This window comes from Hyphomonas sp. (assembly GCF_965284475.1).
Lineage (GTDB): Bacteria > Pseudomonadota > Alphaproteobacteria > Caulobacterales > Hyphomonadaceae > Hyphomonas.
On record NZ_OZ260087.1, the window covers coordinates 1,900,804 to 1,953,012 of the forward strand.

Annotated in this window: 63 protein-coding genes and 1 riboswitch (2 of these 64 cut by a window edge); of the genes, 31 read left to right on the forward strand and 32 right to left on the reverse strand. The window is 62.1% G+C overall.

The annotated features are described in order from the left end of the window. The 3 genes from ACQ66M_RS09295 to ACQ66M_RS09305 form a co-directional block, all read left to right on the forward strand. Positions 1–422: the 3' portion of a sterol desaturase family protein gene (locus ACQ66M_RS09295; protein ID WP_430403393.1), read on the forward strand. It extends 415 nt beyond the left edge of the window; the window shows 422 of its 837 coding nt (coding positions 416–837); its start codon lies off the left edge, out of view; the stop codon is at positions 420–422. A gap of 96 nt (positions 423–518) precedes the next feature. Continuing rightward, positions 519–1,610 (forward strand): aldo/keto reductase, encoded by a 1,092-nt coding sequence (locus ACQ66M_RS09300; protein WP_430403395.1) that lies wholly within the window; start codon positions 519–521, stop codon positions 1,608–1,610. Positions 1,611–1,706: 96 nt separating this feature from the next. Next, a complete protein-coding gene (locus ACQ66M_RS09305) occupies positions 1,707–2,552 on the forward strand; it encodes a hypothetical protein (protein WP_430403397.1) in 846 nt (281 codons plus the stop codon). Between the two features lie 3 nt (positions 2,553–2,555). Here ACQ66M_RS09305 and ACQ66M_RS09310 read toward each other — a convergent pair whose 3' ends face one another. Genes ACQ66M_RS09310 through ACQ66M_RS09320 form a run of 3 tightly spaced genes read right to left on the reverse strand, consistent with a single transcriptional unit; the run spans position 2,556 to position 6,005 of the window. Then, positions 2,556–3,188 (reverse strand): nucleotide exchange factor GrpE, encoded by a 633-nt coding sequence (locus tag ACQ66M_RS09310; RefSeq protein WP_430403399.1) that lies wholly within the window; start codon positions 3,186–3,188, stop codon positions 2,556–2,558. Then, positions 3,188–4,276 carry a heat-inducible transcriptional repressor HrcA gene (gene hrcA / locus ACQ66M_RS09315; protein ID WP_350173925.1) on the reverse strand — a complete coding sequence of 363 codons (1,089 nt, stop codon included), beginning with the start codon at positions 4,274–4,276 and terminating at the stop codon, positions 3,188–3,190. Before hrcA ends, ACQ66M_RS09310 begins: the two co-directional genes overlap by 1 nt. Before the next feature lie 58 nt (positions 4,277–4,334). Further along, positions 4,335–6,005, reverse strand: coding sequence for a formate--tetrahydrofolate ligase (locus ACQ66M_RS09320; RefSeq protein WP_430403401.1), 1,671 nt, complete (start codon positions 6,003–6,005; stop codon positions 4,335–4,337). Between the two features lie 90 nt (positions 6,006–6,095). Here ACQ66M_RS09320 and rph point away from each other — a divergent pair, with 90 nt between their 5' ends. Next, on the forward strand, positions 6,096–6,821 hold the full coding sequence (gene rph, locus ACQ66M_RS09325; protein WP_350173929.1) for a ribonuclease PH: 726 nt from the start codon (positions 6,096–6,098) through the stop codon (positions 6,819–6,821). On the opposite strand, the gene ACQ66M_RS09330 is transcribed toward rph, so the two are convergent. From ACQ66M_RS09330 to ACQ66M_RS09355, 6 genes are all read right to left on the reverse strand, one after another. Next, complete coding sequence (locus tag ACQ66M_RS09330; RefSeq protein WP_430403402.1) at positions 6,818–7,261, reverse strand: group III truncated hemoglobin; 444 nt, start codon at positions 7,259–7,261, stop codon at positions 6,818–6,820. The genes rph and ACQ66M_RS09330 overlap by 4 nt on opposite strands. Beyond that, positions 7,258–7,701 carry an Rrf2 family transcriptional regulator gene (locus ACQ66M_RS09335; protein WP_430403404.1) on the reverse strand — a complete coding sequence of 148 codons (444 nt, stop codon included), beginning with the start codon at positions 7,699–7,701 and terminating at the stop codon, positions 7,258–7,260. Before ACQ66M_RS09335 ends, ACQ66M_RS09330 begins: the two co-directional genes overlap by 4 nt. Before the next feature lie 2 nt (positions 7,702–7,703). After that, a complete protein-coding gene (locus ACQ66M_RS09340; RefSeq protein WP_430403406.1) occupies positions 7,704–7,985 on the reverse strand; it encodes a hypothetical protein in 282 nt (93 codons plus the stop codon). Positions 7,986–8,123: 138 nt separating this feature from the next. Next, positions 8,124–8,615, reverse strand: coding sequence for a CreA family protein (locus tag ACQ66M_RS09345; protein WP_430403408.1), 492 nt, complete (start codon positions 8,613–8,615; stop codon positions 8,124–8,126). A gap of 51 nt (positions 8,616–8,666) precedes the next feature. Further along, the gene (locus ACQ66M_RS09350; protein ID WP_350173939.1) at positions 8,667–8,906 is read right to left on the reverse strand and encodes a helix-turn-helix domain-containing protein; all 240 of its coding nucleotides are present in this window, start codon (positions 8,904–8,906) and stop codon (positions 8,667–8,669) included. A gap of 11 nt (positions 8,907–8,917) precedes the next feature. Beyond that, positions 8,918–9,439 carry a DUF2975 domain-containing protein gene (locus tag ACQ66M_RS09355; protein ID WP_350173941.1) on the reverse strand — a complete coding sequence of 174 codons (522 nt, stop codon included), beginning with the start codon at positions 9,437–9,439 and terminating at the stop codon, positions 8,918–8,920. Between the two features lie 189 nt (positions 9,440–9,628). Here ACQ66M_RS09355 and rdgB point away from each other — a divergent pair, with 189 nt between their 5' ends. Together rdgB and hemW are read left to right on the forward strand one after the other, a co-directional pair. Next, positions 9,629–10,180 carry an RdgB/HAM1 family non-canonical purine NTP pyrophosphatase gene (rdgB, locus tag ACQ66M_RS09360; protein ID WP_430403410.1) on the forward strand — a complete coding sequence of 184 codons (552 nt, stop codon included), beginning with the start codon at positions 9,629–9,631 and terminating at the stop codon, positions 10,178–10,180. Then, the gene (gene hemW, locus ACQ66M_RS09365; protein ID WP_430403412.1) at positions 10,180–11,352 is read left to right on the forward strand and encodes a radical SAM family heme chaperone HemW; all 1,173 of its coding nucleotides are present in this window, start codon (positions 10,180–10,182) and stop codon (positions 11,350–11,352) included. Before rdgB ends, hemW begins: the two co-directional genes overlap by 1 nt. A gap of 10 nt (positions 11,353–11,362) precedes the next feature. On the opposite strand, the gene ACQ66M_RS09370 is transcribed toward hemW, so the two are convergent. Both ACQ66M_RS09370 and ACQ66M_RS09375 read right to left on the reverse strand, forming a co-directional pair. After that, positions 11,363–12,262: a tyrosine recombinase XerC gene (locus ACQ66M_RS09370; RefSeq protein ID WP_430403414.1), complete on the reverse strand. Its 900-nt coding sequence runs from the start codon at positions 12,260–12,262 to the stop codon at positions 11,363–11,365. Positions 12,263–12,480: 218 nt separating this feature from the next. Continuing rightward, complete coding sequence (locus tag ACQ66M_RS09375) at positions 12,481–13,824, reverse strand: cytochrome P450 (RefSeq protein WP_430403416.1); 1,344 nt, start codon at positions 13,822–13,824, stop codon at positions 12,481–12,483. Between the two features lie 63 nt (positions 13,825–13,887). On the opposite strand from ACQ66M_RS09375, the gene ACQ66M_RS09380 reads away from it, so the two are divergent. Continuing rightward, positions 13,888–14,424 carry a TetR/AcrR family transcriptional regulator gene (locus ACQ66M_RS09380; RefSeq protein WP_430403418.1) on the forward strand — a complete coding sequence of 179 codons (537 nt, stop codon included), beginning with the start codon at positions 13,888–13,890 and terminating at the stop codon, positions 14,422–14,424. A gap of 52 nt (positions 14,425–14,476) precedes the next feature. On the opposite strand, the gene ACQ66M_RS09385 is transcribed toward ACQ66M_RS09380, so the two are convergent. From ACQ66M_RS09385 to ACQ66M_RS09400, 4 genes are all read right to left on the reverse strand, one after another. After that, entirely contained in the window at positions 14,477–14,938 is a 462-nt protein-coding gene (locus ACQ66M_RS09385; protein ID WP_430403420.1) for a YcgN family cysteine cluster protein, read from the reverse strand. Further along, positions 14,917–15,216, reverse strand: a complete 300-nt coding sequence (locus ACQ66M_RS09390; RefSeq protein ID WP_430403422.1) for a GNAT family N-acetyltransferase — start codon at positions 15,214–15,216, stop codon at positions 14,917–14,919. Before ACQ66M_RS09390 ends, ACQ66M_RS09385 begins: the two co-directional genes overlap by 22 nt. Further along, entirely contained in the window at positions 15,195–15,482 is a 288-nt protein-coding gene (locus ACQ66M_RS09395; protein ID WP_350173951.1) for a GNAT family N-acetyltransferase, read from the reverse strand. The genes ACQ66M_RS09390 and ACQ66M_RS09395 overlap by 22 nt, the downstream gene beginning before the upstream one ends. A 113-nt stretch (positions 15,483–15,595) precedes the next feature. After that, complete coding sequence (locus ACQ66M_RS09400) at positions 15,596–15,766, reverse strand: CsbD family protein (RefSeq protein WP_350173953.1); 171 nt, start codon at positions 15,764–15,766, stop codon at positions 15,596–15,598. 149 nt (positions 15,767–15,915) lie between these two features. Here ACQ66M_RS09400 and ACQ66M_RS09405 point away from each other — a divergent pair, with 149 nt between their 5' ends. Both ACQ66M_RS09405 and mnmC read left to right on the forward strand, forming a co-directional pair. Continuing rightward, positions 15,916–16,305 carry a hypothetical protein gene (locus ACQ66M_RS09405; protein ID WP_430403424.1) on the forward strand — a complete coding sequence of 130 codons (390 nt, stop codon included), beginning with the start codon at positions 15,916–15,918 and terminating at the stop codon, positions 16,303–16,305. A gap of 21 nt (positions 16,306–16,326) precedes the next feature. Next, positions 16,327–18,189: an FAD-dependent 5-carboxymethylaminomethyl-2-thiouridine(34) oxidoreductase MnmC gene (gene mnmC, locus ACQ66M_RS09410; RefSeq protein ID WP_430403426.1), complete on the forward strand. Its 1,863-nt coding sequence runs from the start codon at positions 16,327–16,329 to the stop codon at positions 18,187–18,189. Here the strand turns inward: mnmC and ACQ66M_RS09415 are convergent. The 5 genes from ACQ66M_RS09415 to ACQ66M_RS09435 all read right to left on the reverse strand — a co-directional run bounded on the left by ACQ66M_RS09415 (position 18,186) and on the right by ACQ66M_RS09435 (position 20,081). After that, positions 18,186–18,371 carry a hypothetical protein gene (locus ACQ66M_RS09415; RefSeq protein ID WP_350173959.1) on the reverse strand — a complete coding sequence of 62 codons (186 nt, stop codon included), beginning with the start codon at positions 18,369–18,371 and terminating at the stop codon, positions 18,186–18,188. The genes mnmC and ACQ66M_RS09415 overlap by 4 nt on opposite strands. 46 nt (positions 18,372–18,417) lie before the next feature. Then, positions 18,418–18,849 (reverse strand): envelope stress response membrane protein PspC, encoded by a 432-nt coding sequence (gene pspC / locus ACQ66M_RS09420; protein WP_430403428.1) that lies wholly within the window; start codon positions 18,847–18,849, stop codon positions 18,418–18,420. 13 nt (positions 18,850–18,862) lie between these two features. Then, on the reverse strand, positions 18,863–19,126 hold the full coding sequence (pspB, locus tag ACQ66M_RS09425; RefSeq protein ID WP_350173963.1) for an envelope stress response membrane protein PspB: 264 nt from the start codon (positions 19,124–19,126) through the stop codon (positions 18,863–18,865). A 103-nt stretch (positions 19,127–19,229) separates the two neighbouring features. Further along, a complete protein-coding gene (gene pspA / locus ACQ66M_RS09430; protein WP_350173965.1) occupies positions 19,230–19,916 on the reverse strand; it encodes a phage shock protein PspA in 687 nt (228 codons plus the stop codon). A gap of 33 nt (positions 19,917–19,949) precedes the next feature. Continuing rightward, on the reverse strand, positions 19,950–20,081 hold the full coding sequence (locus ACQ66M_RS09435) for a hypothetical protein (RefSeq protein ID WP_299951356.1): 132 nt from the start codon (positions 20,079–20,081) through the stop codon (positions 19,950–19,952). Between the two features lie 209 nt (positions 20,082–20,290). Between ACQ66M_RS09435 and pspF the strand changes: the two genes are divergently transcribed. The 3 genes from pspF to ACQ66M_RS09450 all read left to right on the forward strand — a co-directional run bounded on the left by pspF (position 20,291) and on the right by ACQ66M_RS09450 (position 22,545). Then, on the forward strand, positions 20,291–21,331 hold the full coding sequence (pspF, locus tag ACQ66M_RS09440) for a phage shock protein operon transcriptional activator (protein ID WP_350173968.1): 1,041 nt from the start codon (positions 20,291–20,293) through the stop codon (positions 21,329–21,331). Positions 21,332–21,447: 116 nt separating this feature from the next. Continuing rightward, the gene (gene hpf, locus ACQ66M_RS09445; RefSeq protein ID WP_430403430.1) at positions 21,448–22,050 is read left to right on the forward strand and encodes a ribosome hibernation-promoting factor, HPF/YfiA family; all 603 of its coding nucleotides are present in this window, start codon (positions 21,448–21,450) and stop codon (positions 22,048–22,050) included. 24 nt (positions 22,051–22,074) lie between these two features. Continuing rightward, positions 22,075–22,545: a PTS sugar transporter subunit IIA gene (locus ACQ66M_RS09450; RefSeq protein WP_350173972.1), complete on the forward strand. Its 471-nt coding sequence runs from the start codon at positions 22,075–22,077 to the stop codon at positions 22,543–22,545. 77 nt (positions 22,546–22,622) lie between these two features. Here ACQ66M_RS09450 and ACQ66M_RS09455 read toward each other — a convergent pair whose 3' ends face one another. The 3 genes from ACQ66M_RS09455 to ACQ66M_RS09465 form a co-directional block, all read right to left on the reverse strand. After that, on the reverse strand, positions 22,623–24,815 hold the full coding sequence (locus ACQ66M_RS09455) for a M3 family metallopeptidase (RefSeq protein ID WP_430403432.1): 2,193 nt from the start codon (positions 24,813–24,815) through the stop codon (positions 22,623–22,625). Between the two features lie 81 nt (positions 24,816–24,896). After that, entirely contained in the window at positions 24,897–25,835 is a 939-nt protein-coding gene (locus ACQ66M_RS09460; RefSeq protein WP_430403434.1) for an NAD(P)H-dependent flavin oxidoreductase, read from the reverse strand. 55 nt (positions 25,836–25,890) lie between these two features. Then, a complete protein-coding gene (locus tag ACQ66M_RS09465; protein WP_350173978.1) occupies positions 25,891–26,238 on the reverse strand; it encodes a DUF3088 family protein in 348 nt (115 codons plus the stop codon). Between the two features lie 119 nt (positions 26,239–26,357). Between ACQ66M_RS09465 and ACQ66M_RS09470 the strand changes: the two genes are divergently transcribed. From ACQ66M_RS09470 to ACQ66M_RS09520, 11 genes are all read left to right on the forward strand, one after another. After that, complete coding sequence (locus ACQ66M_RS09470) at positions 26,358–27,380, forward strand: NADP-dependent oxidoreductase (protein WP_430403436.1); 1,023 nt, start codon at positions 26,358–26,360, stop codon at positions 27,378–27,380. Beyond that, entirely contained in the window at positions 27,377–28,189 is an 813-nt protein-coding gene (locus ACQ66M_RS09475) for an enoyl-CoA hydratase/isomerase family protein (protein ID WP_430403438.1), read from the forward strand. Before ACQ66M_RS09470 ends, ACQ66M_RS09475 begins: the two co-directional genes overlap by 4 nt. 1 nt (position 28,190) lies before the next feature. Beyond that, complete coding sequence (locus ACQ66M_RS09480; protein ID WP_430403440.1) at positions 28,191–28,664, forward strand: GNAT family N-acetyltransferase; 474 nt, start codon at positions 28,191–28,193, stop codon at positions 28,662–28,664. Positions 28,665–28,686: 22 nt separating this feature from the next. After that, a riboswitch (SAM riboswitch) is annotated at positions 28,687–28,764 on the forward strand. Between the two features lie 58 nt (positions 28,765–28,822). Then, the gene (gene metA, locus ACQ66M_RS09485) at positions 28,823–29,743 is read left to right on the forward strand and encodes a homoserine O-acetyltransferase MetA (protein WP_430403442.1); all 921 of its coding nucleotides are present in this window, start codon (positions 28,823–28,825) and stop codon (positions 29,741–29,743) included. A 46-nt stretch (positions 29,744–29,789) separates the two neighbouring features. Further along, the gene (locus ACQ66M_RS09490; RefSeq protein ID WP_430403444.1) at positions 29,790–30,950 is read left to right on the forward strand and encodes an acyl-CoA dehydrogenase family protein; all 1,161 of its coding nucleotides are present in this window, start codon (positions 29,790–29,792) and stop codon (positions 30,948–30,950) included. Between the two features lie 74 nt (positions 30,951–31,024). After that, on the forward strand, positions 31,025–31,915 hold the full coding sequence (locus tag ACQ66M_RS09495) for a lysophospholipid acyltransferase family protein (RefSeq protein ID WP_430403446.1): 891 nt from the start codon (positions 31,025–31,027) through the stop codon (positions 31,913–31,915). A 16-nt stretch (positions 31,916–31,931) separates the two neighbouring features. Beyond that, the gene (locus tag ACQ66M_RS09500) at positions 31,932–33,032 is read left to right on the forward strand and encodes a DUF3667 domain-containing protein (RefSeq protein WP_430403448.1); all 1,101 of its coding nucleotides are present in this window, start codon (positions 31,932–31,934) and stop codon (positions 33,030–33,032) included. Positions 33,033–33,042: 10 nt separating this feature from the next. Next, positions 33,043–33,390, forward strand: a complete 348-nt coding sequence (locus tag ACQ66M_RS09505; RefSeq protein WP_430403450.1) for an MmcQ/YjbR family DNA-binding protein — start codon at positions 33,043–33,045, stop codon at positions 33,388–33,390. 30 nt (positions 33,391–33,420) lie between these two features. Next, the gene (locus ACQ66M_RS09510) at positions 33,421–34,593 is read left to right on the forward strand and encodes an acyl-CoA dehydrogenase family protein (protein ID WP_430403452.1); all 1,173 of its coding nucleotides are present in this window, start codon (positions 33,421–33,423) and stop codon (positions 34,591–34,593) included. Between the two features lie 128 nt (positions 34,594–34,721). Next, positions 34,722–35,942 (forward strand): glycosyltransferase family 87 protein, encoded by a 1,221-nt coding sequence (locus ACQ66M_RS09515; RefSeq protein WP_430403454.1) that lies wholly within the window; start codon positions 34,722–34,724, stop codon positions 35,940–35,942. Between the two features lie 215 nt (positions 35,943–36,157). Continuing rightward, positions 36,158–37,360: an FAD-dependent oxidoreductase gene (locus ACQ66M_RS09520; RefSeq protein WP_430403456.1), complete on the forward strand. Its 1,203-nt coding sequence runs from the start codon at positions 36,158–36,160 to the stop codon at positions 37,358–37,360. On the opposite strand, the gene mutM is transcribed toward ACQ66M_RS09520, so the two are convergent. Continuing rightward, a complete protein-coding gene (mutM, locus tag ACQ66M_RS09525) occupies positions 37,357–38,202 on the reverse strand; it encodes a bifunctional DNA-formamidopyrimidine glycosylase/DNA-(apurinic or apyrimidinic site) lyase (protein ID WP_430403458.1) in 846 nt (281 codons plus the stop codon). The two genes, ACQ66M_RS09520 and mutM, sit on opposite strands and share 4 nt — an antisense overlap. 48 nt (positions 38,203–38,250) lie before the next feature. On the opposite strand from mutM, the gene ubiE reads away from it, so the two are divergent. Then, positions 38,251–39,036, forward strand: a complete 786-nt coding sequence (gene ubiE / locus ACQ66M_RS09530; protein WP_430403460.1) for a bifunctional demethylmenaquinone methyltransferase/2-methoxy-6-polyprenyl-1,4-benzoquinol methylase UbiE — start codon at positions 38,251–38,253, stop codon at positions 39,034–39,036. Positions 39,037–39,047: 11 nt separating this feature from the next. Here the strand turns inward: ubiE and ACQ66M_RS09535 are convergent, their stop codons facing one another. Next, positions 39,048–39,215, reverse strand: coding sequence for a hypothetical protein (locus ACQ66M_RS09535; RefSeq protein ID WP_350174006.1), 168 nt, complete (start codon positions 39,213–39,215; stop codon positions 39,048–39,050). A gap of 81 nt (positions 39,216–39,296) precedes the next feature. Here ACQ66M_RS09535 and ACQ66M_RS09540 point away from each other — a divergent pair, with 81 nt between their 5' ends. The 3 genes from ACQ66M_RS09540 (at position 39,297) to coaBC (ending at position 42,689) form a co-directional block, all read left to right on the forward strand. Next, positions 39,297–40,826, forward strand: coding sequence for an AarF/UbiB family protein (locus tag ACQ66M_RS09540; protein WP_430403462.1), 1,530 nt, complete (start codon positions 39,297–39,299; stop codon positions 40,824–40,826). 112 nt (positions 40,827–40,938) lie between these two features. After that, entirely contained in the window at positions 40,939–41,355 is a 417-nt protein-coding gene (locus ACQ66M_RS09545) for a hypothetical protein (RefSeq protein WP_430403464.1), read from the forward strand. Between the two features lie 101 nt (positions 41,356–41,456). Further along, positions 41,457–42,689, forward strand: coding sequence for a bifunctional phosphopantothenoylcysteine decarboxylase/phosphopantothenate--cysteine ligase CoaBC (coaBC, locus tag ACQ66M_RS09550; protein ID WP_430403466.1), 1,233 nt, complete (start codon positions 41,457–41,459; stop codon positions 42,687–42,689). A gap of 3 nt (positions 42,690–42,692) precedes the next feature. Here the strand turns inward: coaBC and ACQ66M_RS09555 are convergent, their stop codons facing one another. After that, positions 42,693–43,235 (reverse strand): shikimate kinase, encoded by a 543-nt coding sequence (locus ACQ66M_RS09555; RefSeq protein WP_430403468.1) that lies wholly within the window; start codon positions 43,233–43,235, stop codon positions 42,693–42,695. Positions 43,236–43,684: 449 nt separating this feature from the next. Between ACQ66M_RS09555 and ACQ66M_RS09560 the strand changes: the two genes are divergently transcribed. The 4 genes from ACQ66M_RS09560 to ACQ66M_RS09575 all read left to right on the forward strand — a co-directional run bounded on the left by ACQ66M_RS09560 (position 43,685) and on the right by ACQ66M_RS09575 (position 46,672). Then, positions 43,685–45,370 (forward strand): alpha/beta fold hydrolase, encoded by a 1,686-nt coding sequence (locus tag ACQ66M_RS09560; protein ID WP_430403470.1) that lies wholly within the window; start codon positions 43,685–43,687, stop codon positions 45,368–45,370. 31 nt (positions 45,371–45,401) lie between these two features. After that, the gene (locus ACQ66M_RS09565) at positions 45,402–45,887 is read left to right on the forward strand and encodes a GNAT family N-acetyltransferase (protein WP_430403472.1); all 486 of its coding nucleotides are present in this window, start codon (positions 45,402–45,404) and stop codon (positions 45,885–45,887) included. A gap of 33 nt (positions 45,888–45,920) precedes the next feature. Beyond that, complete coding sequence (gene dut, locus ACQ66M_RS09570) at positions 45,921–46,376, forward strand: dUTP diphosphatase (RefSeq protein ID WP_430403474.1); 456 nt, start codon at positions 45,921–45,923, stop codon at positions 46,374–46,376. 65 nt (positions 46,377–46,441) lie between these two features. Then, positions 46,442–46,672 carry a hypothetical protein gene (locus ACQ66M_RS09575; RefSeq protein WP_350174022.1) on the forward strand — a complete coding sequence of 77 codons (231 nt, stop codon included), beginning with the start codon at positions 46,442–46,444 and terminating at the stop codon, positions 46,670–46,672. Between the two features lie 112 nt (positions 46,673–46,784). Here the strand turns inward: ACQ66M_RS09575 and ACQ66M_RS09580 are convergent, their stop codons facing one another. From ACQ66M_RS09580 to ACQ66M_RS09605, 6 genes are all read right to left on the reverse strand, one after another. After that, positions 46,785–48,131 (reverse strand): ATP-dependent DNA helicase, encoded by a 1,347-nt coding sequence (locus tag ACQ66M_RS09580; RefSeq protein WP_430403476.1) that lies wholly within the window; start codon positions 48,129–48,131, stop codon positions 46,785–46,787. Positions 48,132–48,292: 161 nt separating this feature from the next. Continuing rightward, entirely contained in the window at positions 48,293–48,739 is a 447-nt protein-coding gene (locus ACQ66M_RS09585; RefSeq protein ID WP_430403478.1) for a GNAT family N-acetyltransferase, read from the reverse strand. A gap of 56 nt (positions 48,740–48,795) precedes the next feature. Then, positions 48,796–50,019 (reverse strand): hypothetical protein, encoded by a 1,224-nt coding sequence (locus ACQ66M_RS09590; RefSeq protein ID WP_430403480.1) that lies wholly within the window; start codon positions 50,017–50,019, stop codon positions 48,796–48,798. An 82-nt stretch (positions 50,020–50,101) separates the two neighbouring features. Beyond that, on the reverse strand, positions 50,102–51,508 hold the full coding sequence (lpdA, locus tag ACQ66M_RS09595) for a dihydrolipoyl dehydrogenase (protein WP_350174030.1): 1,407 nt from the start codon (positions 51,506–51,508) through the stop codon (positions 50,102–50,104). A gap of 91 nt (positions 51,509–51,599) precedes the next feature. Further along, entirely contained in the window at positions 51,600–51,971 is a 372-nt protein-coding gene (locus ACQ66M_RS09600) for a hypothetical protein (protein WP_430403482.1), read from the reverse strand. Between the two features lie 66 nt (positions 51,972–52,037). Further along, positions 52,038–52,209, reverse strand: the 3' end of a protein-coding gene (locus tag ACQ66M_RS09605) for a hypothetical protein (RefSeq protein WP_350174034.1). Its footprint extends 476 nt past the window's final position; only the last 172 of its 648 coding nucleotides appear in the window; its start codon lies beyond the right edge, outside the window; its stop codon occupies positions 52,038–52,040.

Genomic DNA, 52,209 nt, shown 5'->3' on the forward strand with positions numbered 1-52,209 from the left:
GGCATTTTATCGAACAATTCGTGATCGCGGCCTGCCTGGTCCTCAGCTCGACCTGGCTAGGCTTCGGCATCAGGGAAATCTATGGCCTTGCGCTGCTGCAGGGGCTGCATCAGTACTATGTCCATGCGCGCCTCGACTGGAACCATGGCTTCCTGCGCCATGTGATCGTCTCTCCGCAGCTGCATCGCTGGCACCACGCAGAGGTTGAGGAAGCGTATGACAAGAATTTCGCGTCGATCTTCCCGTTCTTCGACCTGATGTTCGGCACGTATTACAATCCGGGTTCCAGCGTCGCGGTGCCAACAGGCATTGGCAACAATCCCGACAATAACGTGATTGCGCTGATCCTTTATCCGTTCCGCGAATGGGGCCGCATGCTGGCCGAGCGCAAGCGGGCCAGCCCGCCGGCCGAAACGGCCTGACGCCCCGGGCAGAAGGCGAATCTGGTCACCCGCCGGTTGCCCGTCCTCGTGACCGAACCTATCTCCGTTGCAGTCTGCAGCAGGGAAGGCGGCCCCATGAAATATGCGAAACTCGGACGCACGGGACTTGTCGTCTCGCGCATTTGCCTCGGTACGATGACATTCGGGGGTGAAGGCGGCATCTGGAAATTCATCGGTCGGCAACAGCAGGACGAGGCCGACGTTCTGGTCCGCACGGCTTTTGAGGCTGGCGTCAATTTCTTCGACACGGCGGATGTCTACTCGGCAGGCGTCTCGGAGCGCATGCTGGGACAGGCAATCCGCAATACCAGCCTGCCGCGTGACGAGATCGTCGTGGCCACCAAGGTTTTCGGACGCGTCTCCAGTGTCGTGGCCGAGGACGCCACGGATGCTGAGAAGGCCGAAGGCGAGCGGCGCGAGAAGCATGCGCGCAATATTTCCGGCCTGTCCCGCAAGCACATTTTCGATGGTGTCGATGCCAGCCTTGAGCGGCTTGGCCTGGACTATATCGATCTCTACCAGGTCCACGGTACCGACCCGCTGACGCCGATCGAGGAAACCGTCGAGGCGCTTGATGCCGTCGTCCGCTCGGGCAAGGTGCGCTATGTCGGCCTGTGCAACATGCCGGCCTGGCTGATCATGAAGGCAATCGCCTATGCCGAGCGGCGCGGCCTGTGCCGGTTCGAGAGCTGCCAGATGTACTATTCCATCGCGGGACGCGACCTTGAGCGGGAAATCGTTCCGCTGGCCAATGACCAGCAGCTCGCAATCCTGCCATGGAGCCCGCTGGCCGGTGGATTCCTGTCCGGCAAGTTCAGTCGCGATGGCGCGGGCCCGAACGATGCCCGCCGGACGGTCTTCGACTTCCCGCCGGTCGACAAGGACAGGGGGTTTGACATCATCGATGCCATGCGTCCGATGGCAGACCAGCGCGGCGTCAGCGTTGCGCAGCTGTCACTGGCCTGGCTGCTGCACCAGCCGCATGTAACCAGCGTGATTATTGGCGCCCGGACCCTCGAACAGCTGACGGATAATCTGGCCAGTGTGAATGTTGCCTATAGCCAGGATGAACTGGCCAAGCTGAATGATATTTCGGCGCTGGTGCCGGAATATCCTGGCTGGATGGTGGACCGCCAGGGCATGGACAGGCGCGGTTCCGTTTCCTGATTTTCCTTCAGCACTGGCATCCCGCACGAACATTGTCATACTGGTCCGGCCTGCCCGAAGGATGCCGGGCCAACTGACTTGCGGGAGACGAAACCGATGCTGCGCTACCTTGCCCTACCGACGCTCATTCTTGCCGCTGCCTGTTCTTCGGCGCCTGCCGAAACGCTCGCGGTGCCGACCCTGGAGCCACTTTGGGTGGCCGAAGGGTTCCAGGGGGCTGAAGGCGCGGCAATGGCGCCAGACGGTTCATATTACATCTCCAACGTGTTCGGTGACGCCCGGGCGAAGGACGGCAACGCTTATATTGCGAAACTGTCGACCGGTGGGGTGATCGTCGAACGCTACTGGTCCGCCAAGCTTGATGCACCAAAGGGAATGGCCATTCTGGACGGCACGCTCTACGTCAACGATATTGACAGGGTGGTGATGGTTGACGCTGAAACCGGCAGCCGCAAGGGCCAGATCCCGATTGAGGGCGCGAGTTTCCTCAACGACGCCACGGTATGGAACGGGCAGGTCTACGTTTCGGATTCCGGCACTGCGCGCATCCATGTTCTGGACGGCGAAACGGCCACAGTCTGGATGGAAGACGATGTGCTGAAAGGCGTGAACGGCCTGCTGGGTGATGCAGGCCGGATGCTGGTCTCGACCATGACGGCCGGTGACCTGCTCAGCGTGGACGCTGATCGCAACGTAACGGTGATCGCGACCGGCATGGTGGACGGTGACGGCATCGGCCTTGTGCCGGGTGGCGGCTATCTCGTGTCCAGCTGGCCGGGCCAGATACACCATGTCGGCGAGGGTGGCACCGTCACCACACTGCTCGACACCACGGGTGACGAGACACCGATCACCCAGAACGATCTCACGATCTTCGGCGATGTGGTGATCGTGCCGAACCTGCGCAACGATACGGTAACGGCGTGGAAAGTGGTGCGTTAGCGCCTAGTTCGCGCTGCCAGCGCTGACGGCCACCATGGCGGCGCGCAGGGTACGGTCGCCGATTTTCCAGCCGGGCTGGAAGAGGGCGGCAATCGTGCCGGACGGATGCTCTGACGGGATCTGGGCCACGGCCTGGTGCAGGTTGGGGTCGAACACGGCCCCCGGCACGGCCTCGATCTGCTTGACGCCATGGCGGCCAAGGGCGGTTTCCAGTTCCTTGGCGGTCATTTCAATGCCGCTGAGCAGGTTGTTGCCGGCATCCGAGAGGTTCGCCCGGTCATCGTCCGGCAGCGCGGCGAGGGCGCGGGCAAGATTGTCCGAGACGCTCAGCAGGTCGCCGGCGAAGCGCTCAATCGCATACACGCGGGCCTCGGAAACCTGACGCTCGGCGCGCTTGCGGGTATTGTCGAGATCGGCCAGCGTGCGCAGCAATTGCTCGCGCAGTTCTTCGGACTCGATCTTCAGGCGCATGGCTTCCTGTTCGGGCGAGATTTCCGTGTCGGCCTCGGCTTCCATGGTTTCAGCCGCCTGCGCCCGCGCATTCTTCAACAGGTCGTCAGCCGCCGACTTCAGGTCCGCTCTGGAGGCTTTTGGATCGATATCGGCATTCTGGCCGGTCTTGGTCTCGTCGCTCATCACTTCCCATCCTTTGCGCGTCGGGCGGCGAGGATTTCGCCGATCACCTTCGCGGTATAATCCACCATCGGTATTACGCGTGCATAGTTCAGCCGCGTAGGGCCGATTACGCCGAGTGCGCCGATGACATGTTTTGCGCCTCCCATATAGGGGGCCACGATCACACTTGAACCCGATAGCGGAAAAAGTTGGTTCTCCGCCCCGATGAACAGCCGCACGCCATCGGCTTCGCGTGTTGTATCGAGGATATCGAGCAGGCTCTGCTGGCGTTCAAGCTCGTTGAACAGTTGGCGCACACGGTCGAGGTCGCCTGCCGCCTTGGCATCTTCCAGAAGATTCGCCCGGCCGCGAATGATCAGCGCCCGTCCCCGGCCCTGCGTATCGCCGCTCCACAAGGCAAGGCCCTCCTCCACGAGGGAGGACGCGGCCGCGTCCAGTGCGGCGCGGCGGGAATGGATTTCCTCGCGCACATCGACGGCAGCCTCGGCCAGCGTGCGGCCCGTCATGCGGGTGGAAAGATAGTTTCCGGCCTCGATAAGCGTCGTGGCAGGCAGGCCGTCCGGAATCTTGACCAGCCGGTTTTCGACATCGCCATCCTCGGTTACGAGCACACAGAGCGCCTCGCCGCTGGCCAGGGGAACGAATTCGACATGGCGAATGGCGGTTTCACGGGTCGGCGAGGCGACAAGGCCAGCGCCGCCCGTCAGCCCCGACAGTATGTTGGAAGCTTCGCCCAGCACGGATTCCAGATCACCCCCGGCCCCGCGCAGGCGCTCGTCAATCTCGCGTTTGTCACTGCCCGAAGGCTCGCCGATCTCAAGGAAACCGTCGACGAACAGGCGCAGCCCGCGATGCGTCGGCGCGCGGCCGGCCGAGACGTGGGGGGCATCCAGCAGGCCAAGGTCCGTCAGGTCGGCCATGACATTGCGGATCGAGGCGGGCGAGAGCGCGATCACGCCCTTGGACAGGGTGCGCGAGCCGACGGGCTCTCCCGTCGTCAGGTAGCCTTCGACGATCTCCTTGAAGATGTCGCGCGAGCGCTGGTCGAGGCGCTGCATCAGGGATTGGCTTTCGGGGGTCAGGACCATGCCTATTGATTAGGGGCGCAATGGTCCCCGCACAATAGGCGTGTATGCCGGAGCGGGCTCAGAACAGGCCCTCGATCAGGCCGTCAGCATTGAGGTGGATGTTCTCGGCGGCCGGGTGGCGGGGCAGGCCCGGCATGGTCATGATGTCGCCGCAGATGGCGACGACGAAGCCGGCCCCTGCCGAAAGGCGTACTTCGCGCAGGCGCACCGTGTGGCCCTCCGGCGCGCCATGCAGGGCCGGATCCGTTGAAAAGCTGTACTGGGTCTTGGCGATACAGACGGGCAGATGGCCAAAGCCATCGGTCTCCCAGCGGGCAAGCTGCTCGCGCACGGAGCGCGGCGCCTCGACATGGTCAGCGTGGTAGATGCGCCGGGCGACGGTTTCGATCTTGTCGAAGAGGGGCAGGTCGTCGGAATAGAGCGTTCGGTAGTCGGCAGGCTTTGCCGCCAGCGTGTCTGTGACCGCGCGGGCGAGCGCCTCGGCGCCCTTGCCGCCATCGGCCCAGTGGGTGCAGAGCGCAACCAGCACGCCGGTCTTGGCGCAATAGGCTTCGATCGCGGCGATTTCAGCCGGCGTGTCCTGCGTGAAATGATTGATCGCCACCACGACCGGCAAGCCGAATTGCTGCAGGTTTTCAATATGACGGCCAAGGTTAGGGAGCCCGGCCTCAAGGGCCGCCACATTCTCCGTGGCGAGTTGCTCCCGCCCGAGCCCTCCGTGCATTTTCAGGGCTTTCACCGTCGCAACCAGCACCGCTGCATCCGGCTGAAGGCCTGACTGGCGGCATTTGATGTCGAAGAATTTCTCGGCGCCAAGGTCTGCGCCAAACCCGGCTTCGGTGACCACATAGTCAGCCATCCGGAGTGCGGCCTGCGTTGCGATGACGGAATTGCAGCCATGGGCGATGTTTGCAAACGGTCCGCCATGGATCAGGCACGGATTGTTCTCCAGCGTCTGGACCAGGTTTGGCAGCATGGCATCCTTCAGCAGCGTCATCAGCGCACCGGTCGCCTTCACGTCGGCGCAGGTGACGGCCGTTCGGTCGCGGCGATAGCCGACAATGATGCGGTCAAGGCGCTGCTCAAGATCGGCGGAATCTGATGCGAGGCAGAGGATGGCCATGATTTCCGACGCGACGGTGATGTCAAACCCGCTTTCCATCGCGGCGCCATTGCCGGGCCCGCCAAGGCCGGTGACGACGCTGCGCAGGTTGCGGTCATTCATGTCGAGAACGCGCCGCCAGGTCACGCGGCTGGCCTCAAGGCCGCTGGGTGCGCCCCAGTGGATATGGTTGTCGACCAGGGCGGCCAGCAGGTTGTGGGCCGAGGTGATGGCGTGAAAGTCGCCGGTGAAGTGGAGATTGATGTCTTCCATCGGGACGACCTGCGCATGGCCGCCGCCGGCCGCGCCACCCTTCATGCCAAAGCACGGGCCCAGCGAAGGCTCGCGCAGGCAAAGCAATGTGTTCGCGCCAATCCGGTTCATCGCATCGGCAAGGCCGACACTGGTTGTCGTCTTGCCTTCACCGGCTGCGGTCGGGCTGATCGCGGTGACAAGGACCAGCTTGCCCGTCGGCTTTGCGCCGAGGCCGGACAGGTGATGTGCGGCGATCTTCGCCTTGTCATGGCCGTAAGGGATCAGGTCTTCCGCCGGGATGCCCAGCCGTGCGCCGATTTCGGTGACAGGTTTTTTTGCCGCCGCGCGGGCGATCTCGATATCACTGGCCATGCGGCCCCCTCTGTCATCTCTGATGCCCCTCCGGTGTAGACATGGCCGTCAAAACCCGCAATCAGGCGGGGCAGAAAAGAGGATCCTGTCATGCCCCAGCTTATCCGCCCGTCCGGACGCGCCTTCGACCAGTTGCGCGAAATCGTGCTGGAGACAAACGTGACCCGGTATGCCGAGGGTTCCTGCCTCGCGAAGTTCGGCAACACGCATGTCCTGTGCACGGCCAGCTGGGAGAAGAGCGTTCCGGGCTGGATGAAGGGCAAGGGGGCTGGCTGGGTGACGGCAGAATACGGCATGCTGCCACGCGCCACCCATACGCGCGGACGTCGCGAAGCGGCCGCTGGCAAGCAATCGGGCCGCACGCAGGAAATCCAGCGCCTGATCGGCCGCAGCCTGCGCTCGGTGGTCGACCTGACGGCACTGGGCGAGAACCAGATCACCATTGACTGTGATGTGCTGCAGGCTGATGGCGGCACGCGCACGGCTTCGATCACGGGCGGCTTTGTCGCGCTGGCGCTGGCCTGCCGCTACCTGAAATCAGAAGGCGTCATTCCCGCAGACCCGATCCAGAAACAGGCCGCCGCGATCTCGGTCGGCGTCTACCAGGATTTCCCCGTCCTGGATGTCGACTATCCCGAAGACAGCCAGGGCGAAGCCGACATGAATGTCGTCATGAGTTCTGATGGCGGTTTCATCGAAGTGCAGGGCACGGGCGAAGAGCGCCCGCTGACACGCAGGGAACTGGACGAGATGCTGCGCCTCGCCGAACAGGGCTGCAACCAGTTGTTCGACGCGCAGCGGGCCGCGCTCGCCTAAATGCGCTTCGGCAGGCCCGGCAGGCCGAACATGGCCAGCTGCAGGCTGCTGGCGATGCGTTCGGCCCGCTCCATGAAATAGGGTACGGCCTCGGCGCTTGGGGCGGTGTCTTCCAGGGTTTGCCGGAACAGGCCGAGCCAGATCCGGAAATGGGAGGCATCGACGCCCGTCAGCTTCATGTGCGCGGGCACGGGCTTTCCGGAATAACGCCCGGCATTCATCGCGACCGACGCCCAGAAATCCTTCATGCGGGCAAGATGGGGGGCCCAATTATCGCCGATCTCTCTGTCGAAAATCGGTCCCAGCGTCGCGTCAGCCCGGATCCGGGCATAGAAGGTATCGACCAGGTCTGAAACGTAGGCGTCATCAATGCCCATGCGCTCGGCATTGCGCTGGATGTCGCGGCGGCGTTCCTCGGCAGTTCGCAAAACATGGCTCATGCTGCGGCTCGGGCGCCGAGCATGTCGTGCAACGGGGCATTGCCTTGCACGAGGTCTGCGATGGACCAGGAATCGAGGCTCGTGAAAAAGGCTTCCAGCGCCCCGGCCAGTGCGCCGCGCAATCGGCAGGTCGGCGATATGCGGCATCCGCCCGCGCCGCCGGGAAAGCATTCCACGAGGGCCGCATTGCCTTCCATGCGGCGCACCACATCACCAACCTGTATGTCGGATGCAGCCCGCGCGAGGCTGAGGCCTCCGGCGCGGCCGCGTTCGGTCGCGATGAAGCCTTCATGGCTGAGGGCCAGCGCCACTTTCATCAGATGGTTGCGGGAGATTCCAAAGGTGTCCGAAATCTCGGCAATGGTCACACGGCGATCCGTGTTGACGGCCAGATGCATCAATGCGCGCAAGGCGAAGTCGGTTTGCAGGTTCAGCCGCATGTTCAGGCGTTTTCGTCCGGATGGCGTGTATCCCAGACGATCTCATGCGCGCCTTCATCAAAGCCATTCCTCCGCCCAAGGATGAGGACGGTGGAGAGGATGCCTGCAACCAGGAATGACACAATCGTGCCGGACAAGAGCGCGATCCAGCCATGACTCGTCATGTCCGCGCCCATTGACGACCGGCTGAACAGAAAGACGAGGCCCATCACGGTGCATGTGGCGACGATGGCACCGACGGCGAGGCCGCCGATGAGCTTGGTGGCGAAACCGTATTTGGCCATGGGTAAACTCCCTTGCTTGCGCGGGCCGTATGGCGGGCGATCTGAAAGACAGTATAGCCCGGCCTGCCGGAAGTTCAATCAAACATGCATTTAATATGCATGTTATAAATTGACGCAGGCCGCTTTCCGGAAAAAGCCTTACGGCGTCGGCTTGCCGCGTTCCCACGTCACGTCACGACCATAGAGGGGAACGGTCGAGAGGCTCATCTTGGCCGATCCGTCCACGATCTTGCGGCTGAATGACACGTACATCAGGCTGTCACTGTCCGAATCGTAGATGCGGCGCACGGCGAGCTGCTTGAAGATCAGGCTCTGGTTCTGATCGAACACTTCCTCGCCGGCCTTGCCGACATCGATATTCTGGATCGTTACAGGACCGGTCTGGAGGCAGGAGATGGACGAGTTGGACGGGTTCTCGAACCAGTTGCCCTTGCCGAGCCGGTCCCAGACGCCGCGGTCGAAATGTGAGAGGTGGCAAATGACGCCGTCAACTTTCGGATCAGTGAGTGACTGGATCTTGATCTCGTTGCCGACCCAGTCATTCTTGAATTCGCCGACCTCATTATCCCCGCCACCGCAGGCGGCAATCAGGCAGAGACCGGCGGCGAGAACGAAGGGAGCGCGTGTCATTGAATGTCAACGTGGATGCGGCCGGACGGTTCCGCGTCATGTGGCGGGGGATTATTCGGCAGCGACGCGTCTTCGGTCTTCTTCGCCTTCCTCGTCGAAAACGAGAAGGTCGCCCGGCTGGCAGTCGAGCTCGCGGCAGAGGGCTTCGAGGGTCGAGAAGCGCACGGCCTTGGCCTTGCCGGTCTTCAGGATGGAGAGGTTTGCAAGCGTGACGCCGACACGTTCCGACAATTCCGTCAGGGACATGCGGCGATCCAGAAGCACGCGGTCGAGGGTGACACGAATAGACATCTGCTACCCTCCTATATGGTCATTTTTTCTTCGTCGCGCAGGCGGGTGCCTTCGCGGAAGACTTGGGACAGGATGAACAGGGCGGCAACGGATGCCCAGGCGATGAGATCCAGATTGAAATCGATCTTGGTGTGATCAAAACTCATCCCGATCACGAGTGCTACGGCGATGCGCAGCAATTGCGTGATCGCAATGGTCGCAGCGACGCGGGTCAGGCGCGCTGCGTTTTCAGGCACGAACGGGTCACCTTCGGCCAGAGTCGCCAGGATGCGGCGCAGCTGGATGCAGACATAGATGATGGCGGGGATCACCACGAGGCCGCCGATCAGGCCGGCGATAAGGGCGGGCAGGCTGTCGGTGCCGTCAGTGACGGAGATATTCAGGGCGTCTATCGAGCCGCCATTGTGAAAGGCAATGATCGCGGCGCCGACGCTTGCGAGGAATACGACGCCGATGATGGCGGTCATCCACATCACGATGGTTACCAGAACTGTCATGACGGCAGCCATCGAGTTTCTTGCCTGTTTGCTCATGCCTGTCTCTTCACCGTGTTGCACTCATGGTCTATGGCGTAGGGATGCTTATCGCAAAACCGCACACCTTTACCGTTTAACGATATAGGTATTTGCAGGTAAAGCAAGAATGGAACCATTTCAGTAATAGGTGAAAAAATTACAGTTCGCACGCTCACGCCCGGTCGACTCGTCGCTGCCACCCATAACATGGGCAAGGTTTCCGAGCTGAAAGACCTGTTTGAACCTCTTGGATTCACTGTTGTTTCTGCCATCGAGCTTGATCTCGACGAACCCGACGAGACCGAGACCACGTTTGCCGGGAATGCGCTTTTGAAGGCGCGCGCCGCCATGCAGGCGACCGGCGCGCCCGCGCTGTCGGACGATAGCGGCCTCTCTGTCACCGCGCTCGGCGGCGCGCCGGGCATCTATTCGGCCCGCTGGGCCGGTGAGCCGCGTGATTTCTACCGCGCCATGGAGAAGGTGGAGCAGGAACTGAATGACATCGGCGCCACGGACCGGTCTGCCAAGTTCGTCTGCGCCCTGGCGGTTGCCTGGCCGGACGGCCATGAGGAAGTTTTCGAGGGCGAAGTGCGGGGGCACCTCGTATGGCCGCCGCGCGGCGACCGCGGATTCGGCTATGACCCGATGTTCGTGGCCGATGGCGAAGCGATGACATTCGGCGAAATGGACCCGGCGCGCAAACATGCCATGAGCCATCGCGCCGATGCGGTCGCCCGTTTGAAGGCGGCCCTGCTTTAATGGCCGAATTGCTCAAGCCATTCGGTCCACAATATGGATTTGGACTCTACATCCATTGGCCGTACTGTTCGAAGATATGCCCCTACTGCGACTTCAATGTGTACGCAGCCAAGACGCGGTCGCACGAGCCGCTCCTGAAGGCGATTTCCGAAGATATCCGCATCCACCGCCCCCGCATGCCGGAACATGGCGCGCTGGACACGGTGTACCTTGGCGGAGGAACGCCATCGCTCCTGCAGCCCGGCGAAATCGCCGGACTGCTGGAAACGGCGAGCGAGACGTTCGGCATCAAGCCGGGCGCCGAGATCACGCTTGAAGCCAACCCCAATGACATCATGCGCGCCGACCTGCGCGGACTGAAGGCGGCGGGCGTCAACCGCCTGTCGATTGGCGTTCAGTCGCTGCGCGACAATGCCCTGGCCTTCCTTGGCCGCGACCATGATGCGGTCTCGGCCCGCGCAGCGGTCAAACGGGCGCTTCACGTGTTTTCCAATGTATCGATTGATTTCATTTATGCGCGGCCGAGCCAGTCGATTGATGAATGGGGCGACGAACTGACCGATGCGCTTGCCCTCGGCGCGCCGCACCTTTCGCTATACGAACTCACCATCGAACAGCGTACCGCCTTCGGAAAGGCCGTCGAGCGCGGTGAAATACTGCCAATGGACCCTGACGCGCAGGCTGACCTGTATGAGCTGACGCAGACCATCACGACCAGCGCAGGCCTGCCAGCCTATGAAGTGTCCAACCATGCCGCTGGGCAACAGTTCCAGTCGCGCCATAACCTGACTTACTGGAAGGGCGGCGACTGGATCGGCGTCGGCCCGGGCGCCCATGGCCGGGTCAGTGTCGGCGGCAAGCGCTATGCGAGCGAGGCCGAACGCCGCCCCGAAGCCTATATCGCCAATGTCGTGGCGCTGGGCTCAGGCTGGGGCGGGGCGTCCACGCTTTACCCGCTGGACATTGCCCGCGAGCTGATCGCCATGGGCCTTCGCCCGATCGGCGGCATTGCGGTGGAGCGCATTGAATCGCTCTCGCAACAGCCCCTTCCGCGCGACCGGATCGAGGCCTTCGTGGCCGAGGGCTGGGTCCGGTTTGATGGCCAAAGCCTGTCGCTCACGCCATCGGGCTGGCTGCTGGCGGACGCGATCACGGCGCAGCTCGCGCCCTGATTAACCCTGTTCAGGCCCGCGGATGCGCCGCGGCGTGCACTTCGCGCAGCCGGCTCGCATCGACGCCGGTATAGACCTGCGTTGTCGACAGCGAGGCATGGCCCAGCAATGTCTGGATCGCCCGCAGGTCAGCGCCCGCCGCCAGCAGGTGTGTGGCGAAGGCATGGCGCAGGGCATGGGGCGTGGCAGTGTCCGGCAGGCCGAGCACGCCGCGCAGCTTCTGCACCAGTCCCTGGATCAGGCGCGGGTTCAGCGCGCCGCCCTTGGCACCCCGGAACAGCGGGCCGGATTTCGTCAGCGCATAGGGGCAGACGGCCGCATAAGTATCGATGGCCTGCCGCACGGCGGGGATCAGCGGCACGATGCGCACCTTGCCGCCCTTGCCGCTGATGCGCAGGCGTTCCGGCGCGGGCAGGTCTGCGCCGGTCAGGTTCAGCGCCTCTGAAATGCGCAGGCCCCCGCCATAGAGCAGGCTCAGCACCGCCGCGTCGCGCGCGCCGATCCATGCATCGCTGTCCGGGTCCGTCTCTGCCTCGAAGATCATGTCTTTCGCCGCCTCGATGGACACGGGCCGGGGCAGGCGCGCCTTGCGCCTGGGCCCCTGCAGATAGGCGATCTCCGCATTCTCGATCTCATGCGCCCTGCCGAGCCAGCGATACAGCGCCTTGATCGACGACAACAGCCGCGCAATCGAGGCATCCGACAGGCCGTCGCGCCGCCGCTGCGCCAGGTGCGCGCGAATATCCCGCGCCTTCAGGCGGCCCAGCGCCTTCGGCGTCGGCTCCTCGCCAAGATGCACGCGCAGGAAATTGAAAAAGTCGGCCAGGTCGCTGCCATAGGCCTCAACCGTATTCCCCGCCAGCCGGCGCTCATGCTCGAGATGTGAGAGAAAGGCGGGAAGCGTGTCCATCCCGTCAGAGTGGCAGCACCGCATTAAGGATGGGTTTCGCAAGGACCGTTCGAACTATGGTTATAGCGTGCATTGGGTGTCAGATCGGGCGAAACGGCAGACTTTTCAGAGTATCAGCTTTTCGCCAGAAGGCGACAACGCAATCCGCAATCTTAACGGCAGTTTCCGACGCGCCATCTGTCAATCGGGGGGCAGCCGCCCGCATCGCGAACCCGACATCACCGAGAAGATATGTCGACGACCATCTTGGCCTGCGGAATGAGTGCAAGTTCGGTCTTCGGCCAGACGCTTTCGCGTGGTGGAGGAAATATCTTCACCCGAGGCAGGATTGTCGCCAGGACGCTCGTCATCTCAGCCATCGCGAACGCCTCCCCGATGCAGATGCGAGGACCCGCACCAAACGGCATGTACGTGTAGCGCTCCGGGGCGGGCCGATCCGGCGCAAACCTGTCCGGATCGAACACTTGCGGGGTCTGCCAAAAGCGTTCGCTGCGATGTATAGCCCAGATGGGGATATTGATCCGCTGCCCTGTTCTGACTTTGTGGCAGCCGAGTTGCGTGTCGCGCGCGGCCACACGGGTCAGCATGAAGGCAGGTGGATAGAGCCGGAGAGCTTCTGAAATAACCTGCCGCGTATATACGTACTTTGCCGCTCCATCTTGAGCCGAATTCTCAAACGACGTCAGTATGCGCATCTCGGTGGGCTGGTGTGCTGCGATCAGATAAAGCGTCCAGGTCAGAGCCGCCGCCGTTGTTTCATACCCCGCGAGGATGAAGCCGAGCAAATTGTCAACGAGCTGGATGTCGCTGAGGGGGCATCCCGTATCCGGATCTTCTGCCGCCATCAGCAGATCAACCATGTCCCCGCGTGGCGGTGTTGATCGGCGATGATCAATCAGGCTTGAAATGTGGGCGATGATTGCTGCCCGGTGCGGGGAGTCCAGCGAGGGCCGCCCCCCATGGTAGTCATCTCCACGCAGGACATAGCTTGGTTTCAATCTGGAAATGTCCGCAAAGAAGGATTGAACAGTATGTCGGAACGCGTCCCGGTCAATCTGCTCGGCGCCTGAGAGCATGGTTTCGACAATGATATTAAACGTCAGGCCTTTCATTTCCGTGTGCAGATCGACTGCTTCAAAGCCACGTGCTGTCCAGTCGGTTATGAGCTTTTCGGCCTCCATCACGAACGTGGGAATAAAAGCGGTCATGCCAGTGGAACGGAACGCTTGCGCTGTGGCGCGCCGTTGCATTTTCCATTCGTCACCCTTGGCCAACAGGAGTCCGGCGCCCCATGCGGGACGCATGATCCGTTCGAACAGGTGGCCATGTGGAAAATCAGCCACCTGGTCCAGCAAAACTGCTTTCACGAGATCGGGCGACATGACGAAGAGTGGCATACCCGGCAGTGGTGGTTTCCAGGCTGACTTCTGATAAACAGCCTCTGGCAGGCTACCGATCTGAGATCGCACGTTCCGGGCCAGCCGCGTCAGCAGTGGCAGATCCTTCGTCCCCGGGTACGGAGCCGGTGGGGTGAACAGGTCCGGGACCAATGCTGGGGCCATGTAGACTTCCTCAATACACTCATGTTACAAACCATACCATATGGTATGGAGTCAATTGCCCGAATGACCCGATTTGGAAAATCCGACTGGCTGAAACTCGGTCAGGATCTTCTCAGGACCGAAGGGCCGGCAGCGCTCACCATTGAAAGGCTGACGGCCTCAGCGGGGAAGACACGGGGCAGCTTCTATCACCACTTCGCTAGTCGTGATGCGTTTCTGGAAGCTTTGATCGAGGATTGGCAGGCTGCCTCCCTCACCGCTTTGGCCAGACGGCTTCAGGATGCGAACGGTCCGGAAGCCAAACGTTCCGTCATGCGCGGCATCGCCTTGGAATGGGATGGCGCGTTTGAACGTCAGCTTCGCTATCTCGCCGCGCAGGAGCCGCTGGTCGCGGAGCTGCTGGCCAGGGTCGATCACCTCCGCATTCAGGGGCTGGCGAGCATGATCCGATTGCTCCAGCCTGACGTCAAAGACGCCGACGCTTTGGCGTTCGTGCAGTACGCCGCAGTCGTTGGCGGGCAAATGCTGCTGAAAACAGGTGACGACCCGCGTATCCCGGCGATCCGAAAAGTCGGCAACGAGCTCTTCGGTCTCGCTTAGTCTACGTGATTCACGGGAAGGAGCTGCAGACCGGACACTCAGGCCCTCGCTCTTACTCTTCCTCCCAGTCCACGATGAAGTCTTCCATGTCATCCTCGAACACTGTGTCTTCCGAAACCGTCTTTCCACGCACGGAATTTCCGGTTTCGTGGACGCGGTTGCGGTCACCGCAGACCAGGTAGTGCCAGTTGGGCAGGTCCTTGCCGTCCATGACCAGCCGATAGGCACAGGTCTTCGGCATCCACTTTATTTCCTCGATGCCCGCCGGGGTCAGCTTCACGCAGTCAGGCACTTTGGCCTTGCGGTTGGCATAGTCCGAACACTGGCATGTTCCGGCATCCAGTAGTGTGCAGTGCAGTTTGGTGTAGGCAATCTCGCCTGTGTCTTCGTCTTCCAGTTTCAACAGGCAGCATTTGGCGCAGCCGTCGCAGAGCGACTCCCATTGCGACTCATTCATCTGGTCGAGCGGAACCGTTTTCCAGAACGGCTCGCTCATGCCATTTGAGCCGCCCATGCGGGCGTCTTCTCGATCAGCGCGGTGGCAAACCAGCAGGATGACGAGATCCTGTCACCACCCGCGAGCGCATCTTCCAGTGCTCGGGCGACGAGGCGCTTGCCCAGCCCCCGTCCGCCGATCACGTCAGGCACGATCGTATGTGTGATATGCATGCGACCGTCTGCCGGGCGTTCATAGGTGAGATAGGCTTCAGTGCCGTCGATCACGAGACTGTAGCGCCGGGCTGCAGCGTCATGGCGGATCGTCTCGCCGGTCATGCCAGCACGTCCTGCCATTCCTTGTGTTTTTCGATCTGTGCCTTGGCGAAGGGGCAGAGCGGAATGATCCTGATCCCGTTCTTGCGTGCGTCTTCCACGCCGCGCTTCACCAGCGCCACGCCGACGCCCAGGCCAGCCAGTTCTTTCGGCACGGCCGTATGGTCGATGATGATACGGCTCGTTCCGGCCTTGGAGAAGGTCATCTCCGCCTCATGGCCATTCACCACGGCGACATAGCGTCCGCCGGTTGGCCCGTCTTCAAGGGTAATTGTGATATCGCTCATGTGATTGCTCCGCTTTAGCCGGATATAGGGATGTCAGCCCGTCAGGCGCAAGGGAAAGCCGCCCCATCGGGGCGGCCCTTCAAGTTGTAAGTGTTATGCCGTTCTGACAGAAATTACTTCTTGAACTTGTCCTTGACGTCGCCAGCGGTCTCGCGCGCTTCGCCTTCGACCTGGTCAGCCTTGCCCTTCAATTCGAGCGACTTGTCGTCCGTCATCTTGCCGACGGCTTCCTTGACGTTACCTTCAGCTTTCTTGGCGGCGCCTTTGATATGTTCCTTATCCATAGAAAAATCTCCTTTCAAGCGGTCGCGTAATTGCGACTAACCAATCAACGCGTCACTTCGAAATTGGTTGGATTAAATCTCAGAGAGCTGGCGAATGCCGGCAGGGATTTTCCGTGGCCCATGGCGCCCAGATCGGTTAGGCTGGAAATATGAAAACACTATTGGGACCTTATGGGCATGTCTCGCCCGGCGACGTTGTCTCCATCCGTTTTGGCGGCGTGTTGAGGCATTATGGCGTGGTCACCACGCGCGGCACGGTGATCTCGAATTCGCGCAAGCATGAGGGCGTGACAGAGCAGTCGCTGGACGATTTTGCCGACGGGCGCTTGATCAGGGTTCACCGCAATGGCGACGCCGACCACCCGATTGCGGCCGAGGCGCGTGCGCGCCGGTCGCTGGGTGCATCCTATCGCCTGGCGGGATCCAATTGCGGTGACTTTGTCGGCCATGTCCATCGGCGCAAGCCCACGGTGACGCAGGTCGGCCGGGCCAGCCTGATGGCGCTTGGCGACCTGATAAGCCAGTCGCGCCGCCGCTGATCGCCTGCGAGTAAATCCACTATGCCGCGCCTGTTGAACCCTCCCGAGATCGACTGGCGTGAGGACGGCACGCCCGTCGCACGCGCCCATGACGATGTCTATTTCACGGCCGGGGACGGCCTGGCGGAATCGCGCGCCGTATTTCTCGCCGGGTGCGGCCTGCCCCAGGCCTGGCGGGGCAGGGATGTGTTCACGGTGGCTGAAACCGGCTTTGGCACCGGTCTGAACTTCCTCGCCTTGTGGCAGCTCTGGGAGACGCATCGGCCCTCACCGACAGCCCGGCTCCACTTTGTCAGTTTTGAAGCCTTCCCGCTCCAGCCCGAGGATGCCGCGCGGGCGCTCGACAGCTGGGCGGAGCTGGAAGAACTCGCCGCCCTCATGATTGCTCGCTGGCCCGGTCCGGCCAAGGGCGTGCGGCGCATGGTGTGGCCGGATGCCGGTGTCTCGCTCACCCTGCACCAGGGCGATATTCGCGACACCCTGCCAGCCGCGCAGTTTCACGCGGACGCCTGGTTCCTCGATGGATTCAGCCCTGCCAAGAATGAGGACATGTGGGGGACGTGGATCTATCCCCAGCTTGCCGCCCATTCGGTGCCGGGCGCGCGGTTCGGCACGTTCACGGTGGCGGGCGCGGTGCGTCGCGGGCTGGCCGGGGCCGGGTTCGATGTCACCCGCCAGCCCGGTCATGGTCGCAAGCGCGAGCGCCTCGAGGCTGCCCTTGCTACCCCTTCACCCTCCTCGGCCCCCACGCCCGACCCCCATGCGACCGCCTGTGCGCCCCCCGGCATCCGCCGCATCGCCATCATCGGCGCAGGTATTGCCGGCGCGTCCGCTGCCCGCGCGCTGATGGATGCCGGGGCCGAGATCACCGTGTTCGACAGCGCCGGCCATCCGGCATCCGGTGCCAGCGGCAATCCGCTCGCCCTGCTGATGCCGCGGCTCGATGCAGCCGACACCGTACAGGCCCGGCTGCTGGTCGATGCCTATATCGCGGCGCGCGACACCTATCGCGGCCTTCCGGGCGTCACCGAAACGGATGTCCGGCAGATCCCAAAGGACCAGGCCGAAACAGACCGGTTCACCAAACTCCTCACAGACCCGCCCCTGCCCCTTGAAGACCTTGAGGCCCTGCGGGGCGGCGGCCTGCTGCACAAGCGCGCGCTGATCCTGCGGCCCGCCCTCCTGATCCCGGCGCTGCTGGCGGGCGCGACGCTGCGGATGGGAGAGGCGGCAGACATTGATATCCCGCAGCGCATGGTGAATGGCGAACGCTTTGACGCCATAATCCTTGCGACGGCGATGGCGGCCGGTGACCTGTTGCCGTGGCTGGGGCTTGAGGCGCGCCTCGGCCAGATTGAGTGGATCACGGATGCGCCGGTTGCCGGGCCGGATGCCGTCGCGAGCGGCACCTATGCGCTCGCCGCCGGGACCGACCGCCTGTGGGGCGCCACGTTCGAACGCTTTGATGGCGGATTGCCCGCCACATCCGATGCGGCGCGGGCTGAGAATGCCGAAGGGCTTGAAAACCTGTCGCCCTGGTGGATACGCGAGGCGCGCGAACATGCTGCGACCTCCCGTGCCGGGCTGCGTGCAACGACGGCTGACCGGCTGCCACTGATCGGCGCTGTGCCGGACCATGCGGCGGCGCTGGAGGTTTTCGGCGGAGTCAGAAAAGGGCGCCCTGCGGATATGGACGCCCCTCAATTACCGGGCATTTACATGGTGAATGGCTTTGGCGCGCGGGGCTTTACGTGGGGGCCCTGGGCGGGGGGCATTCTGGCGGCCCAGCTGATGGGCGGGCCCGCCCCGGCGGAAGCTGCTGCCCTTGTGGCAGTCAGCCCGATGCGCCTTATCCTGCGCGCCCTGAAGCGGGGCGAAGCCTAGGCGGCCCTGACGAAAGACAATTGCAGGCCGCCATTCTCGTGCGGGGCCAGTGTCATTTCCAGTCCGCCCATCTCGACTGCCATCCCGCCATGCAGGCTGGCAATGGCCACAATGGCCAGGAGGATAAGGGTGGCTACGCCTCCGAGCAGCCAGTTATTGTAAAGTAGAGTCCCCTTGCTCATCGGTCCGTTCCTTTGTCGGGTTTGATGGTGATTTCAATTTATGGGTCTAGTTGCCGCGTTCCAGGTCGCGGAATTCCTTGCGCAGGCGCCACTCGTCGGAAGTTACCTTGCGTTCGATGGATTGCAGGCGCTCGTCGAGGTCCATGAACGTGTACTTCAGGTGGCCAAACGTGGCCCGGGGGCGGTCGGATACACCGCGCCAGAAGGCATCTTCCTCGGGAGAGATCGTGCTGCGGCCGAACGGCGTGCGCGGCGTGATGATCCAGATCGTCATGTAGATGATGATCGAAAGCGGTCCGAACATGAAGAGCGTGGCGAGGACGAAGAGGATGCGGATCAGGATGGGTTCCCAGCCGAACCTCTCGGCCAGGCCGCCACACACACCGGCAATCACCTTGTCATTGCGCGAGCGATAGAAGCGCTTCGGGTTGGGAGACCGGTACTCCGCGCTGTCTTGGTCAGAATAGTGGCGGGTCATTGGCGTGGTGTCCTTAATCTTCGAGGGTTGAACGGGGGCGGCGCGGTGGGCTTGCGCGCTCCCGTGTTTGGTCGTCGCTCTGGTCCAGGAGGGCCTCAAGCGTTTCCAGGCGGCGCTCCATTGCCTTTGCTGAGCGCCAGAGGTCTTCCAGCATCCGTTCGTCATCCGGCTGGAGTGTTTTCTGCCGGCGCCACTGGGAAACGTAGTGGAGCACCATTCCGGGCAGGAAGACGAAGATGCTGAGGATGGCAACAAGGGCTATGATGCCTTCATCCATGGCTTTCGCCCTCCCGGCGTTCGGCGCGGGCCTGGGCGATCAGCCCGGGTGTGCAGATCACTGTCAGGAAGCCGAACAGGCAGATGAGTGAGAACAGCATCTATCAGGCCTCCGACTTGGCGGATTTGGCGGCTGATTTAGAACGCTTGGCTTTCAGGGCTTCGAGTTCCTTCTCGACACTCTCATTCTGCTCAAGCGCGGCGAACTCGGCTTCGAGGGTCGGCTCACGGCCCTTGATCGTGTCCGCATAGGCTTCCATTTCGTCAACCTTGCGCTCGATCGTGTTGTAGCGGGCGAGGGCATCATCGACCCGGCCATCATAAACCTGGCTACGGACGCGGATGCGCTGTTCGGCGGCTTCGCGGCGCATCATCAGCGAACGGTGCTTGGCCTTGGCTTCGTCCAGCTTGGCCTGAAGCTTGCCGAGATCTTCCTGGCGCTTTTCGAAGGCTTCTTCGGCGGCGTCCATGGCGGCCTTGCGGCGGGTGATCTCCCCTTCGGCTTTCTGCTTGGCGATCAGGGCGCCACGCGCAAGGTCTTCGCGACCCTTGTCGATGGCCAGTTCGGCCTTGGCAGCCCATTCGTCGCGGGCGGATGTGAAATGGACGATTTCGCGTTCCATTTCCTTCTTGTCAGCCATGGCGCGGGCAGCGGCCGTGCGGACTTCGACCAGCGTGTCTTCCATTTCCTGGATGATCAGGCGGGCAATTTTTTCCGGGTTTTCAGCACCGTCCAGCATCGCGTTGATGTTGGAGTTGATGATGTCACCGAGGCGGGAGAAGAGACCCATGGGGTATCCTTTCTTGTTTGACTGGGAGGGGGATTAAAAGAAGAGGCCGCCGAGGAAGATGCCGACGCCGAAAAACATCCAGCTCTCGGCAGGGCGGGTCGACAGCCAGCGGCCAAAACGGCCTGCGTCACTGCGAGCTTCTGTTCGGTAATTACGGTCGTCCATCTTTGGCCTTGTCCTTCTTGCTGGTTGCGACGCCCCGTCGCTCTGAGTGCCAGTATCATTTCAAGGACCGTGCCAAGTGAAAATTAATTGCATAACACCTTGAAAAATAAGGCTAAAAAAGATTTTTGGACAAAGTCGCGCAATATTATTTCGCGAATTTGACGAAATAATAAGTCGAAAATTAAATTCAGAATGGCTATATTGCCCAAATGATCGGCCAATCGACCCAGCTCATCGGTGAAGCGCCTGCCTGGCTCAGTGCGCAGGAGCATGTCTCCCGCGTCGCCCCGCTGGAGCGGCCAATCCTGGTGATCGGTGAGCGCGGCACCGGCAAGGAATTGATCGGCGAGCGCCTGCACTTCCTGTCGAAGCGCTGGGAAGGCCCGTTCGTGAAGGTCAACTGTGCGGCGCTATCTGAACAATTGCTGGATTCCGAACTGTTTGGCCATGAGCGCGGGGCCTTTACGGGCGCGACCGAGCAGCGCAAGGGCCGGTTCGAGCTGGCAGATGGCGGCACGATCTTTCTCGACGAGATCGCAACGGCGAGCCGCGCCGTGCAGGAAAAGCTGCTGCGTATCGTGGAATATGGCGAATTCCAGCGGCTTGGCGGTTCGCGGGTCATGTCGACCAATGTACGCATTGTTGCCGCCACGAACATGGACCTGCCAGCCATGGTGGAGCGGGGAGACTTCCGGGCGGACCTGCTGGACCGGCTCGCATTCGATGTCATCACGCTACCGCCGCTGCGGGCGCGCAAGGGAGACGCAACGCTGCTGGCCGATTTCTTTGCCCGCCGTATCGCGATCGAGATGGCGCAGGATTTCCCGGGCTTCGCCCCGTCGGCTATAGCGGCGATCGAAGCGCATGACTGGCCGGGCAATGTGCGCGAATTGCGCAATTTCGCCCAGCGCCTTGCGCACCGCTCCATGCTGACCGCACCGGACGAGCCGGTTCGGTTCGACCCCTCGGCGCTGGATCCGTTCGCGTCTCCGTGGCGGCCCGGTGCCACCCGTCCGGCAAAAGCCGAAGCTCCAACCCCTGAATCGCCTGAGGAATCGGCCATTCGCGGCCCGGTCGATTTCAATTCTGCCATAGGCCGGCTGGAATTGCGCCTGGTCGATGAAGCCCTTGCCGCCAGCCAGGGGCATCAGGGCCGGGCCGCCGAGACGCTGGGGCTGACCTATCACCAGTTCCGGGGCCTGCTGAAAAAGCATGGCTATGGCAAGAAACCGGGCAAGCCTGACGCGTGAACCGGCTGTAATGTGAGCGTTCACTGTTAAGGTTGCGACAGGTCCGGGGATTCGATTCGCGTCTGGCGCAAATCTGCGCCATACTTGAAAGTCTCAAATAGCAAAGGAGACCGCTCGTGCAGATACAGATTACTGGCAAGCATATGGATCTCGGAGGCGCTCTCAGGAGCCGAATTGAAGAAGGGCTTGAGGCGGCGGTCAGTAAGTATTTCAATCGAACGGGGGAGGCGAGCGTTTTCGTCTCGCAACAGGGCCACCTCGTGGAAGTCGACTGCAACGTGCACCTTCCGTCCGGCATTGTTCTGCAATCGACCGGCAAGGCTGGCGACCCCTATGCCGCATTGGAAGACAGTCTCGACAAAATGGAAAAGCGGGTGCGCCGCTACAAGCGCCGCCTGAAGGACCATCATGCCAATCCTGCTGCGCCCCTGCCGGCTGAAGTCGCGACCGGCGCCGTTCTCACGCTCAACGGGCGCGCAACTGATGGCGAGGAAATCGACGACGAGATTGTCGATGTGTCTGATGTGCCGCTGACCGTCGCGGAGACATCCGTCAGTATCCGCAAGATGAGCGTGTCGGAAGCCGTCATGCAGCTCGAACTGCAAGAGGTGCCTGCGCTCATGTTCAGGAATGCTGGCCATGACGGCCTGAATATGGTCTACCGCCGTCCGGATGGACATATCGGCTGGGTTGATCCGGCCAACACTCCCAGGAACTGAAGCCCACACACGGAAGCATCGTAAATGGCAACCGATCTGAGCTCCCTGCTAAAAGGCGGGATTATCATCCCCTGTTATGAGGCAACCAGCCGCAAACAGGCGCTGCACGCACTGTCTGAAGAACTCAGTCGCATGACGAAGATTTCCGCGCGCGAAATCGAGGATTCGGTGATGGAGCGCGAGCGTCTCGGGTCGACAGGTGTCGGCGAAGGCGTCGCGATTCCACACGCGCGCGTGCAGGGCATTGATGCGCCGACCGGGGGATTCATGCGCCTGGCATCGGGCGTGGACTTCGAGGCGATCGACGACCGGCCATGCGACCTGATCTTCATGTTGCTGGCGCCCTTGTCGGCAGGGGCGGACCATTTGCGGGCGCTGGCGCAAGTCAGCCGTGTCTTCCGTCAGGGGGCCGTGCGCGATGCGCTCCGCGAGGCCAATACAGTTGAAGAGGTCAAGGCCATTATCTGCAAGGAATCGGTCGAGTCCTCAATGTAACCTGAACGCAGGACGCCAACAAGAAAGCCCGCCGGTTGGCCCGGCGGGCTTCTTTGTTTGCCGGTCATGCGGAGCGATCAGCCCTCGCTTGGCTTTTCTTCAGCAAAGCCGCGATTTTCCAGCAGGGGCTCGATCGTCGGATCGGCCCCGCGGAAATTGCGGTAGAGTTCGTCAGCCTCGCGCAGGCCGCCTGACTCATAGACCCATTTCTTCAGCTTTCCGGCAAGTTCCGGATTGTAGATGTCGCCGGTCTGCTTGAAGGCCATGAAGCCGTCCGCATCGAGAATTTCAGACCAGAGATAGGCGTAGTAGCCTGCCGAGTATCCGCCCGCAAAGATATGGCTGAAATACTGCGAACGGTAGCGCGGTTCGATTTCCGGAAGGATGCCGTATTCTTCCATCACCTGCTGTTCGAATGCGCGGGCATCGGTGATCTTTGCGGCTTCTTCCGATGTCAGCATGTGCCAGCGCAGGTCGAGCAGGGATGCAGCGATGAACTCGGTGGTCTTGAAGCCCTGGTTGAAGTTCGAGGCTGCATTCATCTTGTCGACCAGCTCTTGCGGAATGATCTCGCCGGTCTTGTTGTGCCGGGCATATACAGCCAGCACTTCAGGGTCACCCGCCCAGTGTTCCAGGATCTGCGCCGGGAACTCGGTATAATCGCGCGGACCATCAACGCCCGAGAAAGTCGAATACTTAATCTGCGTCAGAAGGCCATGCAGGCCGTGACCGAACTCGTGGAACAGGGTTTCGACCTCGGTAAAGGTCAGCAGGGTCGGCTCGCCCCTGGCGGGCGGGGTGACGTTCAGGTTATTGGTAATGATCGGCCGGATTGTCTCACCGACATTCGATGCATCACGGAAGGATGACATCCACGCGCCGCCCCGCTTGGAATCGCGCGAATACATGTCAGCCATGAACAGGCCGAGATGTTCGCCCGTCTCGAGGTCTTTCACGTCCCACGACTGGGCGACCGGGTTCCATGTCTCCGTTTCGACCGGCGTGAAGCTGACATTGAACAGCTTGGTTGCGACATCGAACGCACCCTGGCGCACCGCGCCGAGCTCGAAATAGGGCTTCAGCACATTGCCGTCGAAGGCATATTTCGCCTGGCGCACTTTCTCGGCATAGAACCACCAGTCCTGGCCTTCCAGCGTGAATGCGTCACCGATTATGGCCTGCATGTCGGCGCGTTCTTCTGTGGCGCGCGCAAGGCCCGGTTCCAGGACGCGCTTGAGGAAGTCCTCGGCCTGTTGCGGTGTCTTCGCCATGCGCGTTTCGAGCTGGTAGGCAGCATGCGACGGGTAGCCCATCAGTTCCGCGCGCCTGGCCCGCAACTGCGCGATCTTGATCAGGATCGGCCCATTGTCATATTCGCCGCTGGACGCGCGCAGGCGATACCCGTCAAACATCTGCTTGCGCAGGTCGCGGTTCTCGCCCTGCGTCATGAAGGTTTCGAACACCGAGCGGTCCACGGTCAGGACCCATTTGTCCTCGCCCTCAACCTTGATTGAATTCTTGAAGTCATCAGCGAGCCCGGCGAGCTGCGCCTCGTCGGTGACTTCCAGTTTGAAGGCCTTGGTCGAAAGGAGCAGGTTCTTGCCGAATTCGGTCGTCAGCGCCGACAGCTCTTCATTGATGCTGGCAACTTCTGCCTTCACGTCCGGGTTCAGCGCAGCGCCATTGCGCACGAAGTCGCGATGGGTCAGCTCGAGCAGACGGGCATCCTGCTCGTCGAGCCCCAACCGGTCACGTTCGGCATAAACGGCCTGCACGCGCGTGAAGAGGTCCGGGTTGAACGTGATCGCATCAGTCTCGCGCGTGAGCATCGGATAGATTTCGGATTCCAGCTCGCTCAGCGTGTCATTCGTATCGGTATTGGTGATGTTGTTGAAGGTCATTATGACCCTGTTCAGCGACCCGCCCGCCTGGTCGAGCGCCACGATCGTATTGTCGAAGTCCGGCGCGTCCGGATTATTGACGATGGCGGCGACTTCCTCGCGCAGCTCAAGCAGCGCCTTCTTGGTCGCCGGCAGGTAATGAGCGTCCGTGATCTGGCTGAACGGCGGGACACCATATTCCGACGTCCATTCCTGGCGGAACGGGTTGCCTTCGAGTTCTGCGTTTGTCACCACGATTTCCGGTCGTTCGGGTTTTTCGGTCTGTGAGACTTCTGCCTGTTCAGGCGTAGCATCTGGTTTCTTGCCACATGCGGACAGGGTGAGAGCGAGCGCGGCAACCGTACCGAGCAGGAAATGTTTTGTGGTCATGAAGCGTCCTCTTGATGGATTTGACCCCGTTTAGCGCGGGAACAGGGCAAAAACCAGCATTTGAGGCCTGTTCATTGCAGGTTAGCGTGCGAGACGGGCAATCGTCTCGTGATACTCCGCAATCGTTTCCTCGAAGATCTGTGCCACCGGTTTGACCGCGTGAATTCGCCCGGCGACTTGTCCTGTCAACGCGATCCCGGCTTCCAGGTCGCCGCCAAAATACACAGCCTGCGTATCGGCGAACTCTCCAAAAATATTGGCGCTGCCTTCTGTTTCGATACGACTGGTGCGTTCGGTCCGCAGGGCACGCAGGGCCGGCCCGGGTCCGGAACGGTTGAGGAAGACCGTATCAGTTGCTTCGGCGTCGATGATCGCGGTTTTCCAGTTCTGATGAACCGGGCTTTCCTCTGACGAAAGGATACGTGTTCCCATGAGGACGCCTTCAGCGCCGAGTGCAAAGGCGGCGGCCATGGTGCGCCCGTCCGTAATGCCGCCGGCAGCCACGACCGGCACATTCACGTGCTCACAGACCAGCGGGATCAGCACCATGGAGGCGACATCCTTCGGGTTCTTGAACCCGCCACCTTCGCCACCTTCAACAATCAGCCCGTCAACGCCCGCTTCGATGGCACGCAGTGCGCCCTGGAGGCTGGGCACGACGTGGAACACAGTCAGGCCGGCTTCCTTGAGCATGCCTGTGTATTTCATCGGATCGCCTGCAGACGTGGTCACGAACTTGATGCCCTGCCGGATGATGAAGTCGATGATGTTCGGGTCTCGCACAAACGCCTGCGCCACGTTCACGCCGAATGGCTTGTCCGTCAGGTCGCGCATCTTGAGGATTTCCCCACGGATCGCGTCCAGTTCGCCCGACGAGGTTTCAATAATGCCCATTCCGCCTGCATTGGAAACGGCCGATGAAAGGTGTGAGCGGGCGATCCAGCCCATCGCGGCCTGGATGATCGGCTTTTCGATGCCGAGCATTTCTGTGATGCGCGTTCTGACGGGCTTGGTGGTCATGGTTCTTCCTGTCTTTTCATGTCGGGTTCGGTGTTTCCCCGAAGCAGTGAAAGGCCTAGTGACCTCGGGGGAACGGGGTGCCGTAACGGTGTGAAAAATGGTGCGCGATACTGCGGGCGCTGGCAAGATAGCGCAGGCCATTGGCTTCCTCGACATTCACATCCGGTCCAACCGGCGTGTCAGGGTGCAGGACCAAGGTCGGCGCATTGTACCGGCCTTCGCCCAGCACCGCGACAATCTCTGTTCGGGGGTGTTCAAGACCGACATGGACAATGTCCAGCGCGTCGCGAATTGCCGGGAAATAACTGAGCACGCCCCATATCTCGGCACATTCCGGGCAGAACTCTCGCCGGTCATTTCCCACAAATCCGGGAGGCAACAGGAACAGGACATCTCTGGGCATTGGCAGGTCTCACGCTCTGGTTCTGTGACGTCCTAATACGCATGTTCCGCGAAGTCATGGCGTGACAGCATCCGCTTGCAGCCTATGTTGGCCCATCAAGGGTTGAGGAGGTCTCGCCGATGGCAGACATGCAGCAGGTGGTTCTGGCGCGCTATTGTGAGGGTGCCCCTGTGCCGGACGATTTCAGGCTGGAAAACGCCGGGCTGCCCGAACCGAAGGAGGGACAGTTCCGGGTCGCCCATGTCTGGTGCTCGGTTGATCCCGGCACGCGGTCGCGCCTGTCTGGAGGCGATTCCTACGCCATGGCGCTGCCGCTGGGAAAACCGGTTGACGGTTTCAGCGTCGGCATCGTGGAGGCTAGCCAGAACGCTGATTTCCCGGTCGGCACGAAAGTCTTCTGCGCGGGTGGCTGGAAGACGCATTCGATCCAGTCAGGCAGGGGCTTTATCGGCAAGGTGCCGGATGCCCCGGTGCCGCTCAGTGCCTGGATCGGCGTGCTCGGCGTGCCGGGACTGACGGCCTGGTTCGGCCTGAAGACAGTGGCGAAATTCCGGGAAGGGGACGCCGTGCTCGTCACGTCCGCTGCCGGTCCGGTCGGTGCCACCGCAGGTCAGCTCGCAAAGGCCTGGGGCGCATCGAAAGTCGTCGGCATCGCCGGATCTGACGCGAAATGCGATTTCCTGACACGCGAAGCCGGGTTCGATGCGGCGATCAACTACAAGACAGAGACGGACCTGACGGCGGCCATCGCGGCGCGGTTTCCGAAAGGCGTTGATGTCCTGTTCGACAATGTCGGCAATGACATGGTCAATCGCGTGCTGCCGCTTATGGCGCTCAACGGACGGATTTGCATTTCCGGCCAGGTGGCAGACTATAATCTCACGCCGGAACAGACGCCGGGCATTGTCAATACCAAGCCCTTCATCACCCACCGCGTGAACATGCAGGGACTGGTTGTCTTTGATTTCGCCCGCGAATTCCCCGAAGCCCTGCAGACAATGGCCGGTCTTCTGGCGAGCGGAAAGCTGAAGAGCAATGAGGAACGCTTCGACGGCATCACGGCGATGCCGGAAGCCTTTTGCGGCCTGTTCCGGGGTGAGAATTTCGGCCGACGCGTCGTCAGAGTGGGAGAGGAAAAATGAGCACGCAGTACGACATTACCACTGATAAATGGGAGCGGTTTGCGTTCACCCGTGATGGACGTGTCCTGACCGCCGCGATCACGTCGGACCATCCCGTCAACGGCGTTGACGAGCAGATGCATACCGAACTCGCGCTCGTCTTCAACTGCCTGCAGCGCGACAGTGAGAGCGACATCATCATTCTCACGGCCAGGGGCAGGGCCTTCTGTGCCGGCGGGGATTTCGACTGGTTCGAAGAGCAGATCAATCATCCCGAACGCTTTCGTGCCATCGGCTGGGACGCCAAGCAGATCGTCACCACGCTGCTGAACATGGAAAAGCCCATCATCTGCCGCATGAACGGCGCCGCCGCAGGCCTCGGCGCGACGATTGCACTTCTCTGCGACATCATCATTGCCGACGAGACGGCGAAGATCGGCGATCCGCACGTGAAGGTAGGACTGGTCGCAGGTGATGGCGGCGCGCTCATCTGGCCCCAGCTGATCGGCTTTGCGAAGGCCAAGGAATTGCTGATGACGGGTGACCTGTTGAGTGCGCGGGAGGCCGAGCGCCTCGGCCTGATCAACTATGCCGTGCCTGCCGCCGAGCTTGATGCGAAAGTGGCTGAACTTGTCGCAAAGCTCCAGGCGAACCCGAAATGGGCTGTGCGCTGGACCAAGACGACCGCCAATATCCCTTTGCGCGCTCTCGCCGCGCAATTGATGGACGCCAGCATCGGCTGGGAGAGCGTATCGAACTATCTGGATGACCGGCGCGAGGCCGTGGCTGCCTTCAAGGAGAAGCGCGCGCCGAAACTGACGGGAGACTGACATGCGGCTGCGCGCCCCCAGTCACTATGAATATGCCACGCTGACGGATCTCTGCATGCGGTCAAAGGCTGTCTGGGGCTATTCGCCCGACATGCTTGAAGCGTTTCGCGCCGAACTGACGATTTCCGAGGACGATGCCGCCACGGACATGATCGTGGTTGCCGATGACATACGCGGTGTGGCCGGTGTCGTGCAGGTCGCCATTGACGGGGAAACGGCCTGGCTCGAAAAGCTCTTCGTCGAACCGGCGCGTCTCGGGGAAGGGACCGGCCAGATGCTGTATGTCTGGGCGTGCCGGATCGCCCAGGATGCCGGCGCAAAGGACCTCGTGATTGATTGCGATCCTGACGCCATGAAATTCTACCTCCGCATGGGCGCCGAGCGCGATGGCGAGGCCGAATCTGCTTCGATTTCGGGCCGTATGCTGCCGCGCCTTGTCCACCGGCTACACCCGGTTCGCACAGGCGGAAATTGACGCAGGCGCCTGCCTGCACTATTTGCATGCCTGTGGTGATTTGGCCGGTCGGCTTGCAGCCACGTTAAACAAGTCGCTAAAAGGCCGCGCGGAACTGCCAGCAGATGCCTGCAATCCGCCTCCCTTTCCCGCGATGCCGAAGAATGGGAGTAACGGCCATGCCGATCAGGATTCCAGACACGCTGCCCGCCCGGGATGTGCTCGTGCGCGAGGGCGTGCCCGTGATGAACGAGACCGATGCAATCCGGCAGGATATCCGCCCCTTGCAGATCGGCCTCCTGAACCTGATGCCCAACAAGATCCGCACCGAGGCCCAGATCGCCCGCCTGATCGGCGCCTCGCCCCTGCAGGTCGAGTTGACCCTCGTCATGGTCGGCGGTCATACGCCCAAGAACACGCCGGAAGAGCATCTGATCAGCTTCTATCAGGATTGGGCCAATGTCCGCGACCGCAAGTTCGATGGCTTCATCATCACCGGTGCGCCCGTGGAGACGCTGCCGTTCGAAGATGTGGGCTATTGGCAGGAACTGACAGAGATCCTCGACTGGACGCGCACGCATGTTCATTCCAGCTTCTTCATCTGCTGGGGCGCCATGGCGGCGGTCTGGTACCTGCATGGCGTACCGAAACATATGCTTACCGAAAAGGCCTTTGGTGTCTATCGTCACCGCAATCTGGCCCCGGCCTCGCCTTACCTGTCCGGCTTCTCAGACGATTTCCAGATCCCGGTCAGCCGCTGGACGGAGGTTCGCGCCGAAGACATTGCAAAGGCCCCCGAACTGAAGCTCCTGATGGAATCGGATGTCACCGGCCCATGCCTCCTGTCGGAACCGGCGCAGCGTGATCTGTATTGCTTCAATCACATCGAATACGATTCCACTTCGTTGAAGGAAGAATATGAGCGCGATATTGCAGCAGGAAAGCAGATCCGCCTGCCGCACGGCTATTTCCCGGACGATGACCCCCGGGCCCAGCCACTGAACCGCTGGCGCAGCCACGCCCATCTCCTGTTCGGCAACTGGATCAACCAGGTTTACCAGACCACACCCTTCGATGCGGCGCACATCGGAGAGGTCTAGACAGATCCGGCTTTCCCGCACGGGGCAATCACACTAGGTATCTCGCATGACCAGCTTCACCTCCGAACCGACCCATGTCACCGAACTGCGCCGCCAGCTGTCGCGCTGGGTGGCCGAGAAAATGCCCCGCGAGAAGCGTCGCGAATGGGACAAGGCCCATACATGGGACAGGGCTCTGTTCAGGGACCTTGCAGGGATGGGCCTGATCGGCCTGACGATACCGGAAGAATACGGCGGCCAGGGCGAGGACATCTATGCCGCCGCCGCCGTGATCGAGGAACTTTGCCAGGGCGGCCCCAGCATGGCGGGCCCCTTCATCCATGCCGCCTTCTATGGCGGTCTCAACATTTCCGAGAACGGATCGCCTGAGCAGAAGGAGGCCCTGCTGCCAAAGCTGGCACGCGGCGAAATGTTCCTCTGCTATGGCCTGTCCGAACCCAATGTCGGCGGCGATCTGCCCAGCGTCGAGACGCGCGTCACCCGAGAGGGCGACGAGATTGTCATCAACGGTGCCAAGCGCTGGTGCACGGGCGCGGACTGGTCGGACTATATCTATTGTCTCTGCCGCTCCGGCGGCCCGGAAGACCGCCACGGCAATCTTACCTTCGTCCTTGTGCCCACCAGTGCGCCCGGCGTCTCGATGCAGCCCATCGCCCACGCAAACCTGCGCTACACGGACTCGATGGACGTCTTCCTTGATGATGTCCGCCTGCCCGCCAGCGCTATCGTCGGCGGCCCGGACAAGTGGAACAAGGGCTGGGAGGCTCTTGCCGGCCGGGCGCTTGATGTCGAAAAGATCGAGATCACCGCCGTCGCCTATGGCATCGCCCGCGCCGCGCTGGAAGAGGCCTGGCAATACGCGCAGGAACGCACGCAGTTCGGCAAACCGATCTCGAAACATCAGGCCATCGCCCACAAGCTGGTTACCGCACGCACGAAACTCGCCGCCTGCCGACACATGCTCTATCATGCCGCCTGGCTCGCGAGCGAACACCAGCCGTGCAGCGTGGAAACCGCCATGGCCAAGCTCTATGTCGCCGACACGGGCGTCGAAATCGGCCTTGCCTGCCAGCAGGTCATCGGCGCCTATGGCCTGTCGGATGCCTATGACATCGAACGCAATGTCCGCGACCTGCTTGGCATGCCGATTGTCGGTGGCTCCAGCGACATCCAGAAAAACAACCTTGCAAGGATGTTGAGACTCTAGATGCCGATAGCTCCTCATCCCTCGACTTCGCTCAGGATGAGCGCTCTGCAGGCAGGTTCACAGGACCAGCACGCGTGATCGAAACCCAGGCGTCCCCAGAACTCTCCTACGCGTCCTATTTCGACGATCCACTGAAGCGGCGCCTCATCCGCACGGTCGAGCGCATGTCGGGTCAGCCCAGGATCAAACGGCTCTACGAGCATTTTCGCGATCATCTCGCCGATGACGTGCCCTTCTTCGAAGCTGCCATGCGGCTGCTCGATCTCGATGTGCAGTTCTCTGCCTCGCGCCTCGCCGAAATCCCGCGTACCGGCCCGCTGGTCATTGTCGCGAACCATCCGTTTGGCGTGCTGGACGGCCTCGTCATCTGCTGGTTGACGAGCCTGCGCCGGATGGATTTCAGGGTGCTGACCAATACCGCCCTCGACGGCGTACCCGAAGCCAGGCCTTATATCCTGCCGGTCGACTTTTCCGGCACGAAGGAAGCCCTCGCTGCCAATGTCGTGATGCGCAAGGAAGCGCTGGCACATGTTAAGGCTGGCGGCTGCGTCATCGTCTTTCCCGGCGGCGGTGTTGCCACCACGCCGCGCCCGTTCGACCGCACGGCGGTGGACGATGAGTGGAAGCCCTTCACCGCCAAGCTCATCACGCATTCCGGCGCGCATGTGACACCTGTCTATTTCGAGGGGCAGAACTCCCGCCTGTTTCAGCTCGCCAGCCACCTCTCGCTGGAACTGCGCCTCGCGCTGGTCTTCCGCGAAGTGAAACGCCGCATGGGAACGGCCCTGCCGGTCGTCATCGGCGAGACGCTGACACCGGAAGCCCTGAAAGACGCTGGCAAGCGAAAGGGCCTGATGGAATTCCTGCGTGAGAAGACCTATGGGCTTGCCCCGACGGGGCAGACTTTGCGATATCATGAAGCCACGCGCCGCTTCATGGCGAAGAAGCCATTGGTTTTCCGCTAGGCCGGGAGGACGAAGCATGAGCGACCCATTGGGCGGTGCGGCCGACACGGCCATAGAGCACGCCGCTGCAGATGCGGTCGCGAGGATCGGGCCCCTGAAGTCGGCCGCGCATGACACGCAATGCCTGAATTGCGGCAAGGCGCTCGTCGGCGATTTCTGCCACGCATGCGGCCAGGGCGCCCAGAGCCTCCGCCGTCCTTTCTGGTCGCTCGTCGGGGAGAGTATCGAGACCCTGTTCGCGATTGATGGCCGTGTCGCCCGCACCCTGCCGGACCTGCTGCTTCATCCCGGCCGCATGACACGTCTCTATCTCGATGGCCAAAGGGCGCGCTTCATTCCGCCCTTCCGTCTCTATGTGCTCGCCTCGCTGGTCTTCTTTGTGCTCCTGCCAGTCGTGATCGGCCAGCGCGTCGGCTTCATGTCGCAGGTCGAACCAACTTTCGAGGAGGCGCGTGCACAGATCGAAAAGTCCTATCAGCAGGGCGACATGACCGAGGCAGACTACCAGGAGGCGATCAGTGGCATGGACCAGGCCGAGGCCATGTGGCGCGGCGGCATTCCGGGCCTTGTCGCCTCGCCTTCCGTCACCGCGGGCGAGGAGGCTGCGCCAGCGCCACCGGATGCGGAATGGGCCGGCTTGATGCCGAAGGAAGCGCTGGACGCGATCCGCGAGGCCGGCGAGAAAGGCGACGGGGACGCCGCCCGCTTTGCAGAGGTGATGGACAGGCCGGGCCTGCTCGCGGAGCAGACGCGCCGCTGGATTCCGCGCATGATGTTCGTGCTGCTGCCGGTCTTTGCCTGCCTTCTGGCGCTGGTCTATCTGTGGCGGCGCCAGTTCCTGTTCTTCGACCACTTGATTGTATCGCTGCACTTCCATGCCGCACTCTTCTTCGCTATGTCGATCGGTGTGATTGGCGCGCAGCTTGTCGGCTGGGGCTGGGTGACGCTTGCCCTGATTATCTATTCAAACGTCTATCTCTACCGCCTCAACCGCGTCGTCTACGGGCGTGGCGCGTTCAGTTCCATCCTGAGGACAGTAACGCTCGACAGCATCTACTTCTGCGCCCTGCTGTCGGCCCTGCTGATGGCCGTCATTTTCGGCGCCTTGTCATTATGAGGCGCCGCGCATGATCACGCCTGACCAGCTCCGCACGATTGCCCTCGCCTTTCCGCGCGCTCTCGAGAAACCGCATTTCGACTGGGCCAGTTTTCGGGTCGATGTGCCCAAGGGCAGGATTTTCTGCACCCTGCCGCCGCACCACGAATTCTCGAACGTGTTCCTGACGCCGGAGGAGCAGGCCATGCTTGTGGAGGCCGAGCCGGACTTTTTCTTCAAGGTGCCCAACAAATGGGGCGACAAGGGCGCAACCTCGATCCGCCTTGCAGTATGCGATGAACTGACCCTGCGGTCAGCGCTCACCCTGTCGTGGCGTCATGCTGCCCCGCCCAGGTTTCATGGTGAACTCACGCTTTGACGCGCCCGTGATCCGGTCTAGTCTTTGCAGATGCCTGATACACATATGCCTGCCGACCTGCTCACCGCCGCCCGTGCGCTGCAGCCGGAACTCGCCGCCCGCGCAGCCGAGATGGAGGAAGTCCGCCGCCTGCCGGAGGACCTCGCCGCGAAAATGGCCAGGGCGGGTGTCTTCCGCATGATCACGCCGAAACGTTTCGGCGGGCTGGAGCTGGCGCCGCACGACTTTGTCGAAACGGTCGAAGCCCTCGCCACCGCAAATGCCAGCGCCGGCTGGTGTGCCATGATCGGCGCCACAACCGCCCTGAATGCCGCCTATATGGATCCGGCCACAGCCGGCGAAATCTATTCCGACCCGGACATCATCACTGGCGGCGTCTTTGCGCCCATGGGCAAGGCCGTTGACGAGGGCGACCATTATCGCGTGTCGGGGCGCTGGCAATGGGGCTCGGGCTCGGCCAACTGCACCTGGCTCTGCGGCGGCTGTACGGTCTGGGAGAATGGCGAGATGAAGCGCCTGCCCAGTGGCGCGCCGGATGCACGCATGATGGTCTTCCCGGCTTCGGATGCGACCCTGCTCGACACCTGGCATGTCATGGGCCTGAAAGGCACAGGATCAGGCGACATCGAAGTGAAGGACATTCGCGTGCCCAAGGCGCGGTCAGTCTCGCTGGTGGTGGACCAGCCGCACGAACCGGGCGCCCTGTTCAAGTTTCCCGCCTTTGGCCTCCTGTCACTGGGCGTCTGCGCTGTGGCCCTCGGTAACGCGCGCGGCTCACTTGATGCCTTTGCGACGCTGGCCACCACCAAGAAATCGCAGGGCTCCACCAAAACGCTCGCTGAACGCCAGACCATGCAGGCCGAATTTGCCTGTTGCGAAGCCGCCTGGCGCGCGGCGCGGGCCTATCTTTTCGACGAAATCGACAAGACATGGGCAATTGCCACGGGGGAAGAGGGGGCGATCCCGATGGAGCGCCGTGCTGCCTTGCGCATGGCCTGCACCCACATGACACGCACGGGTGCCGATATCTGCCGCACCTTGTACGACCTTGGCGGTGGCGCGGCCCTGTTCGAATCCTCAGACCTGCAACGCCGGTTCCGCGATGCCCACGCCATCACCCAGCATATCGTGACGGCCCCTTCGACATGGGAACTGACGGGCCGCATCCTGTTCGGCTTGCCGACCGATGGTGGCATGGTCTGACGCGGCGTCCCCGTCGCACGCAGAAAGTTGTAATCCCAGGGTGCCGGTTAATCACTTTTAAGTTGCTGGTATGGTAGAAGACAGCCGGGCGTGTTCCGTCAGCCCGACTTCGGCTTCCGGGGGAGAAAGTGATCAGGCAAAGCCCACCAGCGCCCAACCTGGCGCTCATCCGCCAGTATAATATGCCGCTCTTGCTGCTCAATATTGCAGTGATCGTATTCTTCGTGTGGACCTTGCGGATCGAACACGGCTATTTCGTTGATGAGCGTGGCTTCATCTTCGGACGGGACTTCGTGAATTTCTGGCACTATGGTCAGGGCGCATGGACTGGCGCCGGGGCCAGTTACTATGACCCGCTCGTTTACAATGCCCGGCTCGACGCGTTGATCCCCGGTCACAACTATCCAGACCAGCTTTTTTCCTATCCGCCTCATTATATGCTGGTCGCGGCGCCCTTCGGGCTTTTGGGTTACCACATGGCCCTGGCGGTCTTTACCTTCCTCGGCCTCACGCTCTACTGGTTCACCATTGTTCGCCCGTTTCCGGATGCGCCGTTGCGGATTGCGCTCTTCGTCGTGCCGACCATTGCGGTGCTCGTGATCTGCGGGCAGGTGTCCGCCTTTCTCGCCGTCCTCCTTGTCTGGATTTACCAGACACTTGATACGCGCCCTGTCCTGGCCGGGCTGCTGATTGCCCTGCTGACCGTCAAGCCTCAGATTGGCGTACTGCTTCCCGTGTTCCTTCTCGCCACCGGGCGCTGGCGCGTCTGCGTATATGCCGGCCTGTTCTCGGCCGGCTTTCTTGCGGTCTCGGTCGCGGTGCATGGCTGGCAGGCGTGGCAGGATTACCTCACGGTTGGCATATCGAACCAGTCTGCCACCTTGTTCCAGTCCAGCCCGCTTGTGCTGGGCCTGATGCCGACCGTTCTTGTCGACATGGCCGTGCTTGGCGCGTCGCGATCAGGAGCATTGATGGTGCATGCGCTTGCCATGGCAACGGCGCTATTCTTCATGATCCTCGTCATCCGGCGGACCCAGGACGCCTTTCTCAGATATGCGGCATTCCTCGTCGCAACATTCCTCGCAACGCCTTACCTGATGGCCTATGACACGCTTGTGCTCGGTTGGGTAATGCTCACCCTCTGCACCCGTTTCGAGACAGACAGGCTGGACCGGATCACCTATCGTCTGGCCATGTCGCTTTGCCCTGTCGGTGTCGTCCTGACGATGTTCGGACTGCCCGGAACACCCCTCATCCTGGCCTTGCTGGCTGTCTGGATACTGAAGGCGGTGCCCCAGGCTGACACTGTCAGTGCACTTGACGAGGCGGCTGCTCGAGCCGTCGCATAAGACTTACCAGCCGGTGATATGGCCCGTGGCGCCCATGCGCGGGCATCCTGTCCGATCCGGATAATCGTGACTGGCCTGACCGGGCGCGAATGTGCCAGAGTTACAGGAAATGCGGGCGTCTGGCGCCGAAGGCATGGGGAGCGTCCAATGAACATTCAGCGATCGATGATGGGCGGGGACGCTCCTTCGGTGGTCTTCTAGGCGGCTGTAGCGATTTGGCGGAACCCCTCAATATCGGCATTGCCGGGGCGGGCATAGGCGGGCTGGCGGCGGCTGCCTTCCTGGCCCGCGAAGGCCACCGAGTAACCGTGCTTGACCAGTTCGAGACGGCAGGTCCTGTCGGGTCCGGCCTGATCCTGCAGGAGACGGGCCTCACGATCCTCAATGAACTCGGATTGCGCATGCAGGCCGAAAAGCTGGGCGCGCCGATACGGCGCCTCTACGGATTGTCGAAACCGTCTGACCGTATTGTACTGGACGTGAAATACGGGTCCCTGCGACCCGCCCTGATGGGCGTATCGATCCAGCGCCCCGCCTTGTTCCGACTCGTGCATGAGGCGGCGCTGGGAGCAGGCGCGCGCATCGTGGCGGCTACGCGCATTACGGCCGCCAATCCGCGTGATGCGACGCTTCTGGATGATGGCGGAGGAATGCACGGACCCTTCGACCTTGTTGTTGATGCACTGGGCGTGCGCTCCGTCCTTGCCGCTTCGCCGAGCCGGGAACTTCCCTATGGCGCGCTCTGGGCGACGCTGCCCTGGCCTGACGCCAGCGGCTTCCACGCCGATGCACTCGAACAGCGCTACGAGGCCGCCAGCCGTATGGCCGGCGTCATGCCATCCGGCAGCCTGGCAGAGGACGGACACAGAACAGTCACCTATTTCTGGTCCATTCGCGGCGACCAGCATGACGCCTGGCGCGCGGCGCCGCTCACGCACTGGCGCGATGCCGCGCTCGCGCTCTGGCCCGAGACCGACCGCCTCCTCGCCCCCCTCAGGACCCACCTTGACCTTACCTTCGCCCGCTACCGCCATCGCACCCACTGGCCCGCCGTGTCCGGCCGCATCGTTCACCTCGGTGACAGCTGGCATGCCGCCAGTCCTCAACTCGGGCAGGGGGCCAACATGGCGCTTCTGGATGCCTTCGCGCTCGCCCGCGCGATTGGCCGGAAAGCGGATCTGCGCGACGCGCTGACCGATTATGCCGGCATGCGGGCCAGCCATGTACGCCTGTTCCAGCTTATGAGCTTCCTGTTCACGCCGGTCTACCAGTCCGACTCGCGCGTCCTGCCGCTGATCCGCGACTGGCTTGCCGCGCCCGTCAGCCGCATCTGGCCCGGCCCGCAGGTTCTGGCGGCGATGGTGTCGGGCGGCCTCGGTGCGCCGCTCTGGCGGCTCGGCCTTCGGCCCGGGCGCTAGCGCTGGCACGTCCCGCAATAAAAGCTCGACCGGCCGGACTGGACGATCCGCTTCACATTTGCGCCGCACGTCTTGCAGGGCTTGTGCTCGCGGTCATAGACGTCGAACCGGTGCTGAAAATAGCCAAGCTCGCCGCTGGCATTGGCAAAGTCCGAAATCGACGACCCGCCGGCATCGATCGCCTCGGCAATCACCTGGTTGATCGCTGGTGCCAGACGCGCTGCGCGCTGACCCGGAATGCTGGAGGCCTTGCGCTTCGGGGAAATGCCGGAGCGATGGAGGGCCTCGCAGACATAGATGTTGCCGAGGCCGGCAATGATGGACTGGTCGAGCAGGGCCGCCTTGATCGGCGTTGCCTTGCCCTTTAGCGCCGCATCCAGATAAGTGGCTGAAAACGCGTTTGACAGCGGTTCCGGGCCCATGGCGGCAAGGCGCGGATAGGTATCGAACGTGGCGGCTGGCCACAGTTCCATGAAACCAAACCGGCGCGGGTCGTTATAGGTCACGGATCGCCCGTCTGCCATCTGGAACACGACATGGTCATGGCGCGCGTCATTGCCCGTCGCATGGTGAAAATCGGCCGTTGCACCCCCGCCCACCGTGAACCGGCCTGTCATGCCAAGATGCATGACCAGGACCTCGCCCGTCGACAGGTCCAGTGTCAGGAACTTCGCCCTGCGCCCCATCCGCTCAATGCGCGCGCCGCTGACGCGCTCGGCAAACCGCTCGGGAAAGGGGAAACGCAGGTTTGGCCGGTTCTGCAGCAATGACTGGATGACCGCACCCTCCATCACAGGGGCAAGTCCGCGGCGAACTGTCTCGACTTCAGGTAATTCAGGCATTCTTATCGCATATAGCCTATGGCAGTCAGGGTAACTATGGTGGCGCGCATGTCAGACGCAGAAACTGAGCGTAAGGTCTCTTTCGGTTTCGAAGAGGTGACGGAGGCCGAGAAGGTCGCCCGGGTCAAGGGCGTGTTCCGCTCGGTCGCCTCCCGCTATGACCTGATGAACGATCTCATGTCTGCCGGTGTGCATCGCCTGTGGAAGCATGATGCGATGAACAAGCTGAACCCCCAGCCGGGCGAACGTCATCTGGATGTGGCCGGCGGAACGGGCGAACTCGCGCGCGCCTTCCTCGAACTCGCAGACAAGGCGGGCAAACGGCGCGGCGTGGGTGCCAGGGCGACCGCCATTGTGTGCGATATCAATGATGCCATGCTGGAGGCTGGCAAGGCCCGCGCCGACAATGCGAAGTGGGAAGGGCGTCTGGACTGGGTCTGTGCCGATGGCCAGAACCTGCCTTATCCTGATCGCACCTTCGATGCCGTGACAGTATCATTCGGAATTCGCAACTTTGCCGACCGCGTTGCCGGCCTGAAGGAATTCCGCCGCGTGCTGAAGCCCGGCGGACGGCTTGGCGTGCTCGAGTTCAGCCACATGACCGCGCCAGCCCTGCAGGCGGCATATGATACCTACAGCTACAATGTCATCCCGCGCCTTGGCAGCCTCGTGGCGGGCGACCGTGAAAGCTACCAGTACCTCGTGGAGTCAATCCGTCAGTTCCCGGATCAGGAAACCTTCCGGACAGAAATGGAAAACGCGGGATTTTCCCGCGTCTCCGTTACAAATTTTTCGGGTGGCATCGCTGCCCTGCACTTTGGCTGGGCAGTCTGATGACCTGTCAATCAGTTGCCATCAACCTTGATGCCATCTTCGCCGACGGATATTTCGAGATCGGCCTGAGCACTGTGGTCCTGCGTGAAATAGTAGACGCCGAAGCCAATCACGCCCACCAGAAGTGCGCCCACCAGGAAATACAGAAAGCCGTTCGAATTCGTGTTTAAGTCAGCCATGTCAGGCCCCTTTGTGTTGTTCAGTTCAGCACCTCAACGCGCGTGCCCGTGCGAAGGTTCCCGTTCGGACGGCCTGATCTGATGGGTGCGCTGTCAGATTATCTGCGCCTGATGCGGGCAGGTACGTCGCTGGCCCGGCATGACGTGATCCTGCCTGCCGCCTACCAGTCGCGCCTGCCAGTGCCTGCGCGCATTGCAGGCGGTGTGTTGCGGATCTTTGGTGGCGGTGCGCGCGGGCGTCCGGGCGAGCGCCTTGCCCGGGCCCTCGAGAAGCTGGGACCGGCCTATATCAAGCTCGGCCAGTTCCTCGCGACGCGCCCTGATGTGTTCGGATCGCAGGTAACGACCGATCTCAGCCGCCTGAAAGACAGGCTGCCGCCATTCTCGGCCAGGCTGGCACGCGCCGCGCTCGTTGAGGAATTTGGCCTGGACGAAGCCAATCGCCTTTTTCCGGACCTCGGGCCGCCGCTGGCCGCCGCCTCGCTTGCGCAGGTCCACAAGATGGAAACCTCTGGCGGCACGCGGGCGGTCAAGATCCTGCGACCCGGAATCGAAGGCCAGCTCATTCGCGAACTCTCGGCGATGAAGCGTGCCGCGCGCACGATTGAAGGCGTCTCCACGGAAAGCCGCCGCCTGAGACCGGTCGCGTTCACCGAAACCATCGCCGCCGCAATGATGCGCGAAACCGACCTGCGCCTGGAAGCGGGCGGTGCGGACGAGATGCGCGAACTCAGCGAGTCCAGTGGCTATTTCCAGGTTCCGCGCGTTGACTGGGACCGGACCGGCCGCCGCGTGCTGACTACCGACTGGGTGGACGGGATCGCGCTCACGCATCCCGATGCGCTGGACAATCCCGCCATCGACCGTGTTGCTCTTGCCAATGACATTACGCGCGGCTTTCTCACCCATGCGATCGAGCATGGCGTGTTTCATGCCGACATGCATGAGGGCAACATCATCATCACGCCGGAAGGCAAGGTCGCCCTCGTCGATTTCGGCATCATTGGCCGCATCGGCCTGACCGAGCGCCGCTTCCTGGCTGAAATCCTCTGGGGTTTCCTGAAGCGCGACTATATGCGGATCGCCGAGGTGCATTTCGAGGCCGGTTACGTGCCCTCGACCCAGTCGGTGGGCGATTTTGCACAGGCCCTGCGCTCGATCGGCGAGCCGGTCCATGGCAAGCCGGCCGAAGAGGTCTCGATGGGGCGGGTGATCCTCCAGCTGTTCGACTATACGCAGACCTTCGGCATGGAGATGCGCCCCGAACTGGTGCTGCTCCAGAAGACGATGGTACAGGTCGAAGGGGTCGCCCGCGCGATCGATCCGGGGCACAATATCTGGAATGCGTCAGAGCCGGTCGTCGAGGCCTGGGTGCGGCGCAGTTTCGGGCCCGAGGGCGCGGCCAGGCTTGTCAGGGACAATCTGCGCGAGGTCGCCAACCGCCTGAAACGCCTGCCGGACGTCATGGATCGTTTCGAGGCATCACTGGACACCCCTGCCACCCTGCCCTTGCCCCCTCGTCGCGAGCGCTTTGCTCCATGGTGGGGATGGTTCGGCCTCACCATCATGCTCTCCCTCATCGCCTATGCCGGTTTCGCCGACCTGTTCTGACATGGCGTCGCTGGCGTAATGCGTGCACCGAACTCTCGCGCAGGGTGTAAGTCCTTAATGCGCGTTAACGATTGCCCTATGGTCTGCCTTTCCGAGTCGGAAGGGATCCGCCATGAAACCATTCCTTTTTGCGGCGGCCAGCCTCGTCCTCATCGCACCTGAAGCGCTGGCGCGCGACCTGATCCGGGTCGGGTCGCCGGTTGATCATTCCAGCCTTTTCCTGCCATCAGGCGCCTGGCCGGCACCGGACCTTCTGGGCGCACCGCCTCGCAATGCGGCGCAATCCTCCAGCCAGACGCGGATCATCTCGGTCGATTCAGGGCAGGCGACCTCCCGATCCGGCATTCGTGTTTTCCGCGGCAGTTCGGTGACCCAAGCCGGCATGACGGGTGCAGAATTGCCCGCTCCGGCCCTCACAGGCAGGACAATCACCCGCATAAAGAAACGCCCGCGCAATCCCTACAAGACCGTGATCGTGTATGCGCCACAATCGGTTCGCGAGATGCGCACCCGGCGAAATCCTGACTGAATCGGCCTGAATCTTTACCGGAAGCCGCGCTTTCACGGGGTTTTGTGGGGTTTGTGCAAGGATTTTGCGGTAAGAATGTGCCAGCAACCTATCTGAGGCCCATGGAACAGAAGCGCATCCTCCTTGTCATCGGCGGCGGTATTGCTGCCTATAAAAGCCTGGAACTGATCCGGGAACTTGGCCGGCGCGGCATTGCCAGCCGCTGTATCGTGACCCGTGCCGGACAGGAATTCGTGACGCCGCTATCGGTTTCAGCCCTGTCGGGAGAAAAGGCCTATACCGAGCTGTTCGATCTCGATGACGAAGCCGAGATGGGCCACATCCAGCTGTCGCGCTCTGCCGATCTTGTTGTCGTCTGCCCGGCAACGGCCGATCTGATGGCCAAGGCGAATGCCGGTCTCGCGAATGATCTCGCCTCGACCATGCTGCTGGCGACCGACAAGCCGGTCCTCATGGCGCCCGCCATGAACGTGCGGATGTGGCAGCATGCCGCGACGATCCGCAATGTCGCCCAGCTGCGCGCGGACGGCGTTACGGTCATGGAGCCGGATGAAGGCGCCATGGCCTGTGGTGAATTCGGTCCCGGCCGCCTGCCGGACGTGCCCGCCATTGTTGCCGCCATCGAGGCCCAGCTGAAGGGACCGGGGCAAGGGGCGCTGGCTGGTACCCATGCGCTCGTCACCGCAGGTCCGACACGTGAGCCTCTTGATCCGGTCCGTTACCTGTCCAATCATTCCTCCGGCCGCCAGGGCTATGCGATTGCCGCCTCACTTGCCGCAGAGGGGGCAAGCGTCACGCTGGTTTCCGGTCCTGTCGCGCTTGCCCCACCACGTGGTGTCACACTGGTGCAGGTCGAAACGGCCCGCCAGATGCTCAAGGCCTGCGAGGATGCACTGCCCGCCGACGTGTTCATCTCTGTCGCCGCCGTCGCCGACTGGCGGCCTGCACGCGCGGCGACCAAGAAGCTGAAGATCAAGGGCGCCGGCAGCGAGGCGCCATCCATGGAACTCGCCGAGAACCCGGACATCCTGAAAACGCTGTCGAACAAGCGCAAGAACCGTCCGCGCCTGGTCATCGGCTTTGCTGCTGAAACGCACGATGTCGAAGACTATGCCCGTGCCAAGCTTGACCGGAAGGGATGCGACTGGATCGTCGCCAATGATGTGTCCGGCGATGTCATGGGTGGGGCTGAGAATGAGGTCGTGCTGATTTCGCATGATGACTCCGAGCGCTGGCCGCGCATGGGCAAGGATGAAGTCGCCCGTCGCCTGGCCCGGAGAATCGCGTCGGAGCTGGGCCATGATGGTGATGGCGTCCGCCTCGCGGCGGAATAGGCTCTAGCGAGCCAGTCCGTGGTCACGCATGAGGGCACATATCCGGTGGGCTGACTCTGACGGTTCTGTCGTTCCCGTATCAATCGTCAGGTCGGGAGGCGGCATGGCGCGCTCACAGGCTTCGAAGTCCGCCTGAAGCGATTGCAGCAGGTCGACAGACCGCAATTTGCCGAACTTTCCCCGGTCGGCATTGGCGACACGCTGAACCTGTTCTTCGTGCGAGAGTGTCAGGTAGACAAACAGGATCGTTCCACCCGCCTTCGTCACCATCTGCCGGACGCGGTCTGCAAAATCGGGTGCGACAGATCCTTCCGGCTGGAACGTGAAGATCAGGGACCTGTCCTCGGCGCATGCTGCCTCGAAGACATCCATCCAGAATTGCTCGCGCAATCGCCTGAAGGCGGGGGTGCCAAACGGAAAGACGGCTGCCACACTGTCCACGACAAGATGGTTGTGGAACAGCGCCAGCCCGGTCAACGACGCCAGTTCGCGACCGATTGTGTATTTCCCGGCCGCCGGCGGCCCATAGAGGAAGACGAGGTTCATCCAGGTTGGATAGGGCGGCGCAGCTCATTGATCAACCGGCCTGCGCTGCCCTGACACGTCCCTGCGCTTGGCGCCCCTGGCGCCTATTTGCAGGCACTGCGATTGGCATTGTTGCTCATTGTGCAGTGTGCGTGGCGATTCTCGCGGGTCCGGGCGGCGGCCTCACCAGAACTCAAGCCACCGGTCGGACTGGGCGCCTGGCCTCGCTCAACCGGTCGATAGCTGGAAGTCGACCGTGGCGCGTTGAAGCGGTCATTGGCCGATTTGGTCGTCTGCCGGATCCCCACCCAGCCCGCGTTGTGTAACAAGGGATAAGGGACGGGGCGGTCAGCTTCATGCCCCGCAGGGGGGATGGCGCAAAAATTCCTCGTGCAGCTGCCAGCGCTTGTGGCGCAACCCTCCGGTTGGCTACAGTATGAATTCAACCATGGATCAAATGTGCACCGGTCATGTCCCTGAACAAACGCTACTTTGACATGCTGGGTGCGGCCTATGACGTGCCATCCGAAGCAGGCCAGTTCGATGCCTTCCTGGAAGCGGCCATGACCTATTTCTTTGCCGGCAGTGACAGCGGCGACCTGGCTGAAGATGTCCCGCGTCATGATGGCGATGACGACATGCTGGAGACTCACGCCGAGCGCATCAGCGCGCTCGTGGAAGCGGCATCACGGCGCGAGGCGGCGTTTGCTGAACGGTTTCACGCCGTACTGGATATTTCCGTGCGTACTGGCCAGGTCTCAGGCAATGCCGCCGCGTCGCAGCTGACTGGCCGGCACTTTCCGTGCGCGCTGGATGATGTTCCGCTTGATCCTGCGGCGCTGTCGGAAATTCGCCGGGTCATGCGCGCAGCAACATTCCAGGCACAGGACCGGATCATCCTTGCCAGTATCGAGACCGCCCAGGCGCGGGCCTGCCTGGCTCTCATCCAGCGTCCGAAGGACAGTGAGGACCTGCTGCACGTGTCACTGTCCTATGTCGACTGGTCGGCCGGGCTGATGGCGCGCCTCGGCGAGGCGTTCGGCCTGACAGCCAGCGAGACGGAAATCCTTGAAGCCTATCTGGGAAATCTCAGCCAGAAGGACATTGCCAGCCAGCGCGGGCGCTCGCTCGAAACGGTGAAGGGGCAGTCGAAAAGCATCCTGCGCAAGACCGGCTGTGCCCGTATGTCTGACGTTGTGCAATTGTCGGCGAGTATCGCATACCTGATGCGCCAATTGCCCGAACGCGAAACGCCGCCCAGCGCAGAATTGTGGCAGACACCAAGGCGCAGCCTGTCCACGCTGTCCCGTCCCGGTGGGCGCGAACTTGCCTGGTACAGGATGGGCACCGGTAGCCGGCCCGTATTGTTCATTCACGGCTACCTTCAGGGTCCATTCCTGACGCAGGCCATGCTCGCGGGACTGGCGGCCGGCGGCATTCACTTCATTGCGCCATCGCGGCCGGGCTTTGGCTATACAAGCCCGAGCAAGTCGCGCACGGATTTTGACCGGACAGTCGTTGAGGACGCCCTCGCACTCCTGGACCATCTCGGCGTCGAGCGGATCAGCCTGTGCATTCACCAGGGCGGCTCCTCCCATGGTTTCCGGATCGCCAGGGCGCTTGGCGATCGCGTCGGTGAACTGCTTGTCATTGGCGGGGGGGTGCCGATTGATGAAAGCATCCATATCGCGCACATGGACCGGCAGACGCGGTTTGCGGCCATGGCGACACGCCACGCCCCATCGGTCATGAAGATGGCGATGAGCCTTGGCCTGCCTGTCTACAGGCGGCGCGGGACACGCGCCTTTCTGGCGGCGCAATATGCCCGTTCCAAGGTCGACCTTGCCACGCTCGATGATCCGGAATTGCTACGAGTGCAGTCGGAAGGCCTGTATCACGCGGTCGAACAGGGCGCAGAGGCATGGTTGCGTGATGGCGCCGCGGCCATGGCCGACTGGTCTGAAGATCTTGATGCCGTCACCTGCCCGCAGACATGGCTGCAGGGGGCAGACTGCACCATCATTTCAGCCCACCAGGTGGCCGATCATATGGCCCACCGCCCCGGCGTGGACGTCCATGTCATCGAAACGTGCGGATCGGCCATCCTGCATACGCAAACAGCGTTGATCTGCCGACACCTCGCCCGTCTTGCTTGACACATCCCCGTCCCTGACGCACCCGCACCCTATGATCATTCGCCCCTACATGCCTGCCGACCTCCCCGCGCTGCATGTCATCAATCAGGCCGGTGTGCCCGGTGTGGGTGACGAGACGCCCGAAACGCTCGGCAAATGGCTTGGACTGCATGATGCGCGTGTCGCCGAAATCTCTGGCGTGCCGGTCGGGTTCATCAATCTGCTGCCGCCCGGCACACTGGAATACACGAGCGCCAACCTGCGCTGGCTGGAAGCCTGGGGTGATGATTTCATCTATGTCGACCGGATCGCCATCTCTGAATCAGGTCGCGGGCAGGGCATCGGCGCAGCGCTCTATGGTGCCGCATTCCATGCCTATGCCGGGACAACGCCGTGGATTACGTGCGAAGTGAACCTGCGCCCGCCCAATCCCGGTTCCCTGCGTTTCCATGACAGGCTCGGCTTCCACGAGATCGGCCGGCGCAGTTATGCCGACGACACGAAGGAAGTCGTTTACCTGGCGCGCGCCCTGCCTTGACTCGGGCCTGCGACTCAAAGACGGCTGCTGGCCATGAAAAATGTTCCTGTCAGTGTCTGCCCGCTACCGCATTTCGAAGGCCTTGGCCTGCCCGCCTATGAAACCTCCGGCTCGGCCGGAATGGACGTGCGCGCCGCCGTGCCGGAGCGCGACCCGATGGTGCTCATGCCCGGCGCACGGGCCATGGTGCCGACGGGGCTCAGTGTTGCCATCCCCGAAGGCTACGAAGTCCAGGTGCGTCCGCGCTCCGGCCTCGCTGCCAGGCACGGAATAACCTGTCTCAACACGCCGGGCACGATCGACAGCGATTATCGCGGTGAAATCAAGGTCATCCTGATCAACCTCAGCGACACGCCGTTCACGATTGCGCGGGGCGAACGGATTGCCCAGCTGGTACTGGCGCCGGTGACCCGGCTTGGGTGGCAAGAGGTCGACAGCCTCGACGAAACAAGCCGTGGGGCTGGCGGATTCGGGTCAACCGGGCGATAAAGGCCTTGCATCGGGCGAGAATTTGCCCATATATCGAATATCGATAATGCTTGGAGGCGCTAAAAATGGATCCATTTCAGATGGTCGTGATCATCGTACTGATTTCAGTCGGTGCGGGCGTACTCAAGAATTATTTCAAGATGAAAGAGAACCAGCAGGCCGATGCGGCCTCCGACAAGGATGTGCAGCGCATGAAGGCCGACATCGAACGGCTCAAGGAGCGCGTTCACGTGCTCGAAAAGATCGTCACGGACAATGACCGCCAGCTGGCCGACGAGATCCGCAAGCTCGCCTGATCCGCACCGTGGGTCCGCTCCGCGCTGACCACCGCTGCCTGCACCGCTTTGTGTCGATGACGATCGTGCATGCGCGTCCTTGCCGGGCAGCGCCGCAAACGGATGTCTTCTCCTAGATCAGCGCAGCGTCGTCGCGGGCGAATTTCGCCAGCAGATAGGCATCCGTGTCCTCGATCGTCTCAAGTTTCCCGAAGGCAAATGCGTCGCGGTCGAGCACAAGATCGCGCGGACGCAGTTCGCGGCTGATCTCCAGTCCCTCCAGCGTGCGCGCGCGCGAGAAGGCAACATAGGCCTGTCCGTGGGCAAACATGCCGCTGTCAAAGTCGATGAACACCTTGTCCAGCGTCAGGCCCTGCGCCTTGTGAATTGTCACGGCATAGGCAAGCCGCAGCGGCATCTGCCTGAACGTGCCGACGACCTCGCGCTTCACCTTCTTGGTTTCCGGGTCGAGCTCATAGCGATACTTTTCCCAAGCCGATGGCTCGATTTCATAGGCATGGCCGTTCATCGACACGATCACGCCCTTGCCGGAGAAGCCCTCCACGATGGCGAGCGATCCGTTCACCCAGCGCCCTTCCGGGTCGTTGCGGATCAGCATCACGCGGGCGCCTTCCTTCAGCTCGAGGTCGGCTTCGGTGGGAAAGGATTTCTCGTCGAACTGTCCCTGGACCTCTGCCGGAAAAATCTTCGGTTTTGTTGTCAGTCCGGCGAGACGCGCCTGGTTGATCCGGTTGGCATTGGCATTATTGGGCGTCAGCACGACATGCGTTTCGGAGGCATCGACGGCGCTGCGCGAAGAGACCACGCTGCGCAGCACGGCTTCGTCCATTGGCGTGACGCGGCCGGTTCTGAGGGCGCCAAGCAAGGCCAGGAAACGCGGGTCTTCCTGCCGGAACACATGTTTCAGCGCCAGCAGCGCGAACTCGGCCTCCCTGAAGGCGGGCGCATTGTGGAAATAGCTGCCGCCATAGCGCTGCTCCAGGATCGGCGCTTCGCTGCCCGACACAACGGGCGGCAGCTGGTGCAGGTCGCCCGACAGGATCATCCGCACACCGCCGAAAGGGCGTTTTGAGGCGCGGTTCAGTTTCAGGCTGCGGTCAATCGCGTCCAGCATGTCGGCGCGGACCATCGAAATCTCGTCAATGACCACTGTTTCAACAGCCTTGATCAACCGGGTTGACCGCAGACGCTTGATGTCGGTCGGTTCCACCAGCCGGGGTGGCAACTTGAAGAAGGAGTGGATTGTCTGCCCGCCGGCATTCATGGCCGCCACCCCTGTCGGGGCGAGGACGACCGCCTTGTCGCCTGCCGCAGCCAGGAACTTGCGCAGCATGGTCGTCTTGCCGGTCCCGGCGCGCCCGGTAAGGAAAAGGTTGCCCTGGGCACCGGCGCCGGAAGCGACCCATTTGGCGGGCGCGGCATAGAGCGCTTCAGGATCGGCGGCTGGCGTCTCGGTCATGCTCCCGCTTAGCGAGGTTTTCCGGCCATGGCGAGTGCCGCGGGCACGCCCTTTGCGAGCAGCCTGCAAAGACGCGATAATATGACGGGAAGGCGGGGGGCATATGTGGCCAGCCTTCGCGTGAAGGCGTCCCCTGGGGTGGCCAGGGCATAGGGGTCGCTTCAGGGACTGACAAGCCGAACCTGCTGTCCCGGCCGCAGGGGCTTGGCATCGACCACCACATGCCAGCCCAGCTTTTCATAGGCCCGGCGTGCCGCCACGTTCTGCATGTCGACATCAAGGATCAGGGGTCTGGCCGCTTCATAGCGGGCAACTTCAAGCAGGCCCCGCCCGACGCCGCACAGGCGCCAGTCTTCATCCACGAACAGATGGTCGACATACCCGGTTCGCATCTGCACGGTCAGGAATGCGATCATGCCGGCAGAGGGCTCCTCGGCCACCAATACGCGGGAAGAGACGAAGGCATTCTGCAGCACCGGCAGATAAGCCTTCCAGTCGCCACGCCAGGGAAAGTCGCGCAGGCAGTCGCTGAAGATGCGCAGGCAGGAGATACGGTCGTTCAGCGTGAACGGCCTGATGCTCCATCCGGCTCCGGCATGCTTGTACATGAGAGCAAATGTAAGCCGAGGCGGCCGGATCGTCCAGCCAGTCAGTGCGGCTGGTCTCAGTCTGCCGTGCACTGTTTCAGTTTGAGGCCGCCAGCTCCGTTGATCGATTTCATCAGCCCCATCGAGACGAGATTGTTGAAGAAGGTCTCGATTACGGTTTCCTTGGACTGGGCAATCGCCTTTGCCTTGAGGACCGGATCCATGTTGCGCGATTCGATATCGTCCATGATAGCATTGCTGAGCTGGTTAACCTGTCCCGCGCCATTGCGCGCGGACTCTTCGTCCCATTCGCCGCCATCCTCGGCCAGCACAATGTAGGGATCATCATCGGTCTCATACATCATGCTGCGGAACAGCAGGATCCAGCCCGTGCGGTCTGGCATGCCGAGGCGGAATTTCTCGGCGAACATCACCTCATGGGTCATTGACCCGAACGATCCATCGGTCACTTTCGATTTGACGAGCGCGTCGCCGGTGTTCAGTGAAAGCCCCAGCATCTCGCATGTCGCGTCACCGATCACGCTGAACCGGGTAACGTCGCCAACTGCGGCCAGAAAGTCCTGCTTCTCCTTGATTTTCTCGGCGGCCACGGCCTTGCCGAAGGCCTCGGTCGTCTCGATCATGGTCTTGACGGTCGCTGCATTGCCTTCCAGCTCCGGCGGAACCGGCCGGCACGGCTTGCCGTTTGAGGGACGCTCCCGGCAGGCCAGTGTCACGGTCTTGTCAGCCAGCGTTTCCAGCGGATTGCCGACTTCCCAATAGCCGTAACCCTTGAATTCCCGGATGTGCGCGATTTCCCTGTCGAGCGCTGCGCGCTCCTCTGGCGTGTAGCGGAACACCTCGCCCCAGCGCAGGCTGCCCAGCACATCGACATGCGCGATCATGCGCCAGTACTGGTCCCTCACGAACATCTTGATATCGTGCTGCTGCGGCAGGTCCTTGCCGTCAGGCTGCTTGCAGGCCAGGGCGGTTACGCTCCCGGCTGCCTGCGAAAGGGCCATATCGACCTGTCCGCGCACGTCGGGCGCCAGCATGGCTTTCAGGTCGGCCGCCTTCATTGCCAGTATCGATTCCGAGGCCAGAACATATTTCGGGTCCTCCCATTCGCATTTCCTGGCCATCGCCGTGACCTGCGCGGCTTTGGACAGGTCCGCGAGAATGGCATTCGGATTCGGGGGGGCGGCTGGCGCGCTGCCCGGGGGCGGCGCCTGGGCGAAGGTCGGCGCCGTCATGAAAGACAGGCACATTGCGACCATTGAAAACTTCACATACCGGATCATTGGAACGTCCCCTGAACTCGCTCAGTCAGGAAACTATTCGCGTTCTGTGCTGGTAAGCTACCCCCCTCAGGGGGGATGCGGCCTACATTTGCATGGTCCAGCCTTCGACACCCATGGCCGCCTGGCGGACGGCTTCCGACAGGGTCGGGTGGGCATGGCTGGTGCGCGCAATGTCTTCCGATGCGGCGCCGAATTCCATCGCAACGCAGATTTCGGCGATCATCTCGCCGACGCCGACGCCGATCATGTGTGCGCCGAGAATCCTGTCCGTACCTTTTTCAGCAAGGATTTTCACGAAGCCGACAGTTTCGTGGTTCGTGCGGGCGCGCGAATTGGCCATGAACGGAAACTTGCCTTTGACGTAGTCGACGCCAGCGGCTTTCAGTTCTTCCTCATTCTTGCCGACCCAGGCGATTTCCGGGTTCGTGTAGACGACGCTCGGCACCAGGTTGTAGTCGACATGACCCGCCTTGCCGGCGATCAGTTCGGCCACGGCCGTGCCGTCATCCTCGGCCTTGTGGGCCAGCATCGGACCGGGGATGCAGTCGCCTACCGCCCAGACGCCATCCGCCACCTTGAAATGGCCGTCCACAGGCTGGATCACGCCGCGCTTGTCAGGCTCAACGCCGATGCTCTCAAGGCCGAGACCATCCGTATAGGGTTTGCGCCCGACAGCCACGATGACCACATCGGCATCCAGCGTCTCGGTCTCGCCGCCCTTGGCCGGCTCCATGCTGAGCTTCAGCTTGCTCTTCAGTTTCTCGACGCCGGTCACTTTCATGCCGAGGCGGAAATCGAGGCCCTGCTTCTTGAACACTTTCTGGGCTTCCCTGGCGACTTCCGCATCGGCGGGCGGAAGGATGCGGTCGAGATATTCGATCACGGTCACTTCCGAGCCAAGCCGGGCCCAGACAGAGCCCATTTCGAGGCCGATCACGCCTGCGCCGATCAGGATCAGGCGCTTGGGCACGGAGGGCAGCGACAGGGCGCCGGTATTGGTCACAACGCGCTCCTCGTCGATCTCGATGCCCGGCAGGCTTGTTGGTTCGGACCCGGTGGCGATGACAATGTTTTTCGTTTCAAGAACGGTCTTCTTGCCGTCGGCATCGGTCACTTCGACCTTGCCCTTGCCAATGATCCTGCCTTTGCCGCGAATATGGTCGGCCTTGTTCTTCTTCAGCAGGAATTCGACACCCTTGGTCAGGCCGTCCACCGCTTCAGCCTTCTGGGCCATCATCGTGGCCAGGTCGAGTTCCAGCTTGCCGACCTTGATTCCCATGCCGGCAAAATCGTTCTGGGCGGACGCATACATCTGCGACGCGTGCAGCAGGGCCTTTGACGGGATGCAGCCAATATTCAGGCAGGTGCCGCCAAGCGTGTCGCGCATCTCGATGCAGGCGACTTTGAGGCCGAGCTGTCCGGCGCGAATGGCGCAATTGTAGCCGCCGGGGCCGCCACCGATAATGACGACATCATAGGTCTCTGACATGGGATTTCTGCCTTGCTGAAAGGGCCTCTAGGGCGAGAGCCTGCAACCTAGGCATTTTGAGTGTGAAATCAATGCGGCGGCTGACGCACAGTCAGGCTTTTCGCCGCCTGAGCGCAAAAAGCGCAATCGTGAGAGCGACCAGCAGGGCCGAATAGATGGCTTCATCCATCCACATCGCCGAGTCCGTCCCGGCTGCAGCCATCAGGACCGGCAGGAGCAGGAACAGCAGCGTGCCAATCGTGGACACGATCGCGCCGCCTGCGCGCCGGGCCAGGGCCAGCAAACCACCGATCAGGACAATCGCGCTGCCGAGAAGCCGGATCATGCTTGTCGGCGGCTGCATCAGCGCATCACCCAGCGGGCTGCCGCGCTGGGTGATCATGATGACGGCGGACAGGCCTTGCCAGAAAAGCCACGCGGCTAACAGTACCAGCGCAGCGGCGGCGATCATTCGGGTATTCATTTCTGACGTGCCTCCCATCGTCTCGCGCACAGGCTAGGCCGAAGCCGGGCCGTCAGCAACGGATAATCAGAACAGGCGGATTGTCCGAGGCTGATTGCGCTTTGCGTTCATCCGCCGCCCATGGGCGGCAAAGCTGGCGCGCTGGCGGGCAATCGCTGCCGGTACGAAGACGGGTTTGGAAGGGGCCGGGCGCGGGCGGATGATGGCGACTTCGGGCGTGGGAACAGGCGGGGCTGAC

Bases quoted from the DNA above. Each gene is read 5' to 3' on its own strand.
- ACQ66M_RS09300 (WP_430403395.1), top strand. From the start codon at position 519: ATGAAATATGCGAAACTCGGACGCACGGGACTTGTCGTCTCGCGCATT.
- ACQ66M_RS09305 (WP_430403397.1), top strand. From the start codon at position 1,707: ATGCTGCGCTACCTTGCCCTACCGACGCTCATTCTTGCCGCTGCCTGT.
- ACQ66M_RS09310 (WP_430403399.1), bottom strand. From the start codon at position 3,188: ATGAGCGACGAGACCAAGACCGGCCAGAATGCCGATATCGATCCAAAA.
- hrcA (WP_350173925.1), bottom strand. From the start codon at position 4,276: ATGGTCCTGACCCCCGAAAGCCAATCCCTGATGCAGCGCCTCGACCAG.
- ACQ66M_RS09320 (WP_430403401.1), bottom strand. From the start codon at position 6,005: ATGGCCAGTGATATCGAGATCGCCCGCGCGGCGGCAAAAAAACCTGTC.
- rph (WP_350173929.1), top strand. From the start codon at position 6,096: ATGCCCCAGCTTATCCGCCCGTCCGGACGCGCCTTCGACCAGTTGCGC.
- ACQ66M_RS09330 (WP_430403402.1), bottom strand. From the start codon at position 7,261: ATGAGCCATGTTTTGCGAACTGCCGAGGAACGCCGCCGCGACATCCAG.
- ACQ66M_RS09335 (WP_430403404.1), bottom strand. From the start codon at position 7,701: ATGCGGCTGAACCTGCAAACCGACTTCGCCTTGCGCGCATTGATGCAT.
- ACQ66M_RS09340 (WP_430403406.1), bottom strand. From the start codon at position 7,985: ATGGCCAAATACGGTTTCGCCACCAAGCTCATCGGCGGCCTCGCCGTC.
- ACQ66M_RS09345 (WP_430403408.1), bottom strand. From the start codon at position 8,615: ATGACACGCGCTCCCTTCGTTCTCGCCGCCGGTCTCTGCCTGATTGCC.
- ACQ66M_RS09350 (WP_350173939.1), bottom strand. From the start codon at position 8,906: ATGTCTATTCGTGTCACCCTCGACCGCGTGCTTCTGGATCGCCGCATG.
- ACQ66M_RS09355 (WP_350173941.1), bottom strand. From the start codon at position 9,439: ATGAGCAAACAGGCAAGAAACTCGATGGCTGCCGTCATGACAGTTCTG.
- rdgB (WP_430403410.1), top strand. From the start codon at position 9,629: ATGGGCAAGGTTTCCGAGCTGAAAGACCTGTTTGAACCTCTTGGATTC.
- hemW (WP_430403412.1), top strand. From the start codon at position 10,180: ATGGCCGAATTGCTCAAGCCATTCGGTCCACAATATGGATTTGGACTC.
- ACQ66M_RS09370 (WP_430403414.1), bottom strand. From the start codon at position 12,262: ATGGACACGCTTCCCGCCTTTCTCTCACATCTCGAGCATGAGCGCCGG.
- ACQ66M_RS09375 (WP_430403416.1), bottom strand. From the start codon at position 13,824: ATGGCCCCAGCATTGGTCCCGGACCTGTTCACCCCACCGGCTCCGTAC.
- ACQ66M_RS09380 (WP_430403418.1), top strand. From the start codon at position 13,888: ATGACCCGATTTGGAAAATCCGACTGGCTGAAACTCGGTCAGGATCTT.
- ACQ66M_RS09385 (WP_430403420.1), bottom strand. From the start codon at position 14,938: ATGGGCGGCTCAAATGGCATGAGCGAGCCGTTCTGGAAAACGGTTCCG.
- ACQ66M_RS09390 (WP_430403422.1), bottom strand. From the start codon at position 15,216: ATGGCAGGACGTGCTGGCATGACCGGCGAGACGATCCGCCATGACGCT.
- ACQ66M_RS09395 (WP_350173951.1), bottom strand. From the start codon at position 15,482: ATGAGCGATATCACAATTACCCTTGAAGACGGGCCAACCGGCGGACGC.
- ACQ66M_RS09400 (WP_350173953.1), bottom strand. From the start codon at position 15,766: ATGGATAAGGAACATATCAAAGGCGCCGCCAAGAAAGCTGAAGGTAAC.
- ACQ66M_RS09405 (WP_430403424.1), top strand. From the start codon at position 15,916: ATGAAAACACTATTGGGACCTTATGGGCATGTCTCGCCCGGCGACGTT.
- mnmC (WP_430403426.1), top strand. From the start codon at position 16,327: ATGCCGCGCCTGTTGAACCCTCCCGAGATCGACTGGCGTGAGGACGGC.
- ACQ66M_RS09415 (WP_350173959.1), bottom strand. From the start codon at position 18,371: ATGAGCAAGGGGACTCTACTTTACAATAACTGGCTGCTCGGAGGCGTA.
- pspC (WP_430403428.1), bottom strand. From the start codon at position 18,849: ATGACCCGCCACTATTCTGACCAAGACAGCGCGGAGTACCGGTCTCCC.
- pspB (WP_350173963.1), bottom strand. From the start codon at position 19,126: ATGGATGAAGGCATCATAGCCCTTGTTGCCATCCTCAGCATCTTCGTC.
- pspA (WP_350173965.1), bottom strand. From the start codon at position 19,916: ATGGGTCTCTTCTCCCGCCTCGGTGACATCATCAACTCCAACATCAAC.
- ACQ66M_RS09435 (WP_299951356.1), bottom strand. From the start codon at position 20,081: ATGGACGACCGTAATTACCGAACAGAAGCTCGCAGTGACGCAGGCCGT.
- pspF (WP_350173968.1), top strand. From the start codon at position 20,291: ATGATCGGCCAATCGACCCAGCTCATCGGTGAAGCGCCTGCCTGGCTC.
- ACQ66M_RS09450 (WP_350173972.1), top strand. From the start codon at position 22,075: ATGGCAACCGATCTGAGCTCCCTGCTAAAAGGCGGGATTATCATCCCC.
- ACQ66M_RS09455 (WP_430403432.1), bottom strand. From the start codon at position 24,815: ATGACCACAAAACATTTCCTGCTCGGTACGGTTGCCGCGCTCGCTCTC.
- ACQ66M_RS09460 (WP_430403434.1), bottom strand. From the start codon at position 25,835: ATGACCACCAAGCCCGTCAGAACGCGCATCACAGAAATGCTCGGCATC.
- ACQ66M_RS09465 (WP_350173978.1), bottom strand. From the start codon at position 26,238: ATGCCCAGAGATGTCCTGTTCCTGTTGCCTCCCGGATTTGTGGGAAAT.
- ACQ66M_RS09470 (WP_430403436.1), top strand. From the start codon at position 26,358: ATGGCAGACATGCAGCAGGTGGTTCTGGCGCGCTATTGTGAGGGTGCC.
- ACQ66M_RS09475 (WP_430403438.1), top strand. From the start codon at position 27,377: ATGAGCACGCAGTACGACATTACCACTGATAAATGGGAGCGGTTTGCG.
- ACQ66M_RS09480 (WP_430403440.1), top strand. From the start codon at position 28,191: ATGCGGCTGCGCGCCCCCAGTCACTATGAATATGCCACGCTGACGGAT.
- metA (WP_430403442.1), top strand. From the start codon at position 28,823: ATGCCGATCAGGATTCCAGACACGCTGCCCGCCCGGGATGTGCTCGTG.
- ACQ66M_RS09490 (WP_430403444.1), top strand. From the start codon at position 29,790: ATGACCAGCTTCACCTCCGAACCGACCCATGTCACCGAACTGCGCCGC.
- ACQ66M_RS09500 (WP_430403448.1), top strand. From the start codon at position 31,932: ATGAGCGACCCATTGGGCGGTGCGGCCGACACGGCCATAGAGCACGCC.
- ACQ66M_RS09505 (WP_430403450.1), top strand. From the start codon at position 33,043: ATGATCACGCCTGACCAGCTCCGCACGATTGCCCTCGCCTTTCCGCGC.
- ACQ66M_RS09510 (WP_430403452.1), top strand. From the start codon at position 33,421: ATGCCTGATACACATATGCCTGCCGACCTGCTCACCGCCGCCCGTGCG.
- mutM (WP_430403458.1), bottom strand. From the start codon at position 38,202: ATGCCTGAATTACCTGAAGTCGAGACAGTTCGCCGCGGACTTGCCCCT.
- ubiE (WP_430403460.1), top strand. From the start codon at position 38,251: ATGTCAGACGCAGAAACTGAGCGTAAGGTCTCTTTCGGTTTCGAAGAG.
- ACQ66M_RS09535 (WP_350174006.1), bottom strand. From the start codon at position 39,215: ATGGCTGACTTAAACACGAATTCGAACGGCTTTCTGTATTTCCTGGTG.
- ACQ66M_RS09540 (WP_430403462.1), top strand. From the start codon at position 39,297: ATGGGTGCGCTGTCAGATTATCTGCGCCTGATGCGGGCAGGTACGTCG.
- ACQ66M_RS09545 (WP_430403464.1), top strand. From the start codon at position 40,939: ATGAAACCATTCCTTTTTGCGGCGGCCAGCCTCGTCCTCATCGCACCT.
- coaBC (WP_430403466.1), top strand. From the start codon at position 41,457: ATGGAACAGAAGCGCATCCTCCTTGTCATCGGCGGCGGTATTGCTGCC.
- ACQ66M_RS09555 (WP_430403468.1), bottom strand. From the start codon at position 43,235: ATGAACCTCGTCTTCCTCTATGGGCCGCCGGCGGCCGGGAAATACACA.
- ACQ66M_RS09560 (WP_430403470.1), top strand. From the start codon at position 43,685: ATGTCCCTGAACAAACGCTACTTTGACATGCTGGGTGCGGCCTATGAC.
- ACQ66M_RS09565 (WP_430403472.1), top strand. From the start codon at position 45,402: ATGATCATTCGCCCCTACATGCCTGCCGACCTCCCCGCGCTGCATGTC.
- dut (WP_430403474.1), top strand. From the start codon at position 45,921: ATGAAAAATGTTCCTGTCAGTGTCTGCCCGCTACCGCATTTCGAAGGC.
- ACQ66M_RS09575 (WP_350174022.1), top strand. From the start codon at position 46,442: ATGGATCCATTTCAGATGGTCGTGATCATCGTACTGATTTCAGTCGGT.
- ACQ66M_RS09580 (WP_430403476.1), bottom strand. From the start codon at position 48,131: ATGACCGAGACGCCAGCCGCCGATCCTGAAGCGCTCTATGCCGCGCCC.
- ACQ66M_RS09585 (WP_430403478.1), bottom strand. From the start codon at position 48,739: ATGTACAAGCATGCCGGAGCCGGATGGAGCATCAGGCCGTTCACGCTG.
- ACQ66M_RS09590 (WP_430403480.1), bottom strand. From the start codon at position 50,019: ATGATCCGGTATGTGAAGTTTTCAATGGTCGCAATGTGCCTGTCTTTC.
- lpdA (WP_350174030.1), bottom strand. From the start codon at position 51,508: ATGTCAGAGACCTATGATGTCGTCATTATCGGTGGCGGCCCCGGCGGC.
- ACQ66M_RS09600 (WP_430403482.1), bottom strand. From the start codon at position 51,971: ATGAATACCCGAATGATCGCCGCCGCTGCGCTGGTACTGTTAGCCGCG.